This window comes from Pantoea sp. M_9 (genome assembly GCF_008631385.1).
Lineage (GTDB): Bacteria > Pseudomonadota > Gammaproteobacteria > Enterobacterales > Enterobacteriaceae > Pantoea > Pantoea eucrina.
The window spans coordinates 1-57,269 of sequence record NZ_VWUF01000011.1 but is presented as its reverse complement, the minus strand read 5'-3'; the positions used below and the strand labels follow the sequence as shown (position 1 = coordinate 57,269).

Here is a 57,269-nt window from a genome sequence, read left to right as displayed (position 1 = left end):
GCTGTCCAGACCATGCTTCGTGCCGGTTGCCAGACGCGTCACCAGGGCTGCGCTTTTAATCAGGCCCTGTGCGTCAATAACCACATCATACTGGCGCGACTGCAAATTGCGCTTAAACGCGACGCGCTCTTCGCGCTGCTGACTGCCAAACCAGTGTTTGCGCCAGCGGCGGATCGCAACCGGCAGAACTTTATCTACGGCAGGATGCCAGCCGGGGATCTGAGCAAAATTTTCTTCCACTACCCAGTCAAAGCGGATACCTGGCAGCGCCTGCATGGCATCGGTAAGCGCGGGCAGCGTATGGAGAACATCTCCCATCGAAGAAGTTTTAACGATTAAAACGTGCATGTCTGCTCCTGCCCCGGCTGTAGCAGCGCGCTCAGGGTCTGATGCACGCGCGCAGGGGTAATGTCGATCAGGCTCTGATGATAACCCTCAGCGGCATCGCCTTTACGCACCTTGTGATAGCCGCTGATCAACCGGATAACGCGGGCCTGACGGGAAAGCGGCGGCGTGAAATCCGGGCTGCTCGGGCCATACAGCGCGACCAGCGGCCGGTTGAGCGCCGCCGCAATGTGCATCAGACCGGAATCGTTGCTGACCACGGCGCGACAGTGGGCGAGCAGGATCACTGCCTGCTCCAGCTGCGTCTCACCCGCCAGATTTTTGCCGTGCGCGCGCAACGGCTCAGGCAGCGCCTGCAGAATTGACTCGCCGGTATCGCGATCTTTGGCTGAGCCAAACAGCACGACCTGGTAGCCTTCTGCGATTAGCTGTTCTGCCAGGGCAGCATAGTGATAATGCGGCCAGCGTTTCGCCGGTCCAAACTCTGCTCCCGGACAAAAGCCGATAACCGGACGATCGGCGGAGAGGCCAAACTGCGCGGCCGTCATGCGCTTTTCGTCGTCCTCTACGCGCAGCTGCGGCCATAGCAGCGGCTGCGGCAGCTGCTGAGCAGAGGTCACCGGCGTGTCGTACGCCAGCGCAACATAGCGCTCTACCATTAGCGGAAACGCCGCTTTGTCCAGCACCCGCACATCATTGAGCACGCCGTAACGCATTTCACCACGCCAGCCGGTGCGGCGCGGTATGCCGGCGAAAAAGGGGACCAGCGCCGATTTAAACGAATTTGGCAATACGTAAGCGCGATCGTAACCGCTGGCCTGCAGGGTTTTGCCGAGACGACGGCGTTCGCCCAGCGCCAGCGCGCCGTGCCCCAGCGGCATCGCCAGCGCCTGATTCACTTCCGGCATGCGTGACAGCAGCGGGCGGCACCACGCGGGTGCCATAACATCAATGACCGCATCAGGATGCGCCACCTTGAGAGTGCGATAGAGACTTTGCGACATCATCATATCGCCGACCCAGGAAGGGCCAATAACCAGAATTTTCATCGCTGATGCGGGTGTCCTTATGCGTTGCGATTCAGCCAGGCCATGTACTCGCCCACGCCCTGTGCGACAGTTTTAAATGGCTTGTCATAGCCCGCTTCACGCAGTTTTGTCAGATCGGCCTGGGTAAATGCCTGATAGCGTCCTTTGAGTTTATCCGGGAAAGGAATGTACTCAATCTGGCCCTGCTGATGGAATTTAAGCACGGCATCAGCCACTTCCTGGAACGATTCTGCGCGTCCGGTGCCGCAGTTATAGATACCGGATATGCCGTTCTCCCAGCACCACAGGTTTACAGCCACAACATCATCTACATGAATAAAATCACGGCGGAAGCTGTCGCTGCCTTCAAACAGCTTAGGATTTTCGCCGTTGCTGATTTGCGTATTCAGATGAAATGCCACGCTGGCCATACTGCCTTTGTGCCCTTCGCGCGGACCATACACATTGAAATAGCGGAAACCACACACCGGCGAATCCGCTTCAGGCAGAATCTGACGCACGTAGTGATCGAACAGCATTTTTGAATAGCCATAGACGTTCAGCGGCTCTTCATACTGGCGCTCTTCAATAAAGTTTTCATTGCGGCCACCATAGGTCGCGGCAGAAGAGGCGTAGAGAAACGGGATCTCGCGCTCAAGGCAGAAATGCAGCAGATCTTTAGAGTACTGATAGTTGTTATCCATCATGTACTTGCCATCCCACTCGGTGGTGGCGGAGCAGGCACCTTCATGGAATACCGCTTCAATCGGCCCCAGATCTTCGCCTGACATGATGTAAGAGAGAAACTCCTCTTTATCCATATAATCAGCGATATCCAGATCTGCCAGATTGACAAATTTGGTGCCATCTTTCAGGTTATCCACGACCAGAATGTCGCTATGACCGCGATCGTTAAGCGCTTTAACGATGTTGCTGCCAATCATGCCAGCGCCGCCGGTAACGATAATCATATGCTTAGCCTTTAATCAGTTAGGGTGAAACAGAAGGTTTCACGCACGAATACTTATCATCATAACATTTCAGCCCTGTCCGGACAGCCAGATGCGTGAGGCGTATCGCACAAACGCTGACCACGGCGTGAACTATGCTGCAAAACGAACATTTAACTGGCTGAAATATCGTCTGCCTGCTATTTGCTCAGTAAGATGCTCCGGTAATTGGCGATCTAAGGAGCAGAATCATGTCCGATCAGTTTTATTCGCAAATCCGTCAGCAGCTTGAGACAACGCATCAGGACGGATTGTTCAAACAGGAGCGTCGTATTACGTCAGCTCAGCAGGCGGAGATCAGCGTTGATCACGGCACGCCGGTCATTAACTTTTGTGCCAATAACTATCTCGGTCTGGCGAATCATCCGGCGCTGATTCAGGCAGCGAAAGAGGGGATGGATTCCCACGGCTTTGGTATGGCGTCAGTGCGCTTTATCTGCGGTACGCAGGATACGCATCAGCAGCTGGAGCGTAAGCTGGCTGACTTTCTTGGTATGGAAGCGTCCATTCTTTTCTCCTCCTGTTTTGACGCTAACGGCGGTCTGTTTGAGGCGCTGCTGGGTCCGGAGGATGCCATTATTTCCGATGCGCTGAATCACGCCTCCATCATTGATGGCATACGCCTGTGTAAGGCGCAGCGCTATCGCTACGCCAATAACGATATGCAGGCGCTGCGTACCTGCCTGCAGGAGGCGCGCGATAAAGGTGCCCGGCATATCGCGATCGCTACCGATGGCGTGTTCTCTATGGATGGCGTGATTGCCAACCTGCAGGGAATTTGCGACCTGGCGGAGGAGTTTAATGCGCTGGTCATCGTCGATGATTCTCACGCGGTGGGCGTTATCGGCGCAACGGGGCGCGGTACGCATGAATACTGCGACGTGATGGATCGCGTTGATATCCTCACGGGAACCTTAGGTAAAGCGCTGGGCGGTGCCTCTGGCGGCTATGTGGCCGCGAAAAAAGAGGTCGTGGAGTGGCTGCGTCAGCGTGCTCGTCCCTATCTGTTTTCTAACTCGCTGGCCCCGGCAATTGTCGCGGCCTCGCTGCGGGTGCTGGATCTGCTAAGTGAGGGTGACGGTCTGCGCCAGCGGCTATGGGATAACGCGCGCTTCTTCCGGGAGAAGATGACCGCGGCAGGCTTCACGCTGGCCGGCGCCGATCACGCCATTATTCCGGTGATGCTGGGTGAGGCAAACGTGGCGCAGCAGTTTGCCACGCTGCTGCAGCAGGAAGGCATTTACGTCACCGGCTTTTTCTATCCGGTGGTGCCGCAGGGCCAGGCGCGCATCCGCACGCAGATGTCTGCCGCTCATACGCAGGCGCAGCTGGAACAGGCTGTCGCCGCTTTTATCCGCGTTGGCCAGCGGCTGGGCGTGATTGCTGCAGGAGCAGAACAATGAAAGCACTTGCCAAACTGAAAGCTGAAGAGGGGATCTGGATGGTGCAGGATGCACCGGTGCCGGAGCCCGGTCATAACGATCTGCTGATTAAGATCCGCAAAACCGCTATTTGCGGTACGGATATCCACATCTACAACTGGGATGAGTGGTCGCGTAAAACCATTCCGGTCCCGATGATTACCGGACATGAGTATGTCGGTGAAGTCGTCGGCATGGGACAGGAGGTAAAAGGCTTCGCCATCGGCGATCGCGTTTCCGGCGAGGGGCATATTACCTGCGGCCACTGCCGCAACTGCCGGGCAGGGCGGACGCACCTGTGCCGCAATACGGTGGGCGTGGGGGTCAATCGGCAGGGCTGCTTCGCGGAGTATCTGGTTATCCCGGCATACAACGCGTTTAAAATTCCCGATAACATTTCTGACGAACTGGCAGCCATCTTTGATCCGTTCGGCAACGCCGTACATACCGCGCTGTCATTTGATCTGCCCGGTGAAGATGTCCTGATCTGCGGCGCCGGGCCAATTGGTATTATGGCTGCCGCCGTCTGCAGGCACGCAGGTGCCCGTCACGTTGTGATCACTGATGTGAATGAATACCGTCTGAGTCTGGCACGCGAGATGGGCGTGACCCGTGCGGTTAACGTGGCGCAGGAAAATCTGCGCGACGTAATGCAGGATCTCGGTATGACCGAAGGATTCGACGTCGGGCTGGAGATGTCAGGCGCACCGGCAGCTTTCCGCACGATGCTGGAAACCATGAATCATGGCGGGCGCATTGCGCTACTCGGTATTCCACCCGGCGACATGTCGATCGACTGGAATCTGGTTATCTTCAAGGGGCTGTTTATCAAAGGGATTTATGGCCGTGAGATGTTTGAAACCTGGTACAAGATGGCGGCGCTGATTCAGTCCGGACTGGATCTCACGCCGGTGATCACCCACCGCTATCATATCGACGCGTTTCAGCAGGGGTTTGACGACATGCGCTCCGGACGGTCAGGGAAAGTGGTGCTGAGCTGGGATTAAACGGACTCCGGCCCGCAGGCCGGAGTAGTATCAGCCGCGTTTTTTCTCTTCATCCGTCAGGTAGCGTACTTTGCGCGTATAGTCCTGACCTTTAAACTGCAGCGGCTGCGCCGGGTCCTGCAGGTACTTCTGCCATTCGCTTAACGGAAAACCGCCGTGTGCGCCAATGACCTCAGGCGGAATGACCGCTGCCGTTCCGCCAATGCGCTTGGAGACCGGCCAGTTTGCCCACTCGCCCAGGTTAACCGTAACCAGATCGAGCATATCCAGCAGCGCAGAGAGCGGCAGCTGATCGGTGGGGGGCTGATTATCATTCATCAGTTCCCAGGTATCCTGAAACAGCGTCAGCCACAGCGGGCAGATACGCTTCCAGGTCTGACGCGTGGCGGCCAGATAAGCGCCGTTGACATGGTCAACCAGATAGGGCCGGATGGCGGGTTTATAGTAAGCCGGGATCTGCTCCTCAGCCGCGTTTTCAAGTTTGGCAATCATTCTGCCTTCTCTGAAGCTGGAGTAAAGATGGCCTTCACGCAGGCTGAGGGCCGGATCTTTAAGCAGATTGAGGTCAGAGTCGATCATCAGAATCGCGTCACCGCTGGCCTGCAAAGGCGCCTGCAGTTTGATCAGCCGGCTGCGGTAAATCTGTTTATAACGATAGCGCTCTTCGCGGTGCGGAATGGTCAGCGTGGCAACGCGGGTCTTTGCCGGCAGCTCACCAAATTTTATCGCGGGCTGGTCGCTGACGATAACAATCTCCGTGACGCTGGTGGCAAAACGGCTGGCAAAGCAGGCGCTGAGCAGCGCTTCTTCAATATAGTCCTCACCCGCACACGGGATCACCACGGAGGTGACAGGAGTCGTGCCCTGCACGCGACTCTGGCTGTAGGGAATATTGTGCCGCGCGCGAATATGGCGGAAACGTTTATTAAAAAAATTAAGCATGACTCTTTTCCTGAATAACATTAGCCAGAACCGTTTCTACGCCCTGAATATAGTTTTCAATAGCGTAATGTTCGCGTACCTTTCCGGCAGCCGTGTCGGTTAATTTCTGACGTAATTCTCTGTTCTCCCACAGAGCGATCAGCTGCTGTGTCAGCTCTGCAATATCACCATATTCAAACAGCAACCCGGTCTGGTTGTGTTCAATCAGCTCAGCTGTCCCGGTTACCCGCGATCCGATAACGGCGGTATTGACCAGCATCGCTTCAAGCACCACGCGGGGTAAGCCCTCACTTTGCGAGGCCAGTATGAACGTGTCGAACGCGGCCAGAAAATCCAGCGCATTATTTTTAAAACCGGTGAAAACGATGCGGTCAGCAATCTGCTCTTTTTCTGCCAGCTGTGCAAGGTTAGCCTGTTCCGAACCAGTACCGACAATCAGCATTTTCCAGTCAGCGTGAGGGTAAAGGCGATGAAACCGGCCCAGTGCGCTCAGCGTGTGGTGATTGGCTTTACGCGCTATCAGCGACCCAATAGAGCCAAACACAAAGGTCTCTGGTGCAATCTGCAGCGCCTGACGAACCGCGGTACGATCGGGTAACGGCTGGTGGATATCGATGGCATTGCTGACGGTATGGCAGAGGTGCTGATGGACACCATGACGCTGCAGCGTATGACTGACACCGTGTGAAACACAGATAATCGCCTCACAGTCCCGGTTCAGCATCGTGACCAGCTGGCGATTCAGTACCGGGTCAATACGGCAGTGCTGAACTACCGGAATACCAAGCGGGCGGGCTGCCAGATAGCCCTCAGTGTTGGTACTGGGCTGATTATTCATATAAAGCAGGTCAAACTGCCCGGATTGCAGAAGCGCGCCAATCTTGTGCGCGTTCGGGATAATACGCCATCGGCGATCCACAAAATGAATCGCGTTTTTTCTGCTCTCTTTGCTGAAAAAAAGCAGCGTGCGGACTATTTCTTTGCTGATTTTTGCCCAGAGAGGTTGTTTGCGCTGCGGAATAAACGTCACCGGAATCGTTAACGATCCAAGAATTTGCTCGATGGTTTCGTTATTGCCGCGCGAATAATTATGATAAAAGCAGCAGGTAATATCGAACTGGTTACGATCGATCCGCTTCAGTAATTCCAGCATGCTATTCGTGCCGCCGCCCCACTCGCGGCCATTATCAAGCAGTAGAATTTTTCGTTTATGCGGCGTCATTCCTGCTGATGTCCTTGTTCTGTGCCGTGAGTTTTCCGGCAAGAGTATAAACTTTCTGGCTGCAATGTGAATGTCAGCGGTGCGGTTGCCCGCACCGCTGATTTAAAACAGCGCTTTCAGTTTGAGCATAAAAGGATTCTGCATCAGGCCTTCGCCGATAATTTCCACTGCCCGCTGCTGCGGCACTGGGGCGGCGCTGACTTTACAGATGGCAGGTACGCGGAAGCGCACGCTTACGGGTTTAGCCGGAGAGGCTGCGGCAGGTTTTGCGCTGTGACGCAGCGGCTCATTCAGCAGCTGCCCTGGCGTAACCAGCGTAATATCAGCCGGAAGGGAAGGCAGCATCTGCTGCAGCACGCGCACTGTTGTCGGGTGCGGATGGCCGATAGCGATAGCAAACCCGTCCCGCTGTGCCAGCTTAACTGCACGGGTAAACTGCTGCCGTACCATCGCTTCATTTTGATTATCATCAAGAAACACGCGGCGCTTCACCACTTTGACCTGCGTTCCCTGCGCCGCTGCAACGGCCTGACTATTGCCAATGGTCATGCTGTCGAGAAAATAGTAGTTGTAGTGATTCAGCACCTGCATCACTTTCTGCATGCCGGGCAGGCTGGAGGTCATTTTACTGCCCATATGATTGTTCAGGCCAACCGCGTAGGGAACTTTATCGCTGGCTTCACGGATAATGCGGGCGATTTCGTCACTGCTCATCTCCGGCGTCAGGGTATCTTTTTCCAGCGGCTGTTTGCTGAGCGGCGCCATCGGCAGATGAATCAATACTTCATGACCGCGCTGATGGGCTTTGGTTGCCATCTCACGCGCATGCGGGGCGTTAGGCAGTACGGCAACGGAAATGGCCGCCGGCATCGCCAGCACTTTGTTCTCTTCGGTGGGACGGTAGCCAAAATCATCAATGACAATCGCTAATTTTGCCGCCTGCACGCTGAAACTCAGAAGAGCTCCGCATAACAGGGCGGGTAACGTTCGGGATAAAAACAGCACTTATCTTCCTAACCACGGTAGTGGGTTAACAGCTTTGCCCTGACGGCGGATCTCAAAATAGAGTGACGGCGTACCGCGGCCGCCGCTGGTACCTACCAGCGCCACCGGCTGACCAGCTTTGACCTGCGCACCGACGCTTACCAGTGCGCTCTGGTTATAGCCGTACAGGCTCATATCGCCTTTACCGTGCTCCAGCACCACAACCAGCCCGTAGCCCTGCAGCCAGTCGGCCATCAGTACCCGTCCATCCGCAATCGCTTTCACTTCGGTGCCTTCCGGTGCATCAATCACCAGTCCTTTCCAGCGTAGCTCACCCTGCATCGCCTCACCGAAGCGGTGTTCAATTCTGCCGCGTACCGGCCAGAAAGCCTGGCCACCTGCGCGCCCCAGCCCGCCGGTACGCGCCATCAGTTCACGCTCGCTCTGCGTGGGGGCATAGCTGGAGCCTTTCGCTTTGGCCTGCGCCTGACGCTGGCGCACCTTCTCAGCTTCGCGCGCCTCGCGCTCGGCCCGCTGACGCGCTTCGCGCTCTGCTTTGGCAATTTTATCCTGCAGACGGCTTTCGTTCTGACGCATTTCAACCAGGTCGGCCTGATCTTTTTCCAGCGCGTTCTCCAGCGCGGAGAGGGTCTTTTTGCGGGCGGCGCTGGCGTTTTCCAGTTTGCTTTGCTGCGCCTGCTGCTGAGCGAGCAGATTTTTTTGCTGCTGCTGTTTGCTCTGCATGGTCAGACGCTGCTCAGCCAGCTGCTGCCGGGTCTGCCGCAGCTCATCGATATTTTTTTGCCGCGCGGCGTTGAGGTAACCAAAATAGGCCAGGATGCGTTCACTGCGCTGCGCTTCTGCGCCGCCCAGCAGCAGCTGCACACCATTATGCTGCCCCTGACGAAAAGCGGCGTCGAGCTGCTGCGCCAGCAGGCTCTCCTGCTGCGTCTGCTGTTTTTCAAGGCGGGAGATAGAGGCGGTAAGCTGAGCAACCTCTTTGTCGAGCGTGCTTAAGCTGTTGCGCGTTTCGCGTAGCTGACGGCTCGCCTGCGCGATAATCTTCTCCTGACTGCGGAGCTGATCGAGCAGTTTACTGCGCTCGACTTTCTGCGCTTTAACGCTCTTCTCTTTTTCCGCGATACTTTGCTGAATGGTTTTTAGCTGCGCTTTATTGTCGTCAGCGCTGTAACCCGTAACAGGCAGCAAAAAAATACCCGCACACAGCAGGCTGAGGGAGAGGGGGGACCAGCGGAATACCAGCTGAGAAGCCGGGCCGTTGTAATGAGTCCTTGTAGGTGTAATGCGCGCTTTTCCCTTCATAGTTGATAATTATTCCACGATGAACAGCCGCTTACCAGTTATCCCGGCCAGCTTTTAGATTACGAAACGTGTCGCTTTAAAGCTTAGCGCGATAAACATTGTCTGAATTTTGCGATTAAAACATTTTTTTTGGAAAATGACGCACAAATCGTATCTCTGCCCGCATCGCGACTGTACATGCGAAGTGGCGCAGGTATACTCAGAACCCTTGTTTTAGCTTATAAGCCCGGTCTGGAGTCGTTACCTCTCATGCAAGAAATCATGCAGTTTGCAAGCAATCACCCCATCCTTAGTCTGGCATGGGTCGTTTTACTTATTCTGGTGATTGTGACCACCGTTAAAGGGATGTTCTCTAAGGTAAAAACCATCAGCCGTGGCGAAGCGACCCATCTGATTAATAAAGAGAACGCGGTGGTAGTAGACGTGCGTTCACGCGACGATTATCGCAAGGGACATATTTCCGGCGCGGTTAACGTAGCAGCAGCAGATATTAAAAAAGGCAGCTTCGGCGAGCTGGAAAAGCACAAGTCGCAGCCCATAATTGTGGTATGTGCCACCGGTCAGAGCGCGGGTGATTCAGCAGCAACGCTGAGCGCAGCAGGCTTTGAACATGTCGCTGTCCTGAAAGATGGCGTCAGCGGTTGGAGTGGCGAAAACCTGCCGCTGGTTCGCGGTAAATAATCATCTGAGGTATCCCGCATGGCTAATGTTGAGATTTACACCAAAGTAACCTGCCCATACTGCCATCGTGCAAAGGCGTTACTTGATCAGAAAGGCGTTTCTTATCAGGAGATCCCTATCGATGGGGACGCAATGAAACGTGAAGAGATGATCAGGCGCAGTGGCCGCACCACGGTGCCGCAGGTTTTTATCGACGCTCAGCACATCGGTGGCTGCGACGATCTCTACGCGCTGGACGGGCGTCAGGGACTCGATCCTCTGCTTCAGGCTTAACTCTTCTGCACTGATAATTATCACTTAAGGACTTAGTAACATGTCAGAACAAAGCACCAACGAAATGCAGTTCCAGATCCAGCGCGTTTATACCAAAGATGTCTCTTTTGAAGCGCCAAACGCACCTCAGGTTTTTCAGAAAGAGTGGGAGCCGGAAGTCAAACTGGATCTGGACACCGCCTCTTCTCAGCTGGCTGATGAAGTGTATGAAGTGGTGCTGCGCGTGACGGTAACCGCAACCGTAGGCGAAGAGACCGCATTCCTGTGCGAAGTACAGCAGGCGGGTATCTTTACCATCAGCGGGATTGATGGCACGCAGATGGCGCACTGCCTTGGCGCATACTGCCCGAACATTCTGTTCCCTTACGCACGTGAGTGCGTGACCAGCCTGGTTTCACGCGGTACGTTCCCGCAGCTCAATCTGGCTCCGGTTAACTTCGATGCGCTGTTCATGAACTACCTGCAGCAGCAAGGTGAAGGCGAAGCGCCACGTCAGGATGCCTGATGACAACACATAACGCGTCTATCAGCGTACTCGGTGCCGGCTCGTACGGCACCGCTCTCGCTATCACGCTGGCTCGCAACGGGCATCCGGTTCTGCTCTGGGGCCATAATCCGCAAAGCGTCGCCCGCCTGCAGGCTGACCGCTGTAACACCGCTTTCCTGCCCGATGTTCCTTTTCCCGATAATCTGATCCCTGAAGCCGATCTCGCCCAGGTCGTTCGCGCGAGCCGCGATCTGCTGGTGGTGGTACCGAGCCATGTTTTTGGCGACGTGCTGCAGCAGATTAAACCTTACCTGCGTACCGATTCCCGTATTGTCTGGGCCACCAAAGGCCTGGAAAAAGAAACCGGCCGTCTGCTGCAGGACGTTGCGCGGGAGATCCTGAGCGACGCTATTCCGCTGGCGGTAATTTCCGGGCCCACTTTTGCCAAAGAGCTGGCGGCCGGTTTACCTACCGCTATCGCACTTGCGGCGACCGATGCGGAGTTTGCTGACGATCTGCAGCAGAAGCTGCACTGCGGCAAAAGCTTCCGCGTGTATAACAATGCCGATTTTACCGGTGTTCAGCTGGGCGGGGCCGTTAAAAACGTTATCGCTATCGGTGCCGGCATCTCAGACGGTATCGGTTTCGGCGCTAACGCACGTACCGCACTGATCACCCGCGGCCTGGCAGAGATGAGCCGTCTGGGCGCAGCGCTGGGTGCCGATCCGGTGACGTTTATGGGTATGGCAGGACTGGGCGATCTGGTGCTGACCTGTACCGATAATCAGTCACGCAATCGCCGTTTTGGCATGATGCTGGGTCAGGGCGAGAGCGTTGAAGAGGCGCAACGCATTATCGGACAAGTTGTAGAAGGCTACAGAAACACCAAAGAAGTCAAAGCCCTGGCAGCGAGAATGGGCGTTGAAATGCCGATAACCGAGCAGATTTATCAGGTACTGTATTGCGAAAAAACGGCGCGAGAGGCAGCATTAAGCTTACTGGGCCGTGCAAGGAAGGACGAAAACAGCCCGGGCTAGAGCAGGATGCTCAGCACACCAACCTGTAGCGCCTCTGCGGCGCTTTTTTATCGGGAGTAAACAGCAATGTCGTCTGAAGAGTTAGAACTGGTCTGGAACCATATCAAAGCAGAAGCCAGAGCGCTGGCAGATTGCGAACCGATGCTGGCCAGCTTTTATCATGCGACGTTGCTGAAACATGAAAATCTCGGCAGTGCGCTCAGCTACATGCTGGCGAACAAGCTGGCGAATCCGATTATGCCTGCTATCGCCGTGCGTGAAATTGTTGAAGAAGCGTATCGTCAGGATCCGGAGATGATTGTCTCAGCGGCCTATGATATTCAGGCCGTACGCCAGCGCGATCCGGCAGTAGACAAATACTCTACGCCGCTGCTCTACCTGAAAGGCTTCCATGCGCTGCAGGCCTATCGTATTGGCCACTGGCTGTGGAAAGAGGGCCGCCGCGCGCTGGCTGTCTATCTGCAAAATGAGATCTCCGTTTCCTTCGCCGTTGATATTCACCCGGCGGCCCGTATCGGGCGCGGGATCATGCTGGATCACGCTACGGGTATTGTGATCGGCGAAACGGCCGTAGTAGAAAATGATGTCTCTATCCTGCAATCCGTTACGCTGGGCGGAACCGGCAAAACCAGCGGCGACCGCCATCCTAAAATTCGCGAAGGCGTTATGATTGGTGCCGGCGCTAAAATCCTCGGCAACATAGATGTAGGTCGCGGAGCAAAAATCGGTGCCGGCTCGGTGGTACTGCAGCCTGTTCCCCCGCATACCACCGCCGCCGGCGTTCCGGCGCGCATTGTGGGTAAACCCGCCAGCGATAAACCCTCAATGGATATGGATCAGCATTTTACCGGCGCCGGTTTTGAATATGGCGACGGGATTTAATCTCTGATCAGCGCGCCGGCGAAGTCGAGCTGGCGCCAGGCTTCATACACCACTACTGATACGGCATTAGAAAGGTTCATGCTGCGGCTTTCGGCGCGCATCGGGATGCGTATCTTCTGTTCGGCAGGCAGGGCGTCAAGGATTTCAGCGGGCAGGCCCCGGCTTTCCGGGCCAAACAGCAAATAGTCCCCGGCCTGATAGCTGACGGCGCTGTGCGCTGGCGTACCTTTCGTGGTCAGGGCAAACAGACGCTGCGGCGCCTCAGCCGCGAGGAAAGCGCTGTAGCTGGCGTGTTTTTTCAGCGCGGTATATTCATGATAATCAAGCCCGGCGCGGCGCAGCCGTTTGTCATCCCACGCAAAGCCAAGCGGCTCGATCAGATGCAGCTGAAAGCCGGTGTTAGCACACAGGCGGATGATATTACCGGTGTTGGGTGGTATTTCAGGTTCAAATAAAACAATGTTCAGCATAAGGCCCCCGCAATCAGGGGCCGAAGCATAACAAATTACTGGCGGGCAGAGTATAGCGGGAGCCAGAGCGTCAGACGCAGTCCGCCCAGCGGGCTGTTATCTGCTTTGACCCAGCCGCGATGCTGCTGTACGGCCGTCTCCACAATCGCCAGTCCAAGCCCGGTGCCGCCAGACTCGCGATCGCGCGCTTCATCAGTGCGATAAAACGGGCGGAAAATCTGCTCGCGATCTTCTTCGCTCACGCCCGGACCGTCATCATCTACGTGAACGGTAATGCCCTGTATATCCACCGAGAAGCTCACGCTGATGTGTGAATCAGAATAGCGCAGCGCATTGCGCACGATATTTTCCAGAGCGCTCTCCAGCGCATGCGGGTTGCCATACAGTGGCCACGGACCTGGCGGATAGGGCACTTCCATGGTTTTACCCATCTGTTCCGCTTCAAAGCGCGCATCCTCCAGCACGCCGTTCCACAGCTGGTTTGCTTTCATCGCCTCGCTGACCAGGGCGTTTTTATGCTGGGTACGTGACAGCACCAGCAGATCGTTGATCATGCCATCCAGCCGCTGCGCTTCTGTCTCAATGCGCTGCAGCTCTTTACCTTCGCCGTGACGACGGCGCAGCAGAGCCGTAGCCAGCTGGAGGCGCGTCAGCGGAGTGCGCAGTTCATGGCTGATGTCGGACAACAGGCGCTGCTGGGCAGTCATCATGCGCTCAAGCGCGCTGACCATCTGATTAAAACTGGATCCGGCCGCCAGAAACTCCTGCGGACCTGACTCCAGTTCAGGGTGCTGGCGCAGATTACCGCTGGCCACTTCATCCGCCGCATATTTCAGCTTACGCGCCGGTCGTGCCAGGCTCCATGCCAGCCAGAGCAGCAGCGGTGAGCTAATCAGCATCGTGACAATCAGCAGCAGCAGCGGCCGATCAAATAACAGGTTGATAAAATCGAGCTGGGAGCTGGTGGCTGGCCGGATCAGATAGAGCTGATAGTTATCTTCACCGTCACGTACGGCAAAGGGACCAACCATCTCAACGCGGCCATATTTTTTCTTCTGCGGGTGATCGGCGTTATCTGACTGACCGATAAAGTTGCGGATCACCTGCATTTCGTTGTGCTGTGCGCCGATGACCCGGCCTTCACTGGTGACCAGCAGCAGGCGCTGACCCGGCGGTGCCCATTTGTCGATAGCGCGAAACAGCCGGCGCCACCACATCAGGTCATTAGGCGGATCCTGAGAGAGCTCCGCTTCAACATGCTGTTCAATCATGGTGCCCTGCCGCTGTTCGCTTTCCATCAGAGCGGTCATCTGACGCGAATCGAGCTTGGGCACCATCAGGACCAGCATCAACACCAGCGCCAGCGTAAGCCAGAAGATGGCGAAGATGCGGGTCGTCAGACTGCCTATCATGATGCAGAAACCATCAGATAGCCGCGTCCGCGCAGCGTTTTGAACCATGGATGGCCATCACGACGCTCAGGGAGTTTGCGGCGCAGGTTGGAGATATGCATATCGATGGCACGGTCAAAGGGTGTCAGACGTTTGCCAAGCACTTCCTGACTGAGATGCTCGCGCGATACCACCTGGCCAAGATGCTGCGCCAGCAGGTAAAGCAGCGTGAACTCGGTGCCGGTGAGATCGAGCGTTTCGTTATCGAAGCTCGCCTCCTGACGCCCCGGATTCAGACGCAGGCAGTCGACTTCAAGCGTCGGCGAACTGGTATCGTGCTGCTGTTGCTGTTGCTGCTGCTCGCTCCAGTTTGAACGCCGCAGGATCGCGCGAATACGCGCCACCAGTTCGCGGTCATTGAACGGTTTAGGCAGGTAGTCGTCTGCCCCCAGCTCCAGCCCCAGAACGCGATCCAGTTCGCTGCCGCGCGCGGTCAGCATAATGACCGGCGTCTGATGCTGCTGACGCAGCTCTTTCAATGTATCGATACCGTTTTTCTTCGGCATCATGACATCCAGCAGCAGCAGGTCAACAGAGCTGTCCAGCAGGGTAAGTGCCTGCTCTCCATCGCTGGCTACAATGACTTCAAACCCTTCCATTTCGAGTAATTCTTTAAGCAGCGAAGTTAATTCGCGGTCGTCATCTACCAACAGGATTTTATTCATTTTTTATTGCCCTCCGCAGGCAAAATACCGTGTTCCCACACTGGCAATCCAACGCTTTACGTAGTTTTACACCCCCTGACGGTTGTTTGCAGCTGCCGCCGTAAACTGGGTCTCGTTGAATCGCAAAACAGAGCAAACCGGGAGTAAACGATGCGCAACTTAACCGTCATCGTCATTGCTTCAGCGATGGTTCTTAGTCACGCCAGCGCAGTTGCAGCAGAGACGACAGCGATTGAAGAGATGCATCAAAACGGCGGCTTGACGACAGGCAGTATGACGCAAAATCCGCAAAGTCACATGTTCGATGGTATCGAGCTTACTGAACAGCAGCGGCAGCAAATGCGGGACCTGATGCAGCAAGCACGTCATGAGCGCCCGGTGTTAAGCGTTCAGGATATTGAAACTATGCATGACCTTGTCACCGCAGACAAATTTAATGAATCGGCGATCCGCCAGCTGGCTGAAAAACAGGCCCGCGCGCAGGTTGACCTGCAGGTAGAGATGGCCCGGGTTCGTAATCAGATGTACCACCTGCTGACGCCTGTACAGCAGGCAGCGTTAAAAAAGAATCATGAACGCCGGCTGAACGATGTCCGTCGGTTCTCAGGATTGCAGTCGTCGTCATCGCTGCAAGCAGTGAGTAGCACCAGTAGTAACCAGTAACATAGTATCCCTGTTTTTCCTTGCCATAGACACCATCCCTGTCTTCCCCCGCCATGATGGCGGGGTTTTTTTTNTATGCCGTTGCCGGAGAATCGTGCCTCGCAGACGCAGCCTGCCGGACTGATGATAAACTTGTTTTCAGTTAAGACGGACATGCGCATCTGTTTAATAGGGCGAAATATGGATTCTGAATATGCAACACTGGTCCGGCGCGCTGCACTGGCCGCCACCTCACTGGCGCTGGCGCTGCTGCTGGTCAAAATATTTGCCTGGTGGTACACCGGCTCGGTCAGCGTGCTGGCGGCGCTGGTGGATTCGCTGGTAGATATCGCTGCCTCGCTGACTAATCTGCTGGTGGTGCGTTATGCGCTGCAGCCCGCCGACGATGACCACACTTTCGGGCATGGCAAAGCCGAATCGCTGGCGGCGCTGGCGCAGAGCATGTTTATCTCCGGCTCCGCGCTCTTTCTGTTTCTGACCGGCATTCAGCACCTGGCAAAGCCGGAAACGCTGCACGCGCCGCTGGTCGGCGTTGTCGTCACCATTGTTGCCCTCTTTTCCACGCTGGCGCTGGTGGCTTTCCAGCGCTGGGTGGTGCGGCGCACCCGCAGTCAGGCGATTCGCGCCGATATGCTGCACTATCAGTCGGATATCGTTATGAATGGTGCAATTCTGGTGGCGCTGGGTCTGAGCAGCTACGGTTTTGTGCGCGCTGATGCGCTGTTTGCGCTGGGGATCGGCGTCTATATCCTCTATAACGCGCTGCGCATGGGATATGAAGCCGTGCAGGCGCTACTGGATCGCGCGCTGCCGGAGCAGGAGAAGCAGCAGATTATCGCACTGGTGACGCAGTGGCCTGGCGTATGCGGCGCGCATGCACTGCGTACCAGGCAGTCAGGGCCGACGCGGTTTATTCAGCTGCATCTGGAAATGGAAGATGCGCTGCCGCTGGTTCAGGCGCATCACGTTGCTGATGAGATTGAACAGGCGCTGCGCCGGAAATTTCCTGGTTCTGACATTATCATTCACCAGGATCCCTGCTCGGTTGTCCCGGAGCATCAGCAGGGCTTTTTCCGCTTTTAGCTTTTTTAATTCAGGCGCTTATATGCTAAAAATGACAAAACGCTAACAACTCTTTAAAAAATTAGCGAAAACTTGTCTGACCTGAATCAATTCAGCATTGAGCCTTTGATATACTATCTGCAACTATTAAGCCCCACGTTCGGGAGCAGGCATGACCCGATCGATCGGCGGGAATAATCCTTAGTTTTGAACAATCCAGAGGTTGTCATGATCAAAAAAATCGGAGTACTGACCAGTGGCGGCGACGCCCCGGGCATGAACGCAGCCATTCGCGGAGTTGTCCGTTCCGCCCTGAGTGAAGGCCTGGAAGTTTTTGGTATCTATGACGGCTATCTGGGTCTGTATGAAGATCGCATGATTAATCTCGACCGCTACAGCGTTTCTGACATGATCAACCGCGGCGGTACTTTTCTCGGCTCGGCGCGCTTTCCGGAGTTCCGCAATGAAGAGGTGCGTCAGGCAGCGATTGAAAACATGAAGAAGCGGGGTATCGATGCGCTGGTGGTGATTGGCGGTGACGGCTCCTACATGGGTGCCAAACGGCTGACTGAGATGGGTTTCCCCTGCATCGGTCTGCCTGGCACCATCGATAACGACGTGGCCGGCACTGACTACACCATCGGTTATTTCACCGCGCTGGAAACCGTGGTGGAAGCGATTGACCGCCTGCGCGATACCTCCTCATCGCATCAGCGCATCTCAATTGTGGAAGTGATGGGCCGCTACTGTGGCGATCTGACGCTGGCAGCGGCGATTGCCGGCGGCTGTGAATTTATTGTGCTGCCGGAAATCCCGTATACCCGTGAAGAGCTGGTTGAAGAGATTAAAGCGGGCATTGCAAAAGGGAAAAAACACGCCATCGTGGCGATTACCGAGCACATCTGCGATATCGACGACCTGGCGCGCTTTATTGAAGAAGAGACAAAGCGTGAAACCCGCGCCACCGTGCTCGGACATATCCAGCGTGGTGGCGCGCCCTGTGCTTACGACCGCATTCTGGCGTCGCGTATGGGCGCCTACTCGATTGAGCTGCTGCTGCAGGGCTATGGCGGCCGCTGCGTCGGGATCCAGAATGAGAAGATGGTGCACCACGATATCATCGATGCGATTGAGAATATGAAACGTCCGTTCAAGCGCGACTGGCTCGACACGGCGAAAAAGCTCTACTGACGGGCATAAAGGCGCGAATCCGTTCGCGCCTTTCTCTTTTTTATATTCCCGCAAGTTATAACTGCTTATTTTTAATTCTTTAATCCACTGTTCGCTTTGTGTCACTCTTGCCGCATAACCTACGCGGGAGAGCAGGAAATGAATAAGTGGAGTATCGGCATCACCTTGTTACTGGCATCGTCTGGTGCGCTGGCAAAGGATTATCAGCTGTTAAACGTCTCATACGATCCTACCCGCGAACTGTACGAACAATATAACAAGGCCTTCAGCGCCCATTACAAGCAGGAAACCGGTGATAACGTGGTGATCCGTCAGTCGCACGGCGGTTCAGGCAAGCAGGCGACCTCTGTCATCAACGGTATTCGTGCCGATGTGGTTACGCTGGCGCTGCAGTCCGATGTGGATGCGATTGCTGAGCGCGGTCGTATCGACAAAAACTGGATCAAACGCCTGCCGGATAACTCCGCGCCCTATACCTCCACCATTGTGTTTCTGGTACGCAAAGGCAATCCCAAAAATATTCATGACTGGTCAGATCTGACTAAGCCCGGCATATCCGTGATCACGCCAAATCCGAAAACCTCCGGCGGCGCCCGCTGGAACTATCTGGCGGCATGGGGCTGGGCGCTGGATCAGAATCAGGGCGACCAGGCTAAAGCGCTCGCTTATGTGAAAGCACTGTTTAAAAATGTTGAGGTGCAGGATTCCGGCGCGCGCGGCGCAACCAACACGTTTGTAGAGCGCGGAATAGGCGACGTACTGATCGCCTGGGAAAACGAAGCGTATCTGGCGGTGGAAAAACTGGGCAAAGATAAGTTTGAAATCGTGACGCCAGGCGAGTCTATTCTTGCAGAGCCAACGGTTTCCGTGGTGGATAAAGTAGTCGACGCGCAGGGTACACGCAGCGTGGCGGAAGCTTACCTGAAATATCTCTACTCGCCGGAAGGCCAGACTATCGCAGCGCAGAACTTTTATCGTCCGCGTGATGCAGAAGTCGCGAAGAAGTTTGCCAGCACCTTTGCACCGGTAAAACTCTTCACCGTAGATGAGAAATTTGGCGGCTGGAGTAAAGCGCAGAAAGATCACTTCGCCGACGGTGGCAGCTACGATCAGGTGATGAAACCCTGACTTCCCGCAGTCAGTAATTAAAAAGGTCAGCTTTTGCTGGCCTTTTTTTGTACAGGAATCGATATATGATAGTCATCACGCTGAATGACTGATTAAAATCAGACCCTTTAATCAGCGGCTAAGGGATTGATTATGAGAGAAAGGAATCGCTTTTTATCAGGGCTGGTATGGAGTCTGGCTATGATTATCGTCATGCTGAGCATAGCCATTTTTTATTACTACCGGAATGGCGAGGCGCTGTGGCGGATTGTAAGCGAACAGTGTGTGCCCGCTATGGCGCAACACAGCAAACCGGCCCCTTGCAAAGAAGTTAATCTCCGGCAGGGTCATGTTATCTACAAAGATATTAAAGGCCCGCATCATTATCTGCTGATGCCGATCGAAAAAATAACCGGTATGGAAAGTCCGGTGTTGCTGGACCCGGACACGCCCAACTTTTTCGCGGCTGCGTGGCAGCATCGCGATCTGCTGGTGCAGGACAGTCAGCCAGTCAGCGATAGCGCGTTTTCTCTGGCGATCAACGCGCAGTATGGACGTTCGCAAAATCAGCTGCATATCCATTTATCCTGCCTGCGTCCGGAGGTGCGTCAGCAGCTCGATAGCCAGGCATCTCATCTGCATGACGCGTGGCAGCCTGTGACAATAAACCGGCATCGCTATCTGGTTCGCGCAATCTCTGAAGCCCAGCTGTTCAATCAAAGTGCGTTTATCCGTCTTGCCAAAGAAGTGGCAGGGGCGCGCGAAAAAATGGGTCACTATGGGATGGCATTGACAGCATTACCGGATGGCCGATTAGCGCTGCTGGCGCTGGAGCGTAACTGGCTGATGCTGAACGGTGGCTCGGCAGGCGAACTTCAGGATTATCAGTGTCAGCTGCTCAATAAGTAAATGTATAAAAAAGGCGGCCTTAAGGCCGCCCTGAGACAGGTTATAAAGAGCTTATGCCTTTTTCGCTGCCGCCGCGGCTTTGACGATCACTGCAAATGCATCTGCTTTCAGCGACGCGCCGCCGACCAGCGCACCGTCGATATCGGGCTGGGTAAAGAGTTCAGCCGCATTTTTATCGTTTACTGAGCCGCCATACTGAATAATGACCTGCTGTGCGACAGCGGCATCTTTCTTCGCAATATGGTCGCGAATAAATTTATGTACCGCCTGCGCCTGGGCTGGCGTGGCAGACTTGCCGGTGCCGATAGCCCAGACGGGCTCATAGGCAATGACTGCGCCTTCAAACGCTGCTGCGCCCTGCGTTTCCAGTACGGCATCCAGCTGACGTGCGCACACCTCTTCGGTTTTGCCTGCTTCATTTTCCGCTTCGGTTTCGCCGATGCAGAGTACCGGCACCAGACCTGCCTCTTTCAGCACCGCAAACTTCTTCGCGATAAATTCGTCGCTCTCTTTGTGATAAGTGCGACGCTCAGAGTGACCGATGATGATGTACTTTGCGCCGATATCTTTCAGCATCTCTGCGGAGGTTTCACCGGTGAATGCACCTGAAAGGTTCACATCGACATTCTGCGCGCCCAGCGCAATGTGGCTACCGGAAATCGCATGTTTTGCCTGATCCAGATAAATTGCCGGTGGGGCAATCGCTACACCACAGCCGTCCACGCCTGACAGCGCGGTACGCAGACCTTCAATCAGCTCGCCGGTCATCTGCTTGCTGCCATTCAGTTTCCAGTTACCCATAACCAGTGGATGTCGCATTCGTTCCTCCGCATTACGCGATTCATGAAATAGCGCTGCCGTCATGGCAGCGATGTCTGCCAGACAGTATAGAGATCAAAAGGGGCGCTGGCTTTGCTTTTCGTCACTTCTGCCTGCGATATCAGGGAGTAGCCAGCGTGAGCTTAATCGGCTCTACGGCAAACGTCAGACCCTTGTCGCCATTGTCAGCCACCACAAAGCGCAGTGCGCCCTCCGTGCGGCTAAAATAGCGTACGCCTTTGCCGGCGCTCAGTAACGCGTCCAGCTTCTGGCGCCCCTCTTCGGGCGAGAGTCCCGGCACGAAATAGCGCAGCAGAGCGCTCATATAATTCATCGCCTGCAGCTGAGCCTGCTTCATCTCCGGACCCGGCACCGGCAGCCAGGTGATCTGCAGCGTTTTAATCTTTCCGGTGCCCTGTTCCAGCGCGGTGGAAGAGTAAAGCGTTTCGCTGATTTTGCTGGCTGCGCGCGTCAGATGGCTCTTGTCATCACGATTGTCTATTGCACGATACTCCAGCAGCGGCAGTGCAGGATTAGCCGCGTTATAGCTTTCACGAAACTGCGCGATCGTCATATCAAACGCAGGCGCGCCCGTCAGCAGATAAGGCGCCACCGGCAGATGCGCACTGCGATCGGGTGGCGGCTCGTCTGCCCGGACGGGAGATGACAGCGCGCAGCTAAGCAGCAGCGCGGCTGACAGTTTCTTCATTGCATCGGCCCTGAATCATTCACTTATGGCAGATTAAAACGGTTTTTACCGCCGAAAGTCAAAACCCGCGCGGTGAAAAGCGTGGCGGGATGTTACGGCACTCTTACCAGTAGTGTTCGCTGGTCATATGGCCCGGCTTGCGCTTGAAATGTTTGCGCATGTCGCGGCTCTCTTTCAGCAGCTGCTGGGTATCACGCACCATCTGTGGATTACCACACAGCATAACGTGGCTGCTCTCTGCGTCGAGCGGCAGGCCCACGGCACGCTCCAGCTCACCGCTCTCAATCAGCTGCGGTACCCGGCCCTGCAGCGAACCCGGGCTGCTTTCCCGGCTGACCACGGTCTGAATCTGCAGCTTGCCTGCATAGCGCTGCTGCAGCGTCTGCATCAGCGGCAGAAAGCTAAGGTCGCTGGCATAGCGCGCAGCGTGAACCAGGACAACATGGTCAAAGCGCTCCAGCCCTTCGCCCTGCTGTAAAATTGACAGGTAAGGGCCGATGGCGGTGCCGGTTGCCAGCATCCACAGGGTGCGGCAGTCAGGGATTTCATCCAGGGTGAAAAAGCCGGCTGCCTCTTTGGTCAGCATGACGTGATCACCCGGCTGCAGCGCCTGCAGGCGCGGGCTGAGTTTACCCTCCGGTACGGTGACCAGATAAAACTCCAGCAGCGGATCGTCGGGGGCGTTAACGTAGGAGTACGCGCGCTGCACGCGCTCACCCTCTATTTCCAGCGCCAGTTTGGCAAACTGCCCGGCGATAAACCGATCGATAGGGGCAGTAACGCGCAGGCTGAACAGCGCGTCGGTCCAGTTTTTCACCTCTTTAACTTCTGCATTAATCCACTCGGCCATAGGTGCTCCTGTTGAATTCTCCCGGTTATCGCTATCTTTACCAGCCCGCTCTGCGCTTGTCAGCCCGGCGGCGGCGAAAGCGCTCTTTGCGACAAATCCGCCGCACAGATCACGACCTGTAGCAACCTGTTTACAGTCTGGTACAGGAGGTTGACGGCTGGCAACCTGGCTTCCTGCAGCTCAGCTCTCAATTTGCCACGTAATCCTGATATTTTTGCCGCCATTACTGCCGGCGAACCCTGAGTGCTGCCGGCGCGTTCTTTTTTCAGGCTGATATTTTGTTCCATGCAGATCGATAAAACTCAAAACCGTTTTCTGTTATTCATGCTGATTGTGCTGGTGGCCGTGGGTCAGATGGCACAAACCATTTATGTGCCCGCGATGGCCGTGATGGCAGAAGCGCTGAACGTGCGCAGTGGCGCAATGCAGCAGGTCATGGCCGCCTATCTGATCACCTATGGTGGATCGCAGCTGATCTATGGCCCGCTCTCGGACAGCGTCGGACGTCGCCCGGTGATCCTTACCGGCATGACGATCTTTGCCTGTGGTGCGCTGATCGCGCTGTTCGCCTCATCGCTGCAGATGCTGGTACTCGGCAGCGCTATCCAGGGACTCGGCACCGGTGTTGCCGGCGTTATGGCGCGCACGATGCCGCGCGATCTGTATGCCGGAACCGCGCTGCGGCGGGCCAACAGCCTGCTGAATATGGGCATTCTGGTGAGTCCGCTGCTGGCACCGGTAATAGGTGCGCTGCTGACCCGGCTGATTGGCTGGCACGCCTGCTTCGCCTTTCTGCTGCTGCTGTGCCTGGGCGTTACGGCATCTATGGCGCGCTGGCTGCCGGAAACCCGGCCGGGCGATGCACCGGCTACGCCTTTTCTGCGCCGCTACGCCACGCTGCTGAGCGACGGCAATTTTATCCGTTATCTGCTGCTGCTGGTGGGCGCGCTGGCGGGCATCGCCGTCTTTGAAGCGAGCTGCGGTGTGCTGATGGGCGGCGTACTGGGACTGGATGGCCTGACCGTCAGCATTCTGTTTATTCTGCCCATTCCGGCCGCCTTTTTTGGTGCCTGGTTTGCCGGCCGGGAAGAGACCTCCTGGCATACGCTGATGTGGTATGGGGTAAACAGCTGCCTGCTGGCTGGGCTGTTGATGTGGATCCCGTCATGGTTTGGCGTAATGAATATCTGGACGCTGCTGGTGCCGGCGGCGCTGTTTTTCTTAGGTGCCGGCATGCTGTTCCCGCTGGCAACATCGGGTGCTATGGAGCCTTACGCCTGGCTGGCGGGCAGCGCCGGGGCGCTGATTGGCGGCCTGCAGAACCTGGGCTCGGGAGTGGTCGCGTGGCTCTCCGCCCTGCTACCGCAGCACGATCAGTCCAGCCTTGGCCTGCTGATGTTTGTCACGTCGCTGGTGATGCTGCTGTGCTGGTGGCCGCTCTCACGCCATCCCGAGAGCGGCAAGCAGACGGTTACAGGATAAACGGGTGCAGCGCCGTATCCTTACGGTCGAGATAGTGGATCGACTGGATGCGGCGAATGGTACGCGACTTGCCGCGTACCAGCAGCGTCTCGCTGGTAGCGATATTGCCGTTACAGGTAATGCCCTTCAGCAGATCGCCGCTGGTGATGCCGGTGGCCGCAAAAATCACGTTGTCGTTGCGCGCCATCTCATTCAGCGTTAACACGCTGCCCACCGCAATCCCCATTTCCGCGCAGCGCAGCAGCTCCTGTTCGCCCAGCCGGCGATTCTCTTTGCTCTCTCCTTTAACCTGATGCCGCGCCAGCAGGCGCGCCTGCATATCACCATCCATAGCGCGGATCACGGCTGCCGAGACGACGCCTTCAGGCGCGCCGCCGATGCCATACAGCACATCGACTTCACTGTCAGGCATACAGGTGAGGATCGACGCGGCCACATCGCCATCGGGAAAAGCAAACACGCGCACGCCGAGCGCCTGCAGCTGCGCAATAACTGCGTCATGGCGTGGCTTCGCCAGAATGGATACCGTCAGCTGCGCGAGCGGCTTACCGAGCGCAATGGCGATATTTTTAAGATTGGTTTCCAGCGGCAGACTGAGGTCGATAGCGCCGCGCGCTCCCGCTCCGACGATCAGCTTCTCCATGTACATATCTGGTGCGTGCAGAAAGCTGCCTTTATCGCCGACTGCCAGCACCGCCAGCGCGTTAGCCTGGCCCAGAGCGGTCATGCGCGTGCCTTCAATCGGATCGACCGCAATGTCCACGGCATCACCCTGACCGGTGCCGACCTGCTCGCCGATATAGAGCATCGGCGCCTCATCAATTTCGCCTTCACCGATAACGATGCGGCCATCAATGTTGATGGTGTTGAGCATAATGCGCATGGCGTTAACGGCGGCGCCGTCGGCCGCATTTTTATCGCCACGCCCTAACCAGCGATAGCCAGCCAGCGCTGCCGCTTCGGTGACACGGGAAAATTCAATTGCGAGTTCGCGTTTCATGGTTTGCACCTGACAGAAAAACAGGCGGGCAGTGTAGCACAGCGGTAAAAGCGGGAGAGGGGGAAACCCGCGGCACGAACCGCGGGCAGGGGGTTACTTACGCTTCATCTTCCCAGGCTTTGGCACGGGCAACCGCTTTCTGCCAGCCCGCGTAGCGCAGGTTGCGTTCAGTGGTTTCGATGCCAGGGCGGAATTCGCGCTCCACGACGGCTTTAGCGCGCACTTCGTCCAGATCGCTCCAGAAGCCGACGGCCAGGCCTGCCAGATAGGCTGCGCCCAGCGCCGTGACTTCACGCACTTCCGGACGTTCAACGCGGGTGCCGAGAATGTCAGACTGGAACTGCATCAGGAAGTTGTTCGCGACTGCGCCGCCGTCAACGCGCAGCGACTGCAGGCGGGTACCGGCGTCGTTCTGCATCGCTTCCAGTACATCGCGCGTCTGATAGGCGATCGACTCCAGCGTCGCGCGGATAATGTGGTTGGCATTGGCACCGCGCGTCAGGCCGAAGATAGCACCACGGGCATAAGGGTCCCAGTAAGGCGCGCCCAGGCCGGTAAATGCCGGCACCATATAGACGCCGTTCGTATCTTTAACTTTCAGCGCAAAATATTCTGAGTCGGTGGAGTCGTTGATCAGCTTCATTTCGTCGCGCAGCCACTGAATCGAGGCGCCGCCGATAAATACGGCACCTTCCAGCGCATAGTTCACTTCGCCACGCGGGCCGCAGGCGATAGTGGTCAGCAGGCCGTGGGTAGAGGTCACCGCTTCAGTACCGGTATTCATCAGCATAAAGCAGCCGGTACCGTAGGTATTTTTCGCCATGCCAGGCTGTACGCAGAGCTGGCCATACAGGGCCGCCTGCTGGTCACCCGCAATCCCGGCGATCGGAATACGCGTGCCGCCTTTACCGCCGATGTTGGTCTGACCATAAATCTCAGAAGAGCCTTTAACTTCCGGCAGCATTTCGCGCGGAATGTCGAGGATCTCCAGCATGCGTGCATCCCACTCCAGCTTGTGGATGTTATACATCATGGTACGCGAGGCGTTGGTATGGTCAGTGATATGCACACGGCCCTGCGTCATCTTCCAGACCAGCCAGGTATCCACGGTACCAAACAGCAGCTCGCCGCGTTTCGCACGCTCGCGGGCGCCTTCGACGTGATCGAGGATCCATTTCACTTTGGTGCCGGAAAAGTAAGGGTTAATCACCAGGCCGGTGGTGTGCTGGATATACTCTTCCAGTCCCTCTTTCTTCAGCTTATTACAGTAGTCAGCGGTACGCGGATCCTGCCAGACAATGGCGTTGTAGATAGGTTTGCCGGTCTCTTTATCCCAGACGATAGCGGTTTCACGCTGGTTAGTGATACCGATAGCGGCGATCTGATCGGAGTTAATGTCAGCGTGCGCCAGCACTTCAACCAGGGTTGAACTCTGTGAAGCCCAGATATCCATCGGGTCATGCTCAACCCAGCCCGCTTTCGGGTAGATCTGCGTAAACTCACGCTGTGAAACGGCGACGATATTGGCATCATGATCGAGTACGACGGCACGGGAGCTGGTGGTACCCTGATCGAGCGCGACAATATATTTTTTATCTGGCGTAGTCATAATAATTTCCTGATGATTAAGAGTGAAACTTACGCTTTACGCTGTTCAGCGCGCGCTACAGGTTTTTCTGTTTTGCTGGTTTCTGCGATATTTACCGGCAGGTGGCGACCAATCAGCGCACGATAGCTAAAGGCACCCAGACATGCACCCACCAGTGGACCAAACACAGGCACCAGGAAGTAAGGAATATCTTTACCGCCGGTGAAGGCTACGTCACCCCAGCCAGCGATAAAGGCAAACAGTTTTGGTCCAAAGTCACGTGCCGGGTTGAGTGCAAAGCCGGTCAGGGGACCCATTGAACCACCGATAATAGCAACCAGCAGACCAATCAGCAGCGGAGCCAGCGGGCCGCGCGGTACGCCGTTGCCATCGTCAGTCAGCGCCATGATAACCGCCATCAGTACAGCAGTGATGACCATCTCTACCAGGAATGCCTGACCAACCGTGATGTGCGGATTAGGATAAGTTGAGAAGACACCCGCCAGGTCGAGGCTCTGCACGCTGCCGCGCACCATCTGATGGCTCGCTTCATAATCGAAAAACAGATTGTAATAGAGGCCGTATACCAGTGCAGCGGCACAGAACGCGCCGGCAATCTGCGCCAGGATATAAGGTAAAACTTTACGCCCTTCGAAATTAGCAAACAGGCAGAGCGCTACGGTGACAGCCGGATTGAGATGCGCGCCGGAGACGCCCGCACTCAGATAGACCGCCATCGAAACAGCCAGACCCCAGATGATGCAGATTTCCCACTGACCGAATGCCGCACCGGCCAGCTTCAGCGCAGCCACACAGCCTGCGCCAAAAAAGATAATCAAACCGGTGCCGAGAAACTCGGCGATACATTGACCTTTGAGTGTGTTCGTTGTCTGACTCATAATGGAATTCCTGAAGCGAGGTTAAATGTTATCAGTTTTTGTTCTCAATCCCTGAGTCGCCCAGCGCTAATGTAGGGTTGATGTGAATTTATCGTTAACGAACATAAACGAGAAATAGCGAAATTAAATTCTGTGTACTGCGTCATAAAAATGCGCGTTTTCGCGTCTTTTACCTTTCTTTAAGGCCAATTAATCTGCCTGTTAACGCACTTAGCGCATCATGGCTGGCAACGGGTTTATTTTTTAAGCATTAGCTGAAAAGTGTTACAGACTGACCGCCAATGCCCCGTGCCGCTGGACTTGCCGGGTTTGGCTACATACAATCGGGACAACATGGCTGTATGCGTCTTTATTAAAGCCGCTACAGCTTCATCAACGCCTTGCGAGTTTTAGGAGAGGTCAGAACGATGTCATTTGAAGTATTTGAGAAACTGGAAGCGAAAGTACAGCAGGCGATTGATACCATCACGCTGCTGCAAATGGAAATTGAAGAGCTGAAAGAGCAGAACAATACGCTGAAAAACGAAGTGAGCCAGGCCTCCGGCAATCAGGACGCGCTGGCGCGTGAAAATCAGCATCTGAAGGAAGAGCAGCATGTCTGGCAGGAACGTCTGCGGGCACTGCTGGGAAAAATGGAAGAGGTTTAAGCACCTGCGCTTAAACCTGCGGGTGCTCAGGCACCCGTTTTTGTTTGCGGTTTACTCAATATCAAGCGCATCTTCTGACAGAATAATGCCCGTGTTATCCGCGTAGAGATGATCGCCGGAGAAAAAGGTTACGCCGCCGAAGTTTACGCGTACGTCGCTCTCACCAATGCCTTCACCTGCCGCACCAGCAGGGATCGCTGCAATTGCCTGGATGCCAATTTCCAGCTCTTCCAGTTCATCAACCTGCCGCACCGAGCCGTAAACGACCAGACCTTCCCACTCATTTTGCGCCGCAAGCCGCGCCAGCTGGGCATCCACCAGCGCACGACGTACCGAACCACCGCCATCTACCAGCAGCACTCGTCCGCGCCCGTTCTCTTCCAGCAGATCGTAAAGCAGGCCGTTGTCTTCAAAACATTTGACTGTGGTAATCTGCCCACCGAATGAGGTGCGTCCACCGAAGTTGGAAAAAAGTGGTTCAACCACATTCACTTCTTCATGGTAGATGTCACAGAGTTCAGATGTATCGTATTTCATAAGGATGCCGTCTGTTTGCCACAGGAAAGATAAGTATATCGCTATCTGAAGAGTGTTGGCAAAATCATCACCGGCAAAAAGCAGCGCCGCATCAATATGCTGCGCAAAAAAATGCCCGGCGCAGTGGCCGGGCAGCAGAAACGGTCAGAATGGTGTTACAGGATGAAGCGGCTGAGATCTTCGTCTGCGACCAGCACATCCAGGTGCTTGCCGACATACTCAGCGTCGATGGTAATGGACTCACCGTGGCGATCGCTGGCGTCATAGGAGATATCTTCCATCAGACGCTCCAGTACAGTATGCAGGCGGCGTGCACCGATGTTTTCAGTGGTTTCATTCACCTGCCAGGCTGCTTCAGCAATCCGGCGGATACCATCCTCGGTGAAGTCCACATTGACGCCTTCCGTACCCATCAGCGCTTTGTACTGCACGGTGACGGAAGCGTTAGGCTCAGTAAGGATGCGCTCGAAGTCGTTCACGGTCAGCGCCTGCAGTTCAACGCGAATCGGCAGACGACCCTGCAGTTCCGGAATCAGATCGGACGGGCTGGCTACCTGGAATGCGCCGGAGGCGATAAACAGGATATGGTCAGTTTTAACCATGCCGTGCTTGGTCGAAACGGTACAGCCCTCAACCAGCGGCAGCAGATCGCGCTGCACGCCTTCGCGTGAAACGTCCGGACCAGAAGACTGGCCGCCGCGCTTACAGATTTTATCGATCTCATCGATAAACACGATACCGTGCTGCTCTACCGCGTCGATCGCGTCCTGCTTCAGCTCTTCCGGGTTAACCAGTTTTGCCGCTTCTTCTTCGATCAGCAGCTTCATGGCATCTTTGATCTTGAGCTTGCGCGGCTTCTGTTTCTGACCGCCCAGGTTCTGGAACATGGACTGCAGCTGGCTGGTCATCTCTTCCATGCCCGGAGGCGCCATGATCTCTACGCCAGCCGGCGCGGCGGCAAGGTCGATCTCAATCTCTTTATCATCCAGCTGACCCTCGCGCAGTTTTTTGCGGAAAGACTGACGCGCAGCTGATGGCTCGGCGCTCTGCTCTGGCTGGCCCCAGTTGTTTTTAGCCGGCGGGATCAGCACGTCGAGAATGCGCTCCTCGGCCATCTCTTCAGCGCGATATTTATTCTTTTCAATCGCCTGGCTGCGCACCATTTTGATAGCGGAGTCGGTCAGATCGCGGATAATTGAATCGACCTCTTTACCGACGTAGCCAACTTCGGTGAATTTTGTCGCTTCAACTTTAATGAACGGTGCATTGGCCAGCTTCGCCAGACGGCGGGCAATTTCAGTTTTACCGACGCCGGTCGGACCAATCATCAGGATATTTTTCGGGGTCACTTCGTGACGCAGCTCTTCGTCAAGCTGCATGCGGCGCCAGCGGTTACGCAGCGCAATGGCAACCGCTTTTTTAGCGCCGTCCTGGCCGATGATAAAGCGATTAAGCTCGCTGACAATCTCGCGTGGAGTCATCTCAGACATGATTCAGGTCCTTACGCCTTAGACGGTAATTCTTCGTAGTTAATATTATGGTTGGTGTAGATACAGATATCGCCAGCGATGTTCAGCGCTTTCTCAACAATATCGTGTGCACCAATGTCGGTATTTTCCAGCAGCGCGCGTGCCGCTGCCTGGGCGTAGGGGCCGCCGGAGCCGATCGCGATCAGGTCGTTTTCCGGCTGAATAACATCGCCGTTACCGCTGATGATCAGCGAAGAGTTCTCATCCGCTACCGCCAACAGCGCCTCAAGACGGCGCAGCATGCGATCGGTCCGCCAGTCTTTTGCCAGCTCAACCGCGGCTTTAACCAGATGACCCTGATGCATTTCCAGCTTACGCTCAAACAGTTCAAACAGGGTAAAGGCGTCGGCAGTGCCGCCCGCAAAGCCCGCAATCACTTTATCGTTGTAAAGACGACGCACTTTTTTGACGTTGCCTTTCATTACGGTGTTGCCAAGCGTTGCCTGGCCATCACCACCAATAACGACCCGGCCGTTGCGTCGTACACTTACTATTGTTGTCACGGGCAGACCCCTTGTTGCAGTTGAAAAAAGACACCGCGCACCCGGCGCGGCGTATCATGCAAACAGATATGGGGTGGGTTAGGGAGGTTTCAACCCCTCAGGACGATGGGGTTTGTCTTAATTCGGCTGCGCCTGCTCCCGGCGGTAGAGTAAGGCCGGGAGCAGGGCTTAGGCTATCAGGGCAGGGCGAGCGGAATGCAGCTGCCGTGACCGGAACTGTGCAGCCGCTTCACGGTACTGTCAGCTTTACTCCGATCTTTAAACGGACCAATCACCACGCGATTCCAGCCGCCGCCGGTCGTGATACGGCTTTCAAAACCTTCAAAAGCGAGACCGGCGCGCACAGATTCCGCCTGATCGCTGCCTTTAAAGGAGCCACACTGCACCATCCAGCGCTGTGAGGAGGCTTTCTCTTCCGGCTTCACTTTGGTGGTTTCTGGTTTGGCCTGCTGTACCGGTGCCGGTCGTTCAGCCTGCTGCTGCTGGCGCTGCTGTGCCTGCAACTGCTGCTGACGCTGCTGCTGTGCCTGTATCTGCTGCTGACGTTGCTGTTGCTGCTGTTGTCGTTGCTGAGTCTGCTGCTGCATCAACTGCTGCTGTGCCTGTATCTGCTGCTGATGTTGCTGCTGCTGTACCTGCTGACGCTGTAAGGTCTGCTGTCGCTGAGCCGGCGTCTGCTCGTTCCACGGCACTTCGTTCAGCTGCGTAGGCTGCTGGCGCATATCCGCCTGCATCTGCTCCAGCAGCTGGCGCTGTTCATCGGTCAGCTGCGTCTGCGACTGCACTTCGCCGCCGGCTGAAGGTTCAGTCGGCGAGGGAACCGTAATTTGCCGGTTTTCCAGCTCTTTGATGTATTTCCAGCGCTCTTCCGGCTTGGGCGGCAGGCCATTACCACTGACTTTATGATTCGGAATAACCGGCGTCTCTTCTTTTTTATGGTGCGCGATGAACCATAAACCACCGGCAAAAGTGACCAGTACTGCGGCAGCGAGCACTACCATCAGTTTCGATATACCCGATCCGCCTTTGCTTTTTTTGCTGCTGCTGCGACCGGCGGTTTTTTTGCGACGCGTCCCTGTTGAACGCCCGCGGCCTACATAATCTCTCTGTGCCACTTTCGTCCTGATACCTTCAAAATGCCTGCGGGCGTAGACCCTGAACAGTGTGAGTTGCAGCCAGCCTGGCTACAGCTTGAAAAATGACGGGTATAAATGAGGTGTAAACCGCCCGGCAATGAATGCGCCATGTTACTCAAGGGTGCGAACTTTGACCAGCAGAGTCTGCCTTCAGAATCTGCTGAAAATGTGCATTGCGGCACGCGTGACCTAACGCTTTTTAGCCGGTGCCGTACTGCCGCGCACGCGCAGTTCTGCATCCAGCAGGCGCGAACCATTATTTACCCGCTTGCCCTGCAGCTCATCCAGCAGCAGCAGCATCGCTTCGCGGCCAATATCAAAGCGCGGCTGCGCCACGGTAGTCAGGGGCGGTTCGTAATAGCGCGCCAGCTCAATATCATCAAAGCCAACGATGGAGAGATCCTGCGGAATGCGCATCCCCAGTTTGCGCGCCTGATTCATGGCGCCCAGCGCCATCAGATCGCTGTGACAGAATAGCGCTTCCGGGGGCTGCGGCAGACTCATCAGCTGTTTCAGGGCGCGGGCACCGGCTTCAAAAGAGAAATCGCCGCGTACGATAAACATCGGTTCAACGGGGATGCTGCTGCGGCGCAGCGCCTGAATATACCCCTGCAGTCGATACTGGCTGAGCGGAACCGCTTCAGGCCCGGTAATACAGGCGATACGACGATGCCCGAGCTGCAGCAAATGGTTAACGGCTTCAAACGCCGCGGTCAGGTTGTCAATGTGCACGGTGGGCAGCGCCATCTCCGGTGCGAATTCATTTCCCATAACCATGGGCGGCAGGCTGCGCAGCGCTTCAGGATCGGCGTCAAACGGCAGCTGCGAGCCCAGCAGAACCATGCCATCAATCTGTCGCGTCAGCATCAGATCAAGAAAGGTTTTTTCCTGATGATCCTGATGCGCGCAGTCGCCAATCAGCACCAGGTATCCCTGCTGCGCGGCGGTGACCTCAATGCCGCGGATAATTTCGCTAAAAAAGGGATCGCAGATATCGGGCACAATCACCAGGATAGTCCGGGTTTCATTGCGTCTGGCATTGCGCGCCAGGCCATGTGATGCATAGCCTGTCGCAACGACCGCCTGCTCGACTTTTTGCCGGGTTGCGGCTGACACTTTCTCCGGATTCATCAGCGCCCGGGAAACGGTCGCCGTAGAGACGCCTGCGTGCTCAGCCACATCTTTCATCGTGGCAGCAGATGAAGTTTGCTTCGGATCCAACGTGTTACTCCTGGCATGATACAGCGTACAGTTTGTCTGCAAGGGCCGGTCCTGGCCGGGTGATCCTATTGATAACGCATTGGCGGGCAGGGCTGTTACTTAATTTGCATAAAAACTGTGACTTGTTCGACTTTTTTCGATCTGGCTCGCAGATGCGGAGGCCATCAGCTCTCGCCGGGATCGATATCCAGCGTCCATTTTACTTTGCGTGCAGCGGGCAGTGTACTCAGCAGCGGCAGCGAACTGCTCAATAACTGCTGCAGGCGTTTGCGTGACGGATGCTGCAGCAGTAGCTGCCAGCGCCACCGGCCGCTGCGCTTTGGTGCCAGCGCCGGCACCGGGCCCATCAGCCAGGTGGCTTCATCTTTCAGCGGGCTCGCCTCCAACAGATTACGCAGCTGGACGAGAAAAGCGGCGGCCTGCTGATTATCCATATCTTCGGCACGAAACAGCGCGTGACTGGTCCAGGGCGGCAGCTGCACCGACTGGCGCTCAAGCAGCGCCTGGTCAGCAAAAACGAAGTAGCCGCGATGCAGCAGCGTCTGCAGCAACGGATGCTCCGGATGGTGCGTCTGCAGCAGCACTTCACCCTGTTTGCCGGCGCGTCCGGCGCGACCTGCAACCTGGGTATAGAGCTGCGCGAAACGCTCTGCGGCACGAAAATCAGCCGAGAAGAGCGCGCCGTCAACGTCCAGCAGCGACACCAGCGTAACATCAGGAAAATGATGGCCTTTTGCCAGCATCTGCGTGCCCACCAGAATACGCGCGCCGCCGCGATGCACATCCGCCAGGTGCTGCTCCAGCGCACCTTTACGGCTGGTAGTATCACGATCGATGCGCGAAACCGGCACGTCCGGAAACAGCGTGCCCAGCTGCTGCTCCAGTTGCTCTGTGCCTACGCCAACCGGCATCAGATGGGTTGACCCGCAGCCAGGACACTGCAGCGGCAGCGGACGCTGGCTGTCGCAATGGTGGCAGCGCAGCTGCCGGTGATGCTGGTGCAGCGTATAGTAGCTGTCGCAGCGCTGGCATTCCGCCAGCCAGCCGCAGTCGTGGCACATCAGGGCCGGTGAAAAGCCGCGCCGGTTCAGAAACAGCAGCACCTGATTATCCGCCTGCAGGTGCTGGCGCATTTTGCTGAGCAGCGCCGGCGCCAGGCCGCCTTTAAGCGGCTGTCCTTTCAGATCGATCAGCTGCTGCAAAGCGGGCTTCGCATTACCGGCACGCTGCTTGAGATTAAGCTGCCGGTATTTGCCGACGCGCACGTTATGCAGCGTCTCCAGCGCGGGCGTGGCCGAACCCATCACAATCGGGATGTTCTCTTCATGTGCACGAAATACTGCCAGATCGCGGGCCTGATAACGCCAGCCCTCCTGCTGTTTATAGGAGCTGTCATGCTCTTCATCGATAATGATTACGCCAGGCCGCGCCAGCGGGGTGAACAGCGCAGAGCGTGTACCAATGATAATTGCGCTTTCGCCGCGCCGGGCGCGCAGCCAGACCGCCAGCCTTTCGCTGTCATTCAGCGCAGAGTGCAGCACATCAATCGGCGCATCAAAACGTTCGCGGAAGCGCGCAATGGTCTGCGGCGTCAGGCCAATTTCCGGCACCAGCACCAGCGCCTGCATGCCGCGTGACAGAATGTTTTCCAGAATAGTGAGATAAACTTCGGTTTTACCGGAGCCGGTGATCCCGGCCAGCAGCCATGGAACGTAGCGATCGTCTTCCGCCCGGATAGCCCCGACGGCCATGGCCTGATCGGTATTGAGCCGCAGACGCTCGCCTTTAATGGCAAACTGCGTCCGCCAGTCCGCGGTCGATGGTGCATGCTCGCGCAGCTCGCACAGCCCTTTGGCTCTGAGCGCCTGCAGAGCGGCATCGTTAAAACTCTGTTCGTTTACCTGATGGCGATAGAGCGGTCGCTGACGCAGCGCGGCCAGCGCCTGCTGCTGCTTTGGTGCACGCTTCAGACTTTCCGGCGCCACTTCCCGTCCGGCCTCCGTGATCGCCCACTGCCACAGCGGCGCTTCCTGTGCCGGTTTCCCCTGGCGGAGCAGAACCGGCAGCGCATGACTCAGCACTTCCCCGACGGGTGAATGGTAGTAACCTGCCGCCCAGTTGAGGATGCGCCACAGCGCGGGCGAAAAAAGACTGCTGTCATCCAGCACGGCTTCGATCGGTTTCAGCTGTTTCAGCGGCAGGTCGCTGCTTTCGGTCACGCCGGTCACAATGCCAGTCAGCTTACGGTTGCCAAAAGGCACGCTGACGCGACTGCCGGTTGCCGGCTGCGCAGCATCAGCAGGGAGCAGATAATCAAACAGGCGCGGTAGCGGGACGGGCAGGGCAACCTTTACGACGGACATTGCGATCTCTATCCAGTTCTGTAATCAGGGACGGTAGTGTACACGCTGGGGCCGCAGGCGTGTATGGCTGAGCAATGTTTGCCTCGGGCGGTTAAATTCTGTATACTATGCCGCCTCTGGTGAGATGGCTCGTCAGAGATACATATAATGTTCAACCGCGTGTGGTGCTGTGCAGGTTCGCCTGGCATGGAGAGCGACACGGCCTTTTATGAGGTTTTCCCATGAAACAAGGTATTCACCCGAAGTACGAAGCAGTGACCATCACTTGCTCTTGCGGTAACGTGATCAACACCCGTTCTACCATGAACCACGACCTGAACCTGGACGTGTGCGGCAAATGCCACCCGTTCTACACTGGTAAGCAGCGTGTTGTTGACACCGGCGGCCGCGTTGATCGCTTCAACAAGCGTTTCAGCATTCCGGGCAGCAAAAAATAAGATTTGTTTGCCGCCGGGTTATCCCGGATGCAAAAGAAAACCCAGCCTCGGCTGGGTTTTTTTATATCGGGTTTTAATATTCCCAGCTATCCGGGTCGATGCCCATCTCGCGCATAATCTGCTTCGCTTCTTCCGGGATCTCATCGCTGCGCTCTTTGCGCAGGTCAACGTCGTCGGGCAGAGGCTGGCCGGTAAACGCGTGCAAGAAAGCTTCACACAGCAGCTCGCTGTTCGTGGCGTGACGCAGATTGTTCACCTGACGACGTGTACGCTCATCGGTTAAAATTTTGAGCACTTTCAGCGGGATAGAAACCGTTATTTTTTTAACCTGCTCGCTTTTTTTACCGTGCTCAGCGTACGGGCTGATATATTCGCCGTTCCATTCAGCCATGAGTTACCTTAATTAATAAAAGTGTTATAGGGGATGATCCGTGGATTATGCCCGATTTTTGCGTGCCTGACCGCCTGCGCCGTGGATTTTGTGCTTCAGCGCCGCGTTAATGAAGCGCATGCGCTGCTCAGCAGGCAATAACCCATAATTTTAGCGGTTATTCGCTCTGCGCTCAATCTATACGCAAAGACATTTAGATGTCCAGATGTATTGACGTCTGTTAGCGGAATGTTATCCTGTGGGCACTTTATCCCTCTTCAGGAACAGCAGAGCCCATGACGCGCAAACAGGCAACCATCGCAGTACGCAGCGGTTTGAATGATGACGAGCAGTATGGCTGCGTAGTCCCGCCGATTCATCTCTCCAGCACCTATAATTTTCTCGACTTTAATGAGCCGCGCGCCCACGACTATTCACGCCGCGGCAATCCGACGCGCGATGTAGTGCAGCGCGCGCTGGCCGAGCTGGAGGGTGGCGCGGGTGCCGTACTGACAAATACCGGCATGTCTGCGATTCACCTGGTGACCACTGTATTCCTGAAGCCTGGCGATCTGCTGATCGCTCCCCACGACTGCTATGGCGGCAGCTACCGCCTGTTTGACAGCCTCAGCAAGCGCGGTGCTTACCGTGTGAAGTTTGTCGACCAGGGTGACAGCGCAGCGCTGGCCGCAGCGCTGGCCGAAAAGCCAAAGCTGGTGCTGGTGGAAAGCCCGAGCAATCCTCTGCTGCGCGTAGTGGATATTGCGGCAATCTGTGAGGCGGCGCGCGCGGCGGGCGCCGTCAGCGTGGTGGATAACACCTTCCTGAGCCCGGCGCTGCAAAATCCGCTCGCCCTCGGGGCCGACCTGGTGATCCACTCCTGCACGAAATATCTCAACGGCCACTCTGATGTGGTGGCGGGGACGGTGATTGCAAAAGATCCGGCCGTTGCCACCGAGCTTGCCTGGTGGGCCAATAACATCGGCGTAACCGGCGCAGCGTTTGACAGCTATCTGCTGCTGCGCGGTCTGCGGACGCTGGCACCCCGCATGGCCGCTGCCCAGCGCAACGCGCTGGCGATAGTGGACTACCTGAAGCAGCAGCCGCTGGTGAAGAAGCTGTATCATCCTTCTCTGCCGGAAAATGCCGGTCATGAATATGCGCGACGTCAGCAACGCGGCTTTGGCGCCATGTTAAGCTTTGAGCTGGATGCAGATGAAGCGCGGCTGCGCCGTTTTCTGAAAGCGCTGCAGCTGTTTACGCTGGCGGAGTCGCTGGGCGGAGTAGAGAGCCTGATTTCACATACGGCCACCATGACACATGCCGGCATGTCTGCGGAAGCTCGTGCAGCCGCCGGGATCTCTGAAACACTGCTGCGGGTCTCCGTCGGCATTGAAGATCACGAAGATTTAATTGCCGATTTGGATAACGCCTTCCGAATCGCAGCCGGGGAGTAATCATGACCAGTACAGCAGGCGCGGGAACGCCGACGAAGCAGCTGCATAAATTTGGTGGCAGCAGCCTGGCGGATGCCAGCTGCTACCAGCGCGTAGCGGCCATTATGGCTGATTACAGCCAGCCAGGGGATCTCATGGTGGTCTCTGCCGCAGGCAGCACCACGAATCAGCTGATCGGCTGGCTGAAGCTGAGCCAGAGCGATCGCCTCTCGGCGCACCAGGTGCAGCAGACGCTTCGCCGCTACCACAGCGAGCTGATTGCTGCGCTGCTGCCAGCGGAGGCTGCCGACCGGCTGACGACCCTCTTTATCCGCGATCTGGAGCGTCTGGCAGCGCTGCTGGATGGCGCGATAACTGAAGCGGTATATGCAGAAGTGGTCGGGCATGGCGAAATCTGGTCGGCGCGGCTGATGGCTGCGGTACTGAGTCAGCGCGACGTTGACGCCGCCTGGCTGGACGCGCGTGATTTTCTGCGGGCGGAGCGCGCGGCTCAGCCGCAGGTGGATGAGGGAAAATCCTGGCCGCTGCTGCAGGCGCTGCTGGCGCAGCATCCGCATAAGCGTCTGGTCGTCACCGGTTTTATCAGCCGTAACGAGGCAGGTGAAACCGTGCTGCTGGGACGCAACGGTTCTGACTATTCCGCTACGCAGATCGGGGCGCTCGCGGGTGCGGGGCGCGTGACCATCTGGAGCGATGTGGCTGGCGTCTATAGCGCCGATCCACGCAAAGTTTCCGATGCCTGTCTGCTGCCGCTGCTGCGGCTGGATGAAGCCAGCGAGCTGGCGCGGCTGGCGGCGCCGGTACTCCACACCCGTACGCTGCAGCCGGTCTCCAGCAGCGATATCGATTTAAAGCTGCGCTGCAGCTATCAGCCTGAGCAGGGTTCAACCCGTATTGAGCGCGTGCTGGCCTCCGGCACCGGCGCGCGTATTGTCACCAGTCACGACGATGTCTGTCTGGTGGAGATCCAGCTTGCTGAAGGTCACGATTTTGCTACGCAGCAAAAAGAGATCGATCAGCTGCTGAAGCGCGCCCAGCTGCGTCCGCTGGCGAGCGGCCTGCATCCCGATCGTCGCCTGCTGCAGCTCTGCTATACCGCAGAAGTGGTTAACAGTGCCTTTACGTTGCTGCAGGATGCGGCGCTGCCGGGTCATCTGCAGCTGCGCGACGGCATGGCGCTGGTGGCGCTGGTGGGGGCTGGCGTAACGCGCAATCCGCTGCACAGCCACCGTTTCTGGCAGCAGATTAAAGATCAGCCGGTTGAGTTTGTCTGGCAGTCAGAAGAGCATATCAGCCTGGTCGCCGTGCTGCGCACAGGACCGACCCGCCATCTGATTCAGGGACTGCATCAGTCGCTGTTTCGCGCGGAAAAGCGTATCGGCCTGATGCTGTTTGGGAAGGGGAATATCGGCGCGCGCTGGCTGGAGCTGTTCGCCCGCGAGCAGGAAACGCTCTCAGCACGTACCGGCTTTGAGTTTGTGCTGGCTGGCGTGGCTGACAGTCGTCGCAGCCTGCTGAGTTACGACGGGCTGGATGCCAGCCGCACGCTGGCCTTTTTCGACGATGAAGCGCAGGCGCTGGATGAGGAGTCGCTGTTCCTGTGGATGCGCGCGCATCCGTTTGATGATTTGGTGGTGCTGGACGTAACCGCCAGCGCGCCGCTGGCGCAGCAGTATCTCGATTTTGCCAGTCACGGTTTTCACGTGATCAGCGCAAATAAAGTGGCTGGCGCATCAGACAGCCAGAGCTGGCGTCAGATCCGCGATGCCTTCGCCAAAACCGGGCGCCACTGGCTCTATAACGCGACGGTCGGTGCCGGTTTGCCGGTTAACCATACGGTACGCGACCTGCGCGAAAGTGGTGACTCGATACTCTCCATCAGCGGAATTTTCTCCGGCACGCTGTCGTGGCTGTTTTTGCAGTTTGACGGCAGCGTTCCTTTCAGCGAGCTGGTGGATCAGGCGTGGCAGCAGGGGCTGACTGAACCCGATCCGCGCGTCGATCTCTCCGGGCAGGATGTGAAGCGCAAGCTGGTGATCCTGGCGCGTGAGGCGGGCTACGATATCGAGCCGGATCAGGTGCGGGTAGAGTCGCTGGTACCAGTCGACTGTGAGGCGGAATCGGTTGATCACTTTTTTGAAAACGCCGACGAGCTGAATAACCAGATGCTGCAGCGCTACGAAGCGGCGCAGGAGCTGGGTCTGGTGCTGCGTTATGTGGCGCGCTTTGATGCCAGCGGTAAAGCCCGCGTTGGCGTGGAAGCGGTGCGGCCTGAACATCCGCTGGCAGCGCTGCTGCCGTGCGATAACGTCTTTGCCATTGAGAGCCGCTGGTATCGCGATAATCCGCTGGTGATCCGCGGACCCGGTGCCGGACGTGATGTTACCGCTGGTGCGCTGCAGTCGGATCTGAACCGTCTTGCTCAGCTGCTTTAATCCTGCTGCTGCAGAGAGAATAAAAAAAGGAGCCTGAGGCTCCTTTTTTGTATCGGCTAACCGGTATTGCGCATGCCGGCGGCCACGCCGGCGATGGTTACCATCAGCGCCTGCTCAACCCGCGCGTCCGGTTCGTCACCGCGTGCTTCCTGGGCGCGGGCGCGCTGCAGCAGCTCCGCCTGCAGCACGTTCAGGGGATCGGTATACACGTTGCGCAGCGCAATGGATTCGGCAATCCACGGCTGATCCGCCATCAGATGCGCATCATTTGCGATGGTCAGCACCGCTTTAATGTCCGCTTCCAGCTGGTCGCGCAGCTGTTTACCCAGCGGCCAGAGCGCTTTATCAACCAGGCGCTGATCGTAATACTCTGCCAGCCACAAATCAGCTTTGGAGAAGACCATCTCCAGCATCCCCAGGCGGGTCGAAAAGAACGGCCAGTCGCGGCACATCGTTTCCAGCTGATCCTGATGACCTTCATCCATCGCTTTCTGCAGCGCCGCGCCGGCACCAAGCCAGGCTGGCAGCATCAGACGGTTTTGCGTCCAGGCAAAAATCCACGGAATGGCACGCAGGGATTCAACGCCACCGGTCGGACGACGTTTAGCCGGACGTGAGCCCAGCGGCAGTTTGCCCAGCTCCTGCTCCGGTGTGGCAGAGCGGAAGTAGGGAACAAAGTCAGCATTTTCACGGACGTAACCGCGATACATGGCGCAGGAGTGCGCAGAAAGGCCGTTCATGATCTCCCGCCACTCCTGTTCAGGCTCTGGCGGCGGCATCAGATTCGCTTCCAGAATGGCCCCGGTGTAGAGCGACAGGCTGGCGATGGTGACTTCCGGCAAGCCATATTTAAAGCGGATCATCTCACCCTGTTCTGTCACGCGCAGGCCTCCTTTAAGGCTGCCCGGGGGCTGAGAGAGCAGGGCGGCGTGCGCCGGCGCGCCGCCACGGCCAATGGAGCCGCCGCGACCGTGGAACAGCGTCAGGGTAATGCCCGCTTTTTCACAGGTTTTAATCAGTGCGTCCTGCGCCTGATACTGTGCCCAGCTGGCCGCCATCACGCCGGCATCTTTTGCCGAGTCGGAGTAGCCAATCATTACCATCTGTTTGCCGTTGATAAAGCCGCGATACCAGTCAATATTCAGCAGCTGCGTCATGACATCATTGGCGTTGTTCAGGTCATCCAGCGTTTCAAACAGTGGCGCGACCGGCATAGCGTACGGAATGCCCGCCTCTTTCAGCAGCAGATGAACCGCCAGCACGTCAGAAGGCGTTTTTGCCATAGAGATCACGTAGGCTGCAATTGAACCCTGCGGCGCCTCGGCGGCGACTTTACAGGTTTCCAGCACTTCGCGCGTGTTGTCGCCTGGCTCCCACTGACGCGGCAGCAGCGGGCGTTTTGAATTGAGTTCGCGGATCAGAAACGCCTGTTTGTCCGCTTCTGACCAGCTTTCGTAGTCGCCGAGGCCGAGATAGCGCGTAACTTCTGCAATCGCTTCGGTATGACGGGTGCTCTCCTGGCGGATGTCGATGCGCACCAGCGGTACGCCAAAGCATTTTACCCGGCGCAGCGTGTCCAGCAGCTGGCCATTAGCGATAATGCTCATACCACACTGCTGCAGCGACTGATAAATAGCAAACAGCGGCTGCCAGAGCTGCTCATTGGAGACCAGCAGATCGGCAGGACGCGGCAGGCGTTCACCTTTCAGGCGCTGCTCCAGATATGCCTGCGTGTTCATCAGCTGGCTGCGCATGCGTTTCAGGATCACGCGGTAAGGTTCAATCGCATCCGGATCGCCGCACATTACGCGCACTTCGTCGCTGCACTCCGACATCGACAGCTCAGAGATCAGCACTCCCACATCGCGCAGGAAGAGGTCGGCTGCTTTCCAGCGGCTTAGCTGCATGACGTGGCGGGTGATGGGCGCGGTCACGTTTGGGTTGCCGTCACGATCGCCGCCCATCCACGACGTGAATTTAATCGGCACAAAATCCACCGGCAGCTGAATGCCAAACGTCTCTTCAACCTGCTCATTCAGTTCACGCAGAAACGCGGGCACGCCCTCCCACAGGCTATTTTCCACGACGGCGAAGCCCCATTTCGCTTCATCGACCGGGGTAGGGCGATATTTACGGATCTCATCCGTATGCCACGCCTGCGCTACCAGCTGGCGCAGGCGGCGCATCACCTGATTGCGCTCATAGTCGGTGATATCAGCGTGATCGAGCTGCTCAAGGCAGCTGTTCACTTCGCCGAGCTTGTGGATCAGGGTGCGGCGGGTAATTTCAGTCGGGTGTGCGGTCAGGACCAGCTCCAGCGACAGCTCTTCAATCGCCTGACGGATAGCCATTTCGCTGAGATCGTTATGCTGCTTCAGGCGCTCAAACGTCTTTTTCAGCAGCTCCGGATGGTTAGCGCCATCGCCGCTGCGTGAAATGGTCTGATATTGTTCAGCCACGTTGGTAAGGTTAAGAAACTGACTAAAGGCGCGGGCCACCGGCAGCAGCTCATCGTTAGAAAGGTTCTGCAGCGTTGACAGCAGCTCCCGGCGATGAGAGTCATTGCCTGCACGGGATGACTTAGAGAGTTTGCGGATGGTTTCCACCCGATCGAGAATGTTTTCTCCCAGTGCATCCTTTATCGTATCCCCGAGCAGTTTGCCGAGCATACTGACATTACTTCGCATTGCGGAATATTGTTCGTTCATTTGACCCTGACACCCTTATCGTCTTTTAACCCCTCTGGACCCAACCAGCGGGTATAACATCATCTTTTATCTAGCCACGATTTGTGAACTCCGTCAATTAGCCTGAACTGACGAAAACAGGCAGCTAACGTGCGGAAAGTGATAAGTTTTATCGGGGATGGAGAGAGATAAGTTATTCTTATCAGCAAACGCCAGATAATGACGGGGCATTTTGCTGATTAAACAGTGAAATGCCCCGCATATTATCTATCAGCGGCAAAAATGCTGCACAACCTGCGTGATCAGGGCGTGAGTTGGCTTAATAAATGCGGTATCGATAAATTCATCCGGCTGATGCGCCTGCTCGATTGAACCTGGCCCCAGCACCAGCGTCGGGCAGATCTGCTGAATAAAAGGCGCTTCGGTACAGTAGTTGACCACTTCTGTCGGCACGCCCAGCAGCTTTTCCACTACCGTAACCAGCTCATGATCGACCGGACATTCATAACCCGGAATAGGCGGATGCAGTTCGCTTACGGTCAGACGGCCAGGCCAGCGGGCGCTCACCGGTGCCAGCGCTTCATTCAGCAAGCCATCCAGATCGTTCAGGCTCAGGCCCGGCAGCGGCCGGATATCCATATGCAGCTCGCAACAGGCGCAGATGCGGTTAGCCGCGTCACCACCATGAATATGACCAAAGTTCATGGTCGGATAAGGAATGGCAAAGCCATCATGGTGATAGCGCTCTTGCAGGGTATGGCGCAGCTTCATCAGTTCCGTAATAGAGGCGTGCATCAGCTCAATCGCATTTACGCCGCGCGCCGGGTCGCTGGAGTGGCCTGACTGGCCCTCAATGCGGATAGCGTGTGAAAGGTGGCCTTTGTGGGCGCGTACCGGTTTGAGCGAGGTAGGCTCACCGATAATGGCGCAGTCGGGGCGCAGCCGGGCTGACTCAGAGAAATATTTGGCACCTGCCATCGTGGTCTCTTCGTCAGCGGTCGCCAGCACATAGAGCGGTTTTTTAAGCGTAGTGACGTCAACATCGCGCAGCGCATCGAGAATAAAGGCGAAGAAGCCTTTCATATCTGCCGTGCCCAGGCCGTAAAGTTTATTGTCATGTTCAGTCAGGACAAACGGATCGCGTGTCCAGCGTCCGTCATCAAAGGGCACGGTGTCAGTATGACCCGCCAGCAGCAGTCCGCCTGCGCCTTCCCCGCTGCGCGCCAGCAGGTTGAACTTATGTCGCGTGCCCGGTACCGGCTGAACTTCAACGCTGAAGCCCAGATCGCGGAACCAGCCCGCCAGCAAATTGATTAAACTTTCGTTGCTCTGGTCAAGCGCGCTGTCGGTTGCGCTGATTGACGGTGAGGCGATCAACTGGCGGTAGAGTTCGATAAAAGGTGGAATTTTTGACTTCACTGTTGACGGTCCTTAGGTTAGGATGTATCAATATTCATGCACTAATAGTGAATAAAAATACATTAACGTCGTCTGCATGTGAACTGAAAAAGTGCAAACGGCATCGTGGGCAACGGGGCACGGCCGCGACCCGATACGTTGACTGTAAAAAGGTATACAGCCTGATGTTGAATACGCTGATCGTTGGTGCCAGTGGTTATGCTGGCGTAGAGCTTGCCACTTACCTGAATCGCCATCCGCATATGAACATAACCGCTTTAGCGGTTTCAGCGCAAAGCCCGGATGCCGGAAAATTGCTCTCCGATCTCCATCCGCAGCTGAAAGGTATCGTGGATCTGCCGCTGCAGCCGCTGAACGATCCGGCGGCGTGGGCAGAGAAAGTGGATGTGGTGTTTCTCGCGACGGCGCATGAAGTCAGCCACGATCTGGCGCCTGAATTTCTGAAAGCAGGCTGCGTGGTCTTCGATCTCTCAGGCGCCTTCCGGGTCAATGATGAGGCGTTCTACACCCGCTACTATGGCTTCAGTCATCAGCATCAGGCGTGGCTGGATAATGCGGTATATGGTCTGGCCGAATGGAATCACGAACGTATTAAAGAGGCACAGCTGGTGGCCGTGCCTGGGTGCTATCCCACCGCAGCGCAGCTGGCGCTGAAACCGCTGCTCAAAGCGGATCTGCTGAATGACGCACAGTGGCCGGTAATCAATGCCACCAGCGGCGTCAGCGGGGCCGGGCGCAAAGCCAATGTTGCGACCAGCTTTTGCGAAGTAAGCCTGCAGCCCTACGGCCTGTTTAACCACCGTCATCATCCGGAAATAGTTGCCCATCTTGGCGCGCCGGTTATTTTTACCCCGCATCTGGGTAATTTTCCCCGCGGTATTCTGGCAACCATCACCTGCCGCCTGAAAGCGGGTATTACGCAGCAGGATGTGACCGACGCGTTTTATGCGGCCTATCATGACAAGCCGCTGGTGCGCCTCTATGACAACGGCGTCCCGGCGCTGAAAGCGGTAGTGGGCCTGCCGTTCTGCGATATCGGTTTTGCCGTACAGGATGAACATCTGATTGTGGTCGCGGCAGAAGATAACCTGCTGAAAGGCGCGTCATCACAGGCGATTCAGTGTCTGAATATTCGTTTCGGTTTCCCTGAAACGCTCTCTCTGATTTAACGGACGGATAACGTAACCATGAGCAATCCACTGATCATTAAACTGGGTGGCGTACTGCTGGATAGCGAAGAAGCACTGGCCCGGCTGTTTGATGCGCTGCTGGCGTACCGTAATGAGCATCAGCGTCCGCTGGTAATTGTGCACGGCGGCGGCTGTCTGGTCGACGAACTGATGAAAAAGCTCGCGCTGCCGGTGAAAAAGAAAGATGGCCTGCGCGTTACACCCGCCGATCAAATCGACATTATTACCGGCGCGCTGGCGGGCACAGCGAATAAAACGCTGCTGGCGTGGGCAACCCGTTACGGCATTAATGCTGTCGGGCTGTGTCTGGGCGATGCCGGACTGGTCAGCGTCGCGCAGTTTGATGAAGCGCTGGGGCATGTCGGGCAGGCCACGCCGGGCAACCCTGCGCTGCTGAACACGCTGCTTAATGCAGGCTATATGCCGGTTATCAGCTCAATTGGCATCACTGCCGGCGGCGCGCTGATGAATGTGAATGCCGATCAGGCAGCGACGGCGCTGGCAGCCACTATCGGAGCCGATCTGGTGCTGCTCTCTGACGTCAGCGGCATTCTCGACGGCAAAGGCCAGCGTATTGCTGAAATGACCGCAGCGAAAGCGGAACAGCTGATTGCGCAGGGCATTATTACCGACGGCATGATTGTTAAAGTCAACGCTGCGCTGGATGCGGCACGCACGCTGGGCCGTCCGGTCGATATCGCCAGCTGGCGTCATGCTGAACAGCTGCCAACCCTTTTCAACGGCGTGTCGATTGGCACCCGGATTCTCGCATAATCAAGGATTAAGACATGAGCACGCAAAACATTAAAAAAATCGTTCTGGCCTACTCAGGCGGCCTCGATACCTCAGCCATCATTCCATGGCTCAAAGAGAACTACGGCGGCTGTGAAGTGGTGGCGTTTGTCGCCAATATTGGTCAGGATCCGGCCGATCTGGAAGGCGTTGAGAAAAAAGCGCTGCAGTCGGGCGCATCTGAATGTCACGTAGTGGATCTGCGTGAAGAGTTCATCAGCGATTACGTCTACCCGGTGCTGCAGACCGGTGCCCTGTATGAAGGCACTTATCTGCTGGGCACCTCCATGGCGCGTCCTATCATTGCTAAAGCGCAGGTTGAACTGGCGCTGAAAGTGGGTGCTGACGCGCTGTGCCACGGCGCAACCGGTAAAGGCAACGATCAGGTGCGTTTTGAAACCACCTATACCGCGCTGGCACCGCAGCTTAAAGTTGTTGCGCCATGGCGCGAGTGGGATCTGCGTTCGCGTGAGGCGCTGCTCGACTATCTGAAAGAGCGCAATATTCCGACGACCGCGTCGCTGGAGAAGATCTACAGCCGCGATGAGAACGCATGGCACATCTCCACCGAAGGTGGCGTGCTGGAAAGCCCGTGGAACGCACCGAATAAAGATTGCTGGGTATGGACCGTGGATCCGCTTGAAGCGCCGGACCAGCCGGAAAATGTCACCGTGACCGTTGAAAAAGGCTGCGTGGTTGCCGTGAACGGCGAGCAGCTGAGCCCGTTCCAGTGCCTGGAAAAACTCAACGTCCTGGGTGCTAAACATGGCGTTGGCCGGATCGATATCGTGGAAAACCGTCTGGTTGGCATCAAATCACGCGGCTGCTATGAAACCCCCGGCGGCACCATCATGGTAAACGCACTGCGTGCGGTTGAGCAGCTGGTTCTGGATCGCGACAGCTTCAAATGGCGTGAGCAGCTGGGCCAGGAGATGTCTTACGTGGTATATGATGGCCGCTGGTTCGCACCGCTGCGCCAGTCTATTCAGGCGGCGGCAGCATCGCTGGCGGAAGAGGTTAACGGTGAAGTGGTTCTGCAGCTCTACAAAGGTCAGGCAACGGCGATTCAGAAAAAATCTGCTAACAGCCTCTACTCAGAAGAGTTCGCTACCTTTGGTGAAGATGAGGTGTATGACCATCGTCACGCGGGCGGCTTTATTCGCCTGTTCTCCCTCTCTTCACGCATTCGTGCGCTGAACGAGCAGAAGAAGTAAGCACACAGCAGCAGTTATGCAAGGGCGGCTCAGGCCGCCTTTTTCAACACGATTTCAGGAGCAAGCAGATGGCACTTTGGGGCGGACGGTTTTCGCAGGCAGCAGATCAGCGGTTTAAACAGTTTAATGATTCACTGCGTTTTGATTATCGCCTGGCGGAGCAGGACATCACCGGCTCTGTAGCGTGGTCAAAAGCGCTGGTGACCGTAAATGTTTTAACCCAGGCGGAACAGCAGCAGCTTGAAGCAGCGCTGAACGAACTGCTGGCGGACGTACGCGCGAATCCGTCGCAGATCCTTGAAAGCGATGCAGAAGATATTCACAGCTGGGTCGAGGGCAAGCTGATCGATAAGGTCGGGGCGCTGGGTAAAAAGCTGCATACCGGACGCAGCCGTAACGACCAGGTTGCCACCGATCTGAAGCTCTGGTGCAAAGAGCAGGTTGCCCTGCTGCTGGACGCGACGCGTCAGCTGCAGAGCGCGCTGGTGGCGACGGCGGAAGCGAATCAGGATGCCGTCATGCCGGGTTATACGCATCTGCAGCGCGCGCAGCCGGTTACATTTGCCCACTGGTGTCTGGCGTATACCGAAATGCTGGCGCGCGATGAGAGCCGTCTGCAGGATACGCTGAAGCGGCTGGATGTCAGTCCGCTGGGCTGTGGTGCGCTGGCCGGTACCGCTTATGAGATTGATCGCGAGCAGCTGGCGGGCTGGCTCGGTTTTGCTTCGGCCACGCGTAACAGCCTGGATACCGTGTCCGATCGCGATCACGTGCTGGAGCTGCTCTCTGACGCGTCAATCGGCATGGTGCATCTGTCGCGCTTTGCGGAAGACCTGATTTTCTTTAACACGGGCGAGGCGGGCTTCGTCGAGCTGTCTGATAAAGTCACCTCAGGTTCATCGCTGATGCCGCAGAAGAAAAATCCGGATGCGCTGGAGCTGATTCGCGGTAAATGCGGCCGTGTCCAGGGCGCACTGACCGGCATGATGATGACGCTGAAAGGCCTGCCGCTGGCCTACAACAAAGATATGCAGGAAGACAAAGAAGGGCTGTTTGACGCGCTGGATACCTGGCTCGACTGTCTGCACATGTCAGTGCTGGTTCTGGATGGTATTCAGGTTAAACGTCCGCGCTGTCAGGAAGCGGCTGAACAGGGCTACGCCAATGCCACCGAGCTGGCTGACTATCTGGTCGCGAAAGGCGTGCCGTTCCGCGAGGCGCATCATATTGTGGGAGAAGCGGTCGTCGCGGCTATCCAGCAGGGTGTGGCGCTGGAAGCGCTGAGTCTGGCTCAGCTGAAGCAGTTCAGTAACGTCATTGAAGAGGATGTCTATCCGGTGCTTTCGCTGCAGTCTTGCCTCAACAAGCGTAACGCGCGCGGCGGTGTTGCGCCGCAGCAGGTAGCCCAGGCGATCCGCGAAGCACAGGCGCGCCTGCAATAGCCGCTCCCGGACGCTGGCCGGTTTGATACGCCATAAAAAAAGCGGGCTTTATAAAAAAGCCCGCCAACCTCTGGCTTCGGAATTGCATATTTTTATAGGCACATCATCAGCGTACCGGCACTCCCCGCCAGCACAGTGATTGGGTTCAGCAAAACAGATTTGCTGCGTAAAAAGCGTTTTTCATAAAAGCGTTCAGCCCCGGCACATGTTCAGCTAATAAATAAATTTCTCTACAAATGCATGGGCTTAAATCAGTGGGCGCTATTATTCCCGTGCATAGCTTGATAGGGCCAATCGTTCGTTGCTATTCTATCTATCGCCACGGGCTATCGTGGTTTGGAGGATATTAATGAACATTCGCGATCTCGAGTATCTGGTTTCACTTGCGGAACACCGCCATTTCCGCCGCGCTGCTGATGCCTGTCATGTCAGTCAGCCGACCCTGAGCGGACAGATCCGTAAGCTGGAAGATGAACTGGGCGTCATGCTGCTGGAACGTACCAGCCGTAAAGTGCTGTTCACCCAGGCAGGGCTACTGCTGGTTGATCAGGCGCGAACCGTACTGCGTGAGGTTAAGGTGCTGAAAGAGATGGCCAGCCAGCAGGGTGAAGCGATGTCCGGACCGCTGCATATCGGACTGATCCCCACGACCGGCCCCTATCTGCTGCCCAATATTATCCCTATGCTGCATCAGACTTTCCCGAAGCTGGAGATGTATCTGCACGAAGCGCAGACTCAGCAGCTGCTGGCACAGCTCGACAGCGGCAAACTCGACTGCGCTATTCTGGCGCTGGTTAAAGAGAGTGAAGCCTTTATCGAAGTGCCGCTGTTTGATGAGCCCATGAAGCTGGCGATCTACGAAGATCACCCGTGGCACGATCGCGATCGCGTGCCGATGTCCGATCTGGCGGGTGAAAAACTGCTGATGCTGGAAGATGGTCACTGCCTGCGCGATCAGGCGATGGGCTTCTGCTTTGAGGCGGGTGCGGACGAAGATACCCATTTTCGCGCCACCAGTCTGGAAACGCTGCGTAATATGGTGGCGGCCGGCAGCGGTATTACGCTACTGCCTTCACTGGCGGTGCCCAAAGAGCGCGTGCGCGATGGTGTCTGCTATCTGCCCTGTTATAAACCGGTGCCGCAGCGCACTATCGCGCTGGTTTACCGGCCAGGCTCGCCTCTGCGCAGCCGCTATGAGCAGCTGGCAGAAGCAATCAAAACCCATATGCAGGGCCATTTTGACGCGGCGTTAAAACAGGCGGTTTAATCCGTTCAGTGCGGCCACGCGATAGGCTTCAGCCATGGTAGGGTAGTTAAAGGTGGTATTCACGAAGTACTCAATCGTGTTACCGCCATTTTTCTGCTCCATAATGGCCTGGCCGATGTGGATAATCTCCGCCGCGCGCTCACCAAAGCAGTGGATCCCCAGAATCTCTTTTGTCTCGCGGTGAAACAGAATTTTCAGGCTGCCGACGTGCATGCCAACAATCTGCGCGCGTGCCAGATGCTTAAACTGCGCACGGCCCACTTCATAAGGCACTTTCATCGCGGTCAGCTGCTGCTCTGTTTTTCCTACCGAGCTGATTTCAGGAATGGTGTAGATACCGGTCGGAATATCTTCGATCAGATGCGCACTCGCTTCACCTTTGATAATTGCCTGAGCAGCAATACGCCCCTGATCGTAGGCGGCGGAAGCCAGGCTTGGATAGCCAATCACATCACCCACGGCATAAATGTGCGGCTGCGCGGTCTGATACATACTGTTGACTTTGAGCAGGCCGCGTCCATCCGCTTCCAGACCTACATTCTCCAGCGAAAGCGAGTCGGTGTTTCCGGTGCGGCCGTTCGCATACAGCAGACAATCCGCTTTGACCTTTTTGCCTGACTTCAGGTGCATGATCACGCCATCGCTGACGCCTTCAATCTTCTCAAACTCTTCGTTGTGACGGATCACTATACCGCTGTTCCAGAAGTGGTAAGAGAGGGAATCGGACATCTCCTGATCGAGAAACGCCAGCAGGCGATCGCGGGTGTTGATGAGATCGACCTTGACGTTAAGACCGCGGAAGATAGAGGCGTATTCGCAACCAATCACGCCGGCACCATAGATGATCACATGACCCGGTTCATGATGCAGATTCAGAATAGAGTCGGAATCGTAGATGCGCGGGTGTGTAAAGTCGACGTCGGCCGGGTGATAGGGACGTGAGCCGCAGGCAATGACAAATTTTTCTGCCGTCAGCTGCTCGCGGGTGCCATCAGGCTGCTCCACCTCTATTGTGTTGGCATCAACAAAATGCGCGTCGCCCTGATAGAGTTCACAGCGGTTACGCTCATAGAAGCCCTGGCGCATGGCAGTCTGCTGACTGATAACATTTTCAGTGTGGTTAAGGATGTCAGCGAACGAGGAGCGGAGAAGACGGGTATGATCGCTGTAGAGCGGGTTCTGATTGAATTCAATGATGCGGCTGACGGCATGGCGCAGCGCTTTGGAAGGGATGGTTCCCCAGTGTGTACAACCGCCGCCAATGTTGTGGTAGCGTTCGATCACTGCGATGCGCGCTCCCTGCTTGACCAGCCCCATCGCCGCACCTTCGCCGCCCGGACCGGAGCCAATGACAATGGCATCGTAATCGTAAGACTTTTGCATACCAGTACGTCCTATTCTTCTATACATTTTTACAACGAGATTCTAACATCTCGCCGCGCACATCTGAATTCTAACAGTGAAAAATGCAGAAGTTTGACATTCAGTGAGGTTAACAGGCGGTGACAAAGTTTGCCCGGCTGTACGCTGAAAAGTTTGTTATAGTGAGCGCCTGATTACTCACAAGGCCGCAAAGATGGGCGTTCGGGCGCAACAAAAAGAACGTACAAGACGTTCGCTGATTGAAGCTGCATTCAGTCAGCTTAGTGCAGAAAGGAGTTTTGCCAGCCTGAGTTTACGCGAAGTAGCACGTGAAGCCGGCATTGCCCCTACCTCATTCTACCGTCACTTTCGTGATGTGGATGAGCTGGGACTGACCATGGTTGATGAGAGCGGGCTGATGCTGCGCCAGCTGATGCGCCAGGCGCGCCAGCGTATCGCGAAAGGCGGCAGCATCATTAAAACGTCGGTGGCAACCTTTATGGAGTTCATCGGCAACAACCCGAATGCGTTTCGGCTTCTGCTGCGCGAACGTTCCGGCACGTCAGCCGCCTTCCGCGCTGCTGTCGCACGTGAGATCCAGCATTTTATCGCCGAACTGGCTGACTACCTTGAGCTGGAAAGCCGTATGCCGCGCAGCTTTACCGAAGCGCAGGCTGAGGCGATGGTGACCATTGTTTTTAGCGCCGGCGCTGAAGCGCTGGATGTCGACTCTGACCAGCGGCGTAAGCTGGAAGAGCGGCTGGTACTGCAGCTGCGTATGATCGCCAAAGGCGCCTACTACTGGTATCGCCGGGAACAAGAGCGGCTGGCCGTGACCCTGGAATTCCCTGAAAAATAACGTGATAAGGATAATGAAATGATTGAGCAGCATCCTCGTGATAAAGGAACGTTATTACTCTCTTTTATTACTGGTTTAGCAATCAACGGCTCCTTTTCGGCGCTGTTCAGTAGCTTTGTGCCGTTTTCCATTTTTCCGCTGATAGCGCTTGGGCTGTCAGCATGGTGCCTGCATCAGCGTTACCTCAATCGCAATATGCCGGACGGCATGCCGTCACTGGCTGCGGCATTTTTTCTGCTGGGCATTCTGGTCTATAGCGCCATGGTGCGCGCAGAATATCCGGATATCGGCTCGAACTTCATTCCTGTTATTCTGATGACGGGACTGGTGTTCTGGATTGGCACGCGCTTCCGCCGCGCCAGAAGCCGGCAGTAAAAAAACGGGAACCTGCGGGTTCCCGTTTTTTTATGCTTTGCGCGTCAGCAATACGCCGCATTCCATATGGTGGGTATACGGGAACTGATCGAACAGCGCCAGCCGCTCAATCTGATGCGTGCCTGACAGCGCGGCCAGATTGTCGCACAGGGTCTGCGGGTTACAGGAGATATACAGAATATGCGGATACGCCTGCACCATTTTTACCGTTTCATCATCCAGCCCGCTGCGTGGCGGATCGACAAAAATTGTCTCGCACTGATAGCTGCTGAGATCGATGCCTTCCAGCCGGTTAAAGCTGCGCACGCCGTTCATGGCCTGGGTAAACTCTTCCGCTGCCATACGAATAATCTGCACGTTATCGATCTGATTTACGGCGATATTGTACTGAGCCGACGCCACCGAGGGTTTGGCTATCTCTGTAGCCAGTACGCGGCGGAAATTGCGCGCCAGCGCCAGCGAAAAGTTGCCGTTACCGCAGTAAAGCTCCAGCAGATCGCCACGCGACTGCTGCGTAACATCCAGCGCCCACTCCAGCATCTGAATGTTCATGGCGGCATTAGGCTGGGTAAAGCTGTTTTCTACCTGGCGGTAAATCAGCTCTTTGCCCGCCACCGGCAGACGCTCATCCACGTAGTCGCGATCCAGACAGATTTTGGTTTTGGTCGCGCGTCCAATCAGCTGCACATCAAATCCTTCAGCACGTAACTGGTCACGCAGCGCGCTGGCGGCGGCATGCCACTCTTCTTCCAGTTTGCGATGATAAAGCAGGGAGATCACAATCTGGTTGCTCAGCGTGGAGAGGTAATCGATCTGGAACAGCTTAAAGCGCAGCACCTGATTATCGCGTATCGCTGCCATCAGTCTGGGCATCATCTGATTAATCAGCTCGCTGGCGGCCGGAAAGCTGTCCACGCGAATGCGCTGTTTGGTCGCCTGGTCGAAGATGATGTGATAGAGGTCGTCACCGTCGTGCCAGATGCGAAACTCTGCGCGCATACGGTAGTGACTGACCGGCGATCGGAACACCTCCACATCAGGCGCGGTGAAAGGGGTCATCATCGTCTGTAAACGGCTGACTTTTTCAGCGAGTTGCGCGTCATACTGGTCAATCGGGAGCTGTTCGGGTGTCATCTTCAATCCTGGTAATAAGCCTGCTTGCCGGGCGATTGTAGGCATTCAACTGCTGATGTCCAGCCCAACCGAACGTCAGAAAGCGGGAGGAGTGGATCGGCGGCGGGCTTAACCGTAGACTGCGGCCGCCGGCCTCATTGAGTTAAAAGGGAATCCAGTGCAAATCTGGAGCTGACGCGCAGCGGTAAAAGAATGTCGTGGTGATCGCCCAGGCAGACACTGTCCTGACGGATGGGAAGTCTTCACCATTTATGATTCTCAGCCCGAAGACCTGCCGGTGTATCGTCGCAAACGCTGAGATCATCGCGTGCTATCGATCTCAGGCCTGCGGCATCCGGCTCGATCCTTTGGATGCTATAACAATGAAAATAACCTCTGCTTCGCTGTTCACCCTGAGTGCAACAGCGCTGTCGCTCTGGGCGCCCTCTGGCTATGCCCGGAAAAATGATAATACGCAACTTGTCACCGCTAACCGCTTTCAGCAGCCGGTCAGCAGCGTGCTGGCACCGGGTGAGGTGATCACGCGGGAAGAGATCGATCGCTGGCAGGCAAAATCGCTGACTGATGTCATGCGGCGCCTGCCTGGCGTAGATATTGCGCAAAACGGCGGTCCGGGCCAGACCAGTTACATCTATATCCGCGGCGCGGAGGCGCGTCATACGCTGGTGCTGATTGATGGGATCCCGCTGGCGAAATCAGGGATCACCGGCATCGCTGACTTTAGCCAGATTCCGCTGGCGTTGATTCAGCGTATTGAGCTGATTCGCGGACCACGCTCCGCCGTTTACGGCGCCGATGCCATTGGCGGCGTGGTGAACATCATTACCGGGAACAGCGAGCCAGGCGGGCAAATAACGGCGGGTCTCGGGTCGAATCGCTATCAGGAGTATGATGCGGCGCTGCGACATAAGGTGGGCGAGGATACGCTGGTAACCGTAGCGGGGGCCTTTCAGTCGACGCGCGGCTATAACATCCAGCCGCAGTCGGCGTATGCGGTTGATGGCGATCGCGACGGCTTTCGCAGTAAAACATTCTGGGCCGGTGTGAATCACCGTATCAGCGACAGTTTATCCGCCTTCTTTCGCGGCTACGGCTACGGCAATAATAGTGCGTATGATGCAGGCTATCAGGACGGCAGTGATAAACGGCAGATTTATAATCATACCTATGAAGGCGGTATGAAGTTCAGTGAAGAGCGCTACTCTTCGGAACTGAGCTACAGCTACCAGCGCTATAAAGATTACAACTATGCCAGTACGCTCGGCCTCTATCGTCCGGGCACGTCGCTGGATGATATGAGCCAGCGTAATCTGCAGTGGGGCAATAGTGTTGCCATGGCGCATGGCACACTCAGCGCCGGCATCGACTGGCAGCAGCAGAAACTCGCGTCCAGCGATCGGTTCAGCGCTGACAACTACACGCGTAACAGCACCGGTTACTATCTGACCACGCAGCAGCAGTTCAATACGCTTACGCTGGAGGGTGCGCTGCGCGGTGATAATAACAACCAGTTTGGCTGGAACGGCACGTGGCAGGCAGCGGCGGGATGGGCGTTTATGCCCGATTATCGCCTCATCTTTTCGTATGGCACCGCTTTCCAGGCACCTACGCTGGGGCAGATGTATGGACAGAGCCGTCTATTTATTGCATCCAATCCCGATCTCCGGGCTGAGAAGTCACATCAGATTGAAACCGGTCTCGAAGGACTCAGCGGTCCGGTGGAATGGCACCTTTATCTTTACCAGAATAAAATTAATAACCTGATCGACTACAGAGCTGACGAAAACTTTACTGGCACCTACTACAACGTACAGTCAGCGACGATTAAAGGCATTGAGTGGAGAGGCAGTGCAGATACCGGTATTTTTACTCACCGTATCACGCTGCAATATATCGATCCGCGCCGCGATGGTGATAATGAGGTACTGGCACACCGTTCCCGCCAGCAATATAAGTATCAGCTGGACTGGACCGCACTGGATATCGACTTTGATCTCGCCTGGCAATATTTTGGTAAAAGCTATAACAACAATACCAACCAGTACGCAGCAACACAGCGTCGCATGCCGGGTTATAGCCTGGTGGATTTCTCAGCTGCGTATCCGGTCACGTCTCATCTGACAGTTCGTGGTAAAATTGCCAATCTGTTGGATAAGGATTATGAGACGGTTTATGGCTATCGCACCCCTGGACGAGAATACTACCTTAGCGCCAGCTACAGCTTCTGATCTCCGTCCCACCGTGCTGGTGTTTGATTCCGGCGTAGGTGGGCTCTCCGTCTATGATGAAGTCCGGCAGCTGCTGCCGGACCTGCACTATCTCTACGCTTTCGATAATGAAGGGTTTCCCTATGGCGAAAAAACGGAAACGTACATTGTTGAACGCGTAGTGGCAGTGGTCACGGCCATTACGCAGCGTTTTCCGCTCGCATTGGTCATCATTGCCTGCAACTCGGCCAGTACCGTCTCTTTACCGGCACTGCGCGAACGCTTTGCGTTTCCGGTCGTCGGCGTGGTGCCGGCAATTAAGCCGGCGGCTCGCCTGACACGTAACGGGGTAGTGGGGCTGCTGGCAACGCGGGGAACGGTAAAGCGGCCCTATACCCATGAACTGGTGAAACAGTTTGCCCGGGAGTGCACCATTGAGATGCTGGGGTCTGCTGAGCTGGTTGAACTGGCAGAGGCGAAGCTGCATGGTGAACCGGTATCACTGAGTGAGGTTCGCCGGGCAGTGCAACCCTGGTTACGAATGAAAGAGCCGCCAGATACGGTTGTGCTTGGCTGTACGCACTTTCCACTGCTGCGCGATGAACTGCAGCAGGTTCTGCCGGATGGAACCCGTCTGGTTGATTCCGGTGCTGCTATAGCCAGGCGTACCGTCTGGTTGCTTGAGCACGAGGCGCCTGATGCGGCTTCTGCTGACAGCAACATCGCGTTTTGCACATCTATGGACGAAGAAGCGGTACAGTTATCCAGCGTTTTACAGCGTTATGGCTTTCCGTTGCTCGAAAAACTGGCAGTTTGAGGCGGTTTCGCTGAAAAAAACAACACTCAGAAAATAATTCAAAATTAGCACTTGTCAGCCCGGAAGAACTCCCTATAATGCGCCTCCACTGACACGGCACAACGGCTTACGAAGCGTCGCGTCAAGCAGGTGGCTTTTACAGCAACCTTCAGAAAAGCAAAATAAATGCTTGACTGAAAATGCGGAAAGCGTAATATACGCATCCCGCGCCGCTTGAGAAATCGCGGCACTGCTCTTTAACAATTTATCAGACAATCTGTGTGGGCACTCGCAGGATTGATATCAGCGTCTCCGGACGTAAAAAATATCAAGTCTTTGCTGAGTGAACACGTAATTCATTACGAAGTTTAATTCACAGAGCA

Annotated in this window: 54 protein-coding genes and 1 riboswitch (1 of these 55 running past the window's edge); of the genes, 26 read left to right on the top strand and 28 right to left on the bottom strand. The window is 56.2% G+C overall.

All coding sequences use genetic code 11. The features are described 5' to 3' along the window. The 3 genes in view from rfaC to rfaD are tightly spaced (at most 17 nt apart) and all read right to left on the bottom strand, a layout consistent with a single transcriptional unit that may run on beyond the window. Window positions 1-348, bottom strand: partial view of a lipopolysaccharide heptosyltransferase RfaC gene (gene rfaC, locus F3I15_RS14535; protein ID WP_150018397.1) — the start only. It extends 621 nt beyond the left edge of the window; only the first 348 of its 969 coding nucleotides appear in the window; the start codon lies at window positions 346-348; the stop codon falls past the left edge of the window. Beyond that, entirely contained in the window at window positions 336-1,394 is a 1,059-nt protein-coding gene (rfaF, locus tag F3I15_RS14530) for an ADP-heptose--LPS heptosyltransferase RfaF (RefSeq protein WP_150018396.1), read from the bottom strand. Before rfaF ends, rfaC begins: the two co-directional genes overlap by 13 nt. A 17-nt stretch (window positions 1,395-1,411) precedes the next feature. Beyond that, window positions 1,412-2,344 carry an ADP-glyceromanno-heptose 6-epimerase gene (gene rfaD / locus F3I15_RS14525; RefSeq protein ID WP_150018395.1) on the bottom strand — a complete coding sequence of 311 codons (933 nt, stop codon included), beginning with the start codon at window positions 2,342-2,344 and terminating at the stop codon, window positions 1,412-1,414. A gap of 230 nt (window positions 2,345-2,574) precedes the next feature. Between rfaD and F3I15_RS14520 the strand changes: the two genes are divergently transcribed. Both F3I15_RS14520 and tdh read left to right on the top strand, forming a co-directional pair. Then, complete coding sequence (locus F3I15_RS14520) at window positions 2,575-3,786, top strand: glycine C-acetyltransferase (protein ID WP_150018394.1); 1,212 nt, start codon at window positions 2,575-2,577, stop codon at window positions 3,784-3,786. Further along, window positions 3,783-4,811, top strand: a complete 1,029-nt coding sequence (tdh, locus tag F3I15_RS14515; protein WP_150018393.1) for an L-threonine 3-dehydrogenase — start codon at window positions 3,783-3,785, stop codon at window positions 4,809-4,811. The genes F3I15_RS14520 and tdh overlap by 4 nt, the downstream gene beginning before the upstream one ends. 30 nt (window positions 4,812-4,841) lie before the next feature. On the opposite strand, the gene F3I15_RS14510 is transcribed toward tdh, so the two are convergent. The 4 genes from F3I15_RS14510 to envC all read right to left on the bottom strand — a co-directional run bounded on the left by F3I15_RS14510 (window position 4,842) and on the right by envC (window position 9,282). After that, window positions 4,842-5,753 carry a glycosyltransferase family A protein gene (locus tag F3I15_RS14510; protein WP_150018392.1) on the bottom strand — a complete coding sequence of 304 codons (912 nt, stop codon included), beginning with the start codon at window positions 5,751-5,753 and terminating at the stop codon, window positions 4,842-4,844. Beyond that, on the bottom strand, window positions 5,746-6,975 hold the full coding sequence (locus F3I15_RS14505) for a glycosyltransferase (protein ID WP_150018391.1): 1,230 nt from the start codon (window positions 6,973-6,975) through the stop codon (window positions 5,746-5,748). Before F3I15_RS14505 ends, F3I15_RS14510 begins: the two co-directional genes overlap by 8 nt. A 102-nt stretch (window positions 6,976-7,077) precedes the next feature. Continuing rightward, a complete protein-coding gene (locus F3I15_RS14500) occupies window positions 7,078-7,977 on the bottom strand; it encodes a divergent polysaccharide deacetylase family protein (RefSeq protein ID WP_223810718.1) in 900 nt (299 codons plus the stop codon). Window positions 7,978-7,980: 3 nt separating this feature from the next. Continuing rightward, window positions 7,981-9,282: a murein hydrolase activator EnvC gene (envC, locus tag F3I15_RS14495; protein WP_150018389.1), complete on the bottom strand. Its 1,302-nt coding sequence runs from the start codon at window positions 9,280-9,282 to the stop codon at window positions 7,981-7,983. A 249-nt stretch (window positions 9,283-9,531) separates the two neighbouring features. On the opposite strand from envC, the gene F3I15_RS14490 reads away from it, so the two are divergent. From F3I15_RS14490 to cysE, 5 genes are all read left to right on the top strand, one after another. Beyond that, complete coding sequence (locus F3I15_RS14490; protein WP_039381227.1) at window positions 9,532-9,963, top strand: rhodanese-like domain-containing protein; 432 nt, start codon at window positions 9,532-9,534, stop codon at window positions 9,961-9,963. A gap of 18 nt (window positions 9,964-9,981) precedes the next feature. Next, window positions 9,982-10,236 carry a glutaredoxin 3 gene (gene grxC / locus F3I15_RS14485; RefSeq protein ID WP_039381226.1) on the top strand — a complete coding sequence of 85 codons (255 nt, stop codon included), beginning with the start codon at window positions 9,982-9,984 and terminating at the stop codon, window positions 10,234-10,236. Between the two features lie 40 nt (window positions 10,237-10,276). Then, on the top strand, window positions 10,277-10,741 hold the full coding sequence (secB, locus tag F3I15_RS14480) for a protein-export chaperone SecB (RefSeq protein ID WP_039381225.1): 465 nt from the start codon (window positions 10,277-10,279) through the stop codon (window positions 10,739-10,741). Then, window positions 10,741-11,760 (top strand): NAD(P)H-dependent glycerol-3-phosphate dehydrogenase, encoded by a 1,020-nt coding sequence (gpsA, locus tag F3I15_RS14475; protein ID WP_150018388.1) that lies wholly within the window; start codon window positions 10,741-10,743, stop codon window positions 11,758-11,760. The genes secB and gpsA overlap by 1 nt, the downstream gene beginning before the upstream one ends. Before the next feature lie 66 nt (window positions 11,761-11,826). Then, window positions 11,827-12,642, top strand: coding sequence for a serine O-acetyltransferase (gene cysE / locus F3I15_RS14470; protein ID WP_039381223.1), 816 nt, complete (start codon window positions 11,827-11,829; stop codon window positions 12,640-12,642). Here cysE and trmL read toward each other — a convergent pair. Genes trmL through cpxR form a run of 3 tightly spaced genes read right to left on the bottom strand, consistent with a single transcriptional unit; the run spans window position 12,639 to window position 15,228 of the window. Beyond that, window positions 12,639-13,112, bottom strand: a complete 474-nt coding sequence (gene trmL / locus F3I15_RS14465) for a tRNA (uridine(34)/cytosine(34)/5-carboxymethylaminomethyluridine(34)-2'-O)-methyltransferase TrmL (RefSeq protein ID WP_150018387.1) — start codon at window positions 13,110-13,112, stop codon at window positions 12,639-12,641. The genes cysE and trmL overlap by 4 nt on opposite strands. A gap of 35 nt (window positions 13,113-13,147) precedes the next feature. Beyond that, a complete protein-coding gene (gene cpxA / locus F3I15_RS14460) occupies window positions 13,148-14,524 on the bottom strand; it encodes an envelope stress sensor histidine kinase CpxA (RefSeq protein ID WP_039381221.1) in 1,377 nt (458 codons plus the stop codon). Next, window positions 14,521-15,228, bottom strand: a complete 708-nt coding sequence (cpxR, locus tag F3I15_RS14455) for an envelope stress response regulator transcription factor CpxR (protein WP_150018386.1) — start codon at window positions 15,226-15,228, stop codon at window positions 14,521-14,523. Before cpxR ends, cpxA begins: the two co-directional genes overlap by 4 nt. 150 nt (window positions 15,229-15,378) lie before the next feature. Here cpxR and cpxP point away from each other — a divergent pair, with 150 nt between their 5' ends. The 5 genes from cpxP to F3I15_RS14430 all read left to right on the top strand — a co-directional run bounded on the left by cpxP (window position 15,379) and on the right by F3I15_RS14430 (window position 20,160). Then, the gene (gene cpxP / locus F3I15_RS14450) at window positions 15,379-15,891 is read left to right on the top strand and encodes a cell-envelope stress modulator CpxP (RefSeq protein WP_039381219.1); all 513 of its coding nucleotides are present in this window, start codon (window positions 15,379-15,381) and stop codon (window positions 15,889-15,891) included. A 180-nt stretch (window positions 15,892-16,071) separates the two neighbouring features. Beyond that, window positions 16,072-16,974, top strand: a complete 903-nt coding sequence (fieF, locus tag F3I15_RS14445; protein WP_150018385.1) for a CDF family cation-efflux transporter FieF — start codon at window positions 16,072-16,074, stop codon at window positions 16,972-16,974. A gap of 207 nt (window positions 16,975-17,181) precedes the next feature. Then, window positions 17,182-18,144 carry a 6-phosphofructokinase gene (gene pfkA / locus F3I15_RS14440; protein WP_039381217.1) on the top strand — a complete coding sequence of 321 codons (963 nt, stop codon included), beginning with the start codon at window positions 17,182-17,184 and terminating at the stop codon, window positions 18,142-18,144. 138 nt (window positions 18,145-18,282) lie between these two features. Continuing rightward, window positions 18,283-19,272, top strand: coding sequence for a sulfate ABC transporter substrate-binding protein (locus F3I15_RS14435; protein WP_150018384.1), 990 nt, complete (start codon window positions 18,283-18,285; stop codon window positions 19,270-19,272). 132 nt (window positions 19,273-19,404) lie between these two features. Continuing rightward, window positions 19,405-20,160, top strand: a complete 756-nt coding sequence (locus F3I15_RS14430) for a CDP-diacylglycerol diphosphatase (protein WP_150018383.1) — start codon at window positions 19,405-19,407, stop codon at window positions 20,158-20,160. Window positions 20,161-20,211: 51 nt separating this feature from the next. Here F3I15_RS14430 and tpiA read toward each other — a convergent pair whose 3' ends face one another. The 4 genes from tpiA to F3I15_RS14410 form a co-directional block, all read right to left on the bottom strand. Continuing rightward, complete coding sequence (gene tpiA, locus F3I15_RS14425) at window positions 20,212-20,979, bottom strand: triose-phosphate isomerase (protein ID WP_039381215.1); 768 nt, start codon at window positions 20,977-20,979, stop codon at window positions 20,212-20,214. Between the two features lie 121 nt (window positions 20,980-21,100). Next, window positions 21,101-21,688 carry a YiiQ family protein gene (locus F3I15_RS14420; protein ID WP_150018382.1) on the bottom strand — a complete coding sequence of 196 codons (588 nt, stop codon included), beginning with the start codon at window positions 21,686-21,688 and terminating at the stop codon, window positions 21,101-21,103. Between the two features lie 103 nt (window positions 21,689-21,791). After that, entirely contained in the window at window positions 21,792-22,538 is a 747-nt protein-coding gene (gene fpr, locus F3I15_RS14415; protein WP_150018381.1) for a ferredoxin--NADP(+) reductase, read from the bottom strand. 59 nt (window positions 22,539-22,597) lie between these two features. Continuing rightward, window positions 22,598-22,825, bottom strand: a complete 228-nt coding sequence (locus F3I15_RS14410) for a hypothetical protein (RefSeq protein ID WP_150018380.1) — start codon at window positions 22,823-22,825, stop codon at window positions 22,598-22,600. On the opposite strand from F3I15_RS14410, the gene emrD reads away from it, so the two are divergent. Further along, entirely contained in the window at window positions 22,824-24,020 is a 1,197-nt protein-coding gene (emrD, locus tag F3I15_RS14405) for a multidrug efflux MFS transporter EmrD (protein ID WP_150018379.1), read from the top strand. The two genes, F3I15_RS14410 and emrD, sit on opposite strands and share 2 nt — an antisense overlap. On the opposite strand, the gene glpX is transcribed toward emrD, so the two are convergent. From glpX to F3I15_RS14390, 3 genes are all read right to left on the bottom strand, one after another. After that, a complete protein-coding gene (gene glpX, locus F3I15_RS14400; protein WP_150018378.1) occupies window positions 24,010-25,020 on the bottom strand; it encodes a class II fructose-bisphosphatase in 1,011 nt (336 codons plus the stop codon). The two genes, emrD and glpX, sit on opposite strands and share 11 nt — an antisense overlap. Before the next feature lie 97 nt (window positions 25,021-25,117). Beyond that, window positions 25,118-26,629 carry a glycerol kinase GlpK gene (glpK, locus tag F3I15_RS14395; RefSeq protein WP_150018377.1) on the bottom strand — a complete coding sequence of 504 codons (1,512 nt, stop codon included), beginning with the start codon at window positions 26,627-26,629 and terminating at the stop codon, window positions 25,118-25,120. Between the two features lie 29 nt (window positions 26,630-26,658). Further along, on the bottom strand, window positions 26,659-27,507 hold the full coding sequence (locus tag F3I15_RS14390; RefSeq protein WP_150018376.1) for an MIP/aquaporin family protein: 849 nt from the start codon (window positions 27,505-27,507) through the stop codon (window positions 26,659-26,661). A 407-nt stretch (window positions 27,508-27,914) separates the two neighbouring features. Between F3I15_RS14390 and zapB the strand changes: the two genes are divergently transcribed. After that, window positions 27,915-28,154, top strand: coding sequence for a cell division protein ZapB (zapB, locus tag F3I15_RS14385; RefSeq protein WP_039381198.1), 240 nt, complete (start codon window positions 27,915-27,917; stop codon window positions 28,152-28,154). Between the two features lie 51 nt (window positions 28,155-28,205). Here zapB and rraA read toward each other — a convergent pair whose 3' ends face one another. From rraA to priA, 6 genes are all read right to left on the bottom strand, one after another. Further along, window positions 28,206-28,691, bottom strand: coding sequence for a ribonuclease E activity regulator RraA (rraA, locus tag F3I15_RS14380; protein ID WP_039381195.1), 486 nt, complete (start codon window positions 28,689-28,691; stop codon window positions 28,206-28,208). Between the two features lie 155 nt (window positions 28,692-28,846). Continuing rightward, complete coding sequence (hslU, locus tag F3I15_RS14375) at window positions 28,847-30,181, bottom strand: HslU--HslV peptidase ATPase subunit (protein WP_150018375.1); 1,335 nt, start codon at window positions 30,179-30,181, stop codon at window positions 28,847-28,849. A gap of 11 nt (window positions 30,182-30,192) precedes the next feature. Next, window positions 30,193-30,723: an ATP-dependent protease subunit HslV gene (gene hslV / locus F3I15_RS14370; RefSeq protein ID WP_071668633.1), complete on the bottom strand. Its 531-nt coding sequence runs from the start codon at window positions 30,721-30,723 to the stop codon at window positions 30,193-30,195. Between the two features lie 176 nt (window positions 30,724-30,899). Further along, window positions 30,900-31,838: a cell division protein FtsN gene (gene ftsN, locus F3I15_RS14365; protein WP_150018374.1), complete on the bottom strand. Its 939-nt coding sequence runs from the start codon at window positions 31,836-31,838 to the stop codon at window positions 30,900-30,902. 210 nt (window positions 31,839-32,048) lie between these two features. Beyond that, window positions 32,049-33,080 (bottom strand): DNA-binding transcriptional regulator CytR, encoded by a 1,032-nt coding sequence (cytR, locus tag F3I15_RS14360; RefSeq protein WP_150018373.1) that lies wholly within the window; start codon window positions 33,078-33,080, stop codon window positions 32,049-32,051. A gap of 164 nt (window positions 33,081-33,244) precedes the next feature. Beyond that, on the bottom strand, window positions 33,245-35,443 hold the full coding sequence (gene priA / locus F3I15_RS14355; RefSeq protein ID WP_150018372.1) for a primosomal protein N': 2,199 nt from the start codon (window positions 35,441-35,443) through the stop codon (window positions 33,245-33,247). Window positions 35,444-35,664: 221 nt separating this feature from the next. On the opposite strand from priA, the gene rpmE reads away from it, so the two are divergent. Beyond that, window positions 35,665-35,880 (top strand): 50S ribosomal protein L31, encoded by a 216-nt coding sequence (gene rpmE, locus F3I15_RS14350; RefSeq protein ID WP_039381182.1) that lies wholly within the window; start codon window positions 35,665-35,667, stop codon window positions 35,878-35,880. Window positions 35,881-35,953: 73 nt separating this feature from the next. Here rpmE and metJ read toward each other — a convergent pair whose 3' ends face one another. Beyond that, complete coding sequence (gene metJ, locus F3I15_RS14345; RefSeq protein WP_065648453.1) at window positions 35,954-36,271, bottom strand: met regulon transcriptional regulator MetJ; 318 nt, start codon at window positions 36,269-36,271, stop codon at window positions 35,954-35,956. 275 nt (window positions 36,272-36,546) lie between these two features. On the opposite strand from metJ, the gene metB reads away from it, so the two are divergent. Beyond that, window positions 36,547-37,707 (top strand): cystathionine gamma-synthase, encoded by a 1,161-nt coding sequence (gene metB / locus F3I15_RS14340; protein ID WP_150018371.1) that lies wholly within the window; start codon window positions 36,547-36,549, stop codon window positions 37,705-37,707. Between the two features lie 2 nt (window positions 37,708-37,709). After that, window positions 37,710-40,142, top strand: a complete 2,433-nt coding sequence (locus F3I15_RS14335; protein ID WP_150018370.1) for a bifunctional aspartate kinase/homoserine dehydrogenase II — start codon at window positions 37,710-37,712, stop codon at window positions 40,140-40,142. 56 nt (window positions 40,143-40,198) lie between these two features. Here the strand turns inward: F3I15_RS14335 and ppc are convergent, their stop codons facing one another. Both ppc and argE read right to left on the bottom strand, forming a co-directional pair. Next, a complete protein-coding gene (gene ppc, locus F3I15_RS14330) occupies window positions 40,199-42,850 on the bottom strand; it encodes a phosphoenolpyruvate carboxylase (protein ID WP_150018369.1) in 2,652 nt (883 codons plus the stop codon). Window positions 42,851-43,099: 249 nt separating this feature from the next. Then, window positions 43,100-44,248 (bottom strand): acetylornithine deacetylase, encoded by a 1,149-nt coding sequence (gene argE / locus F3I15_RS14325; RefSeq protein ID WP_150018368.1) that lies wholly within the window; start codon window positions 44,246-44,248, stop codon window positions 43,100-43,102. Window positions 44,249-44,412: 164 nt separating this feature from the next. On the opposite strand from argE, the gene argC reads away from it, so the two are divergent. The 5 genes from argC (at window position 44,413) to oxyR (ending at window position 50,153) form a co-directional block, all read left to right on the top strand. Beyond that, entirely contained in the window at window positions 44,413-45,417 is a 1,005-nt protein-coding gene (gene argC / locus F3I15_RS14320; RefSeq protein WP_150018367.1) for an N-acetyl-gamma-glutamyl-phosphate reductase, read from the top strand. 18 nt (window positions 45,418-45,435) lie between these two features. Next, a complete protein-coding gene (argB, locus tag F3I15_RS14315; RefSeq protein ID WP_150018366.1) occupies window positions 45,436-46,212 on the top strand; it encodes an acetylglutamate kinase in 777 nt (258 codons plus the stop codon). Window positions 46,213-46,226: 14 nt separating this feature from the next. Then, window positions 46,227-47,444: an argininosuccinate synthase gene (locus F3I15_RS14310; RefSeq protein ID WP_039381164.1), complete on the top strand. Its 1,218-nt coding sequence runs from the start codon at window positions 46,227-46,229 to the stop codon at window positions 47,442-47,444. 68 nt (window positions 47,445-47,512) lie between these two features. Then, the gene (gene argH, locus F3I15_RS14305) at window positions 47,513-48,886 is read left to right on the top strand and encodes an argininosuccinate lyase (RefSeq protein ID WP_150018365.1); all 1,374 of its coding nucleotides are present in this window, start codon (window positions 47,513-47,515) and stop codon (window positions 48,884-48,886) included. 349 nt (window positions 48,887-49,235) lie between these two features. Further along, window positions 49,236-50,153: a DNA-binding transcriptional regulator OxyR gene (gene oxyR / locus F3I15_RS14300; RefSeq protein ID WP_150018364.1), complete on the top strand. Its 918-nt coding sequence runs from the start codon at window positions 49,236-49,238 to the stop codon at window positions 50,151-50,153. Here the strand turns inward: oxyR and sthA are convergent. Then, window positions 50,136-51,536: a Si-specific NAD(P)(+) transhydrogenase gene (gene sthA / locus F3I15_RS14295; RefSeq protein WP_150018363.1), complete on the bottom strand. Its 1,401-nt coding sequence runs from the start codon at window positions 51,534-51,536 to the stop codon at window positions 50,136-50,138. The genes oxyR and sthA overlap by 18 nt on opposite strands. 193 nt (window positions 51,537-51,729) lie before the next feature. On the opposite strand from sthA, the gene fabR reads away from it, so the two are divergent. After that, entirely contained in the window at window positions 51,730-52,374 is a 645-nt protein-coding gene (gene fabR, locus F3I15_RS14290) for an HTH-type transcriptional repressor FabR (RefSeq protein WP_150018362.1), read from the top strand. Between the two features lie 18 nt (window positions 52,375-52,392). Then, window positions 52,393-52,749 carry a YijD family membrane protein gene (locus F3I15_RS14285; RefSeq protein WP_039381151.1) on the top strand — a complete coding sequence of 119 codons (357 nt, stop codon included), beginning with the start codon at window positions 52,393-52,395 and terminating at the stop codon, window positions 52,747-52,749. Between the two features lie 30 nt (window positions 52,750-52,779). Here the strand turns inward: F3I15_RS14285 and trmA are convergent, their stop codons facing one another. Beyond that, window positions 52,780-53,883, bottom strand: a complete 1,104-nt coding sequence (gene trmA / locus F3I15_RS14280) for a tRNA (uridine(54)-C5)-methyltransferase TrmA (RefSeq protein WP_150018361.1) — start codon at window positions 53,881-53,883, stop codon at window positions 52,780-52,782. Between the two features lie 112 nt (window positions 53,884-53,995). Then, a riboswitch (cobalamin riboswitch) is annotated at window positions 53,996-54,177 on the top strand. Window positions 54,178-54,245: 68 nt separating this feature from the next. Between trmA and btuB the strand changes: the two genes are divergently transcribed. Together btuB and murI are read left to right on the top strand one after the other, a co-directional pair. Beyond that, on the top strand, window positions 54,246-56,111 hold the full coding sequence (gene btuB / locus F3I15_RS14275; RefSeq protein WP_150018360.1) for a TonB-dependent vitamin B12 receptor BtuB: 1,866 nt from the start codon (window positions 54,246-54,248) through the stop codon (window positions 56,109-56,111). Next, on the top strand, window positions 56,056-56,907 hold the full coding sequence (gene murI / locus F3I15_RS14270) for a glutamate racemase (RefSeq protein WP_150018359.1): 852 nt from the start codon (window positions 56,056-56,058) through the stop codon (window positions 56,905-56,907). The genes btuB and murI overlap by 56 nt, the downstream gene beginning before the upstream one ends. Window positions 56,908-57,269: the final 362 nt, after the last annotated feature.

Coding starts and splice junctions, on each gene's coding strand:
- sthA (WP_150018363.1), bottom strand. CDS start 51,536: ATGCAAAAGTCTTACGATTACGATGCCATTGTCATTGGCTCCGGTCCG.
- F3I15_RS14510 (WP_150018392.1), bottom strand. CDS start 5,753: ATGCTTAATTTTTTTAATAAACGTTTCCGCCATATTCGCGCGCGGCAC.
- F3I15_RS14420 (WP_150018382.1), bottom strand. CDS start 21,688: ATGAAGAAACTGTCAGCCGCGCTGCTGCTTAGCTGCGCGCTGTCATCT.
- F3I15_RS14505 (WP_150018391.1), bottom strand. CDS start 6,975: ATGACGCCGCATAAACGAAAAATTCTACTGCTTGATAATGGCCGCGAG.
- cpxR (WP_150018386.1), bottom strand. CDS start 15,228: ATGAATAAAATCCTGTTGGTAGATGACGACCGCGAATTAACTTCGCTG.
- pfkA (WP_039381217.1), top strand. CDS start 17,182: ATGATCAAAAAAATCGGAGTACTGACCAGTGGCGGCGACGCCCCGGGC.
- cysE (WP_039381223.1), top strand. CDS start 11,827: ATGTCGTCTGAAGAGTTAGAACTGGTCTGGAACCATATCAAAGCAGAA.
- secB (WP_039381225.1), top strand. CDS start 10,277: ATGTCAGAACAAAGCACCAACGAAATGCAGTTCCAGATCCAGCGCGTT.
- murI (WP_150018359.1), top strand. CDS start 56,056: ATGGCTATCGCACCCCTGGACGAGAATACTACCTTAGCGCCAGCTACA.
- grxC (WP_039381226.1), top strand. CDS start 9,982: ATGGCTAATGTTGAGATTTACACCAAAGTAACCTGCCCATACTGCCAT.
- F3I15_RS14335 (WP_150018370.1), top strand. CDS start 37,710: ATGACCAGTACAGCAGGCGCGGGAACGCCGACGAAGCAGCTGCATAAA.
- fabR (WP_150018362.1), top strand. CDS start 51,730: ATGGGCGTTCGGGCGCAACAAAAAGAACGTACAAGACGTTCGCTGATT.
- F3I15_RS14435 (WP_150018384.1), top strand. CDS start 18,283: ATGAATAAGTGGAGTATCGGCATCACCTTGTTACTGGCATCGTCTGGT.
- oxyR (WP_150018364.1), top strand. CDS start 49,236: ATGAACATTCGCGATCTCGAGTATCTGGTTTCACTTGCGGAACACCGC.
- metJ (WP_065648453.1), bottom strand. CDS start 36,271: ATGGCTGAATGGAACGGCGAATATATCAGCCCGTACGCTGAGCACGGT.
- hslU (WP_150018375.1), bottom strand. CDS start 30,181: ATGTCTGAGATGACTCCACGCGAGATTGTCAGCGAGCTTAATCGCTTT.
- argB (WP_150018366.1), top strand. CDS start 45,436: ATGAGCAATCCACTGATCATTAAACTGGGTGGCGTACTGCTGGATAGC.
- F3I15_RS14390 (WP_150018376.1), bottom strand. CDS start 27,507: ATGAGTCAGACAACGAACACACTCAAAGGTCAATGTATCGCCGAGTTT.
- tpiA (WP_039381215.1), bottom strand. CDS start 20,979: ATGCGACATCCACTGGTTATGGGTAACTGGAAACTGAATGGCAGCAAG.
- rpmE (WP_039381182.1), top strand. CDS start 35,665: ATGAAACAAGGTATTCACCCGAAGTACGAAGCAGTGACCATCACTTGC.
- metB (WP_150018371.1), top strand. CDS start 36,547: ATGACGCGCAAACAGGCAACCATCGCAGTACGCAGCGGTTTGAATGAT.
- rraA (WP_039381195.1), bottom strand. CDS start 28,691: ATGAAATACGATACATCTGAACTCTGTGACATCTACCATGAAGAAGTG.
- rfaF (WP_150018396.1), bottom strand. CDS start 1,394: ATGAAAATTCTGGTTATTGGCCCTTCCTGGGTCGGCGATATGATGATG.
- gpsA (WP_150018388.1), top strand. CDS start 10,741: ATGACAACACATAACGCGTCTATCAGCGTACTCGGTGCCGGCTCGTAC.
- fieF (WP_150018385.1), top strand. CDS start 16,072: ATGGATTCTGAATATGCAACACTGGTCCGGCGCGCTGCACTGGCCGCC.
- glpK (WP_150018377.1), bottom strand. CDS start 26,629: ATGACTACGCCAGATAAAAAATATATTGTCGCGCTCGATCAGGGTACC.
- cpxA (WP_039381221.1), bottom strand. CDS start 14,524: ATGATAGGCAGTCTGACGACCCGCATCTTCGCCATCTTCTGGCTTACG.
- priA (WP_150018372.1), bottom strand. CDS start 35,443: ATGTCCGTCGTAAAGGTTGCCCTGCCCGTCCCGCTACCGCGCCTGTTT.
- btuB (WP_150018360.1), top strand. CDS start 54,246: ATGAAAATAACCTCTGCTTCGCTGTTCACCCTGAGTGCAACAGCGCTG.
- F3I15_RS14520 (WP_150018394.1), top strand. CDS start 2,575: ATGTCCGATCAGTTTTATTCGCAAATCCGTCAGCAGCTTGAGACAACG.
- fpr (WP_150018381.1), bottom strand. CDS start 22,538: ATGGCCGAGTGGATTAATGCAGAAGTTAAAGAGGTGAAAAACTGGACC.
- trmL (WP_150018387.1), bottom strand. CDS start 13,112: ATGCTGAACATTGTTTTATTTGAACCTGAAATACCACCCAACACCGGT.
- rfaD (WP_150018395.1), bottom strand. CDS start 2,344: ATGATTATCGTTACCGGCGGCGCTGGCATGATTGGCAGCAACATCGTT.
- F3I15_RS14430 (WP_150018383.1), top strand. CDS start 19,405: ATGAGAGAAAGGAATCGCTTTTTATCAGGGCTGGTATGGAGTCTGGCT.
- tdh (WP_150018393.1), top strand. CDS start 3,783: ATGAAAGCACTTGCCAAACTGAAAGCTGAAGAGGGGATCTGGATGGTG.
- ppc (WP_150018369.1), bottom strand. CDS start 42,850: ATGAACGAACAATATTCCGCAATGCGAAGTAATGTCAGTATGCTCGGC.
- F3I15_RS14285 (WP_039381151.1), top strand. CDS start 52,393: ATGATTGAGCAGCATCCTCGTGATAAAGGAACGTTATTACTCTCTTTT.
- envC (WP_150018389.1), bottom strand. CDS start 9,282: ATGAAGGGAAAAGCGCGCATTACACCTACAAGGACTCATTACAACGGC.
- trmA (WP_150018361.1), bottom strand. CDS start 53,883: ATGACACCCGAACAGCTCCCGATTGACCAGTATGACGCGCAACTCGCT.
- F3I15_RS14310 (WP_039381164.1), top strand. CDS start 46,227: ATGAGCACGCAAAACATTAAAAAAATCGTTCTGGCCTACTCAGGCGGC.
- argC (WP_150018367.1), top strand. CDS start 44,413: ATGTTGAATACGCTGATCGTTGGTGCCAGTGGTTATGCTGGCGTAGAG.
- cpxP (WP_039381219.1), top strand. CDS start 15,379: ATGCGCAACTTAACCGTCATCGTCATTGCTTCAGCGATGGTTCTTAGT.
- emrD (WP_150018379.1), top strand. CDS start 22,824: ATGCAGATCGATAAAACTCAAAACCGTTTTCTGTTATTCATGCTGATT.
- zapB (WP_039381198.1), top strand. CDS start 27,915: ATGTCATTTGAAGTATTTGAGAAACTGGAAGCGAAAGTACAGCAGGCG.
- F3I15_RS14490 (WP_039381227.1), top strand. CDS start 9,532: ATGCAAGAAATCATGCAGTTTGCAAGCAATCACCCCATCCTTAGTCTG.
- F3I15_RS14410 (WP_150018380.1), bottom strand. CDS start 22,825: ATGGAACAAAATATCAGCCTGAAAAAAGAACGCGCCGGCAGCACTCAG.
- argH (WP_150018365.1), top strand. CDS start 47,513: ATGGCACTTTGGGGCGGACGGTTTTCGCAGGCAGCAGATCAGCGGTTT.
- glpX (WP_150018378.1), bottom strand. CDS start 25,020: ATGAAACGCGAACTCGCAATTGAATTTTCCCGTGTCACCGAAGCGGCA.